The organism is uncultured Brevundimonas sp. (assembly GCF_937870815.1).
GTDB lineage: Bacteria > Pseudomonadota > Alphaproteobacteria > Caulobacterales > Caulobacteraceae > Brevundimonas.
Window position 1 is genome coordinate 1 of sequence record NZ_CALMZS010000212.1, and the last position, 54547, is coordinate 54547.

General features: G+C 71.1%; 55 protein-coding genes, 1 other RNA gene and 1 pseudogene (1 of these 57 cut by a window edge). 36 read left to right on the forward strand and 21 right to left on the reverse strand.

All coding sequences use genetic code 11. The annotated features are described in order from the left end of the window. Positions 1–291 (forward strand): SIMPL domain-containing protein (locus tag Q0588_RS14745; protein ID WP_298747683.1); only part of this gene is annotated, 291 nt, incomplete at its 5' end. A 21-nt stretch (positions 292–312) separates the two neighbouring features. Here Q0588_RS14745 and panD read toward each other — a convergent pair. Further along, positions 313–669, reverse strand: coding sequence for an aspartate 1-decarboxylase (panD, locus tag Q0588_RS14750; protein ID WP_298747684.1), 357 nt, complete (start codon positions 667–669; stop codon positions 313–315). Between the two features lie 214 nt (positions 670–883). On the opposite strand from panD, the gene sppA reads away from it, so the two are divergent. The 15 genes from sppA (at position 884) to Q0588_RS14825 (ending at position 16870) form a co-directional block, all read left to right on the forward strand. Then, positions 884–2665 carry a signal peptide peptidase SppA gene (sppA, locus tag Q0588_RS14755; protein WP_298747685.1) on the forward strand — a complete coding sequence of 594 codons (1782 nt, stop codon included), beginning with the start codon at positions 884–886 and terminating at the stop codon, positions 2663–2665. Between the two features lie 110 nt (positions 2666–2775). Further along, positions 2776–3099, forward strand: coding sequence for a hypothetical protein (locus Q0588_RS14760; protein ID WP_298747686.1), 324 nt, complete (start codon positions 2776–2778; stop codon positions 3097–3099). 1 nt (position 3100) lies between these two features. Further along, positions 3101–3862, forward strand: coding sequence for an N-acetylmuramoyl-L-alanine amidase (locus tag Q0588_RS14765; protein ID WP_298747687.1), 762 nt, complete (start codon positions 3101–3103; stop codon positions 3860–3862). A gap of 60 nt (positions 3863–3922) precedes the next feature. After that, positions 3923–4363: RNase P RNA component class A (gene rnpB, locus Q0588_RS14770), an RNA gene on the forward strand. A gap of 370 nt (positions 4364–4733) precedes the next feature. Continuing rightward, positions 4734–5219, forward strand: a complete 486-nt coding sequence (locus Q0588_RS14775; RefSeq protein ID WP_298747850.1) for a division/cell wall cluster transcriptional repressor MraZ — start codon at positions 4734–4736, stop codon at positions 5217–5219. After that, positions 5216–6181: a 16S rRNA (cytosine(1402)-N(4))-methyltransferase RsmH gene (gene rsmH / locus Q0588_RS14780; RefSeq protein ID WP_298747688.1), complete on the forward strand. Its 966-nt coding sequence runs from the start codon at positions 5216–5218 to the stop codon at positions 6179–6181. Before Q0588_RS14775 ends, rsmH begins: the two co-directional genes overlap by 4 nt. Continuing rightward, on the forward strand, positions 6178–6588 hold the full coding sequence (locus Q0588_RS14785; protein WP_298747689.1) for a cell division protein: 411 nt from the start codon (positions 6178–6180) through the stop codon (positions 6586–6588). The genes rsmH and Q0588_RS14785 overlap by 4 nt, the downstream gene beginning before the upstream one ends. Continuing rightward, positions 6585–8324, forward strand: a complete 1740-nt coding sequence (locus tag Q0588_RS14790) for a penicillin-binding protein 2 (protein WP_298747690.1) — start codon at positions 6585–6587, stop codon at positions 8322–8324. Before Q0588_RS14785 ends, Q0588_RS14790 begins: the two co-directional genes overlap by 4 nt. After that, positions 8321–9781 (forward strand): UDP-N-acetylmuramoyl-L-alanyl-D-glutamate--2,6-diaminopimelate ligase, encoded by a 1461-nt coding sequence (locus Q0588_RS14795; RefSeq protein WP_298747691.1) that lies wholly within the window; start codon positions 8321–8323, stop codon positions 9779–9781. The genes Q0588_RS14790 and Q0588_RS14795 overlap by 4 nt, the downstream gene beginning before the upstream one ends. Further along, positions 9774–11201: a UDP-N-acetylmuramoyl-tripeptide--D-alanyl-D-alanine ligase gene (gene murF / locus Q0588_RS14800; RefSeq protein ID WP_298747692.1), complete on the forward strand. Its 1428-nt coding sequence runs from the start codon at positions 9774–9776 to the stop codon at positions 11199–11201. The genes Q0588_RS14795 and murF overlap by 8 nt, the downstream gene beginning before the upstream one ends. A gap of 10 nt (positions 11202–11211) precedes the next feature. Further along, positions 11212–12321, forward strand: coding sequence for a phospho-N-acetylmuramoyl-pentapeptide-transferase (gene mraY, locus Q0588_RS14805; protein ID WP_298747693.1), 1110 nt, complete (start codon positions 11212–11214; stop codon positions 12319–12321). Continuing rightward, positions 12322–13713, forward strand: a complete 1392-nt coding sequence (gene murD / locus Q0588_RS14810) for a UDP-N-acetylmuramoyl-L-alanine--D-glutamate ligase (RefSeq protein WP_298747697.1) — start codon at positions 12322–12324, stop codon at positions 13711–13713. Then, the gene (gene ftsW, locus Q0588_RS14815; protein WP_298747699.1) at positions 13710–14888 is read left to right on the forward strand and encodes a putative lipid II flippase FtsW; all 1179 of its coding nucleotides are present in this window, start codon (positions 13710–13712) and stop codon (positions 14886–14888) included. The genes murD and ftsW overlap by 4 nt, the downstream gene beginning before the upstream one ends. 140 nt (positions 14889–15028) lie before the next feature. After that, complete coding sequence (gene murG, locus Q0588_RS14820) at positions 15029–16129, forward strand: undecaprenyldiphospho-muramoylpentapeptide beta-N-acetylglucosaminyltransferase (protein ID WP_298747701.1); 1101 nt, start codon at positions 15029–15031, stop codon at positions 16127–16129. 24 nt (positions 16130–16153) lie between these two features. Next, positions 16154–16870, forward strand: coding sequence for a WecB/TagA/CpsF family glycosyltransferase (locus Q0588_RS14825; RefSeq protein ID WP_298747703.1), 717 nt, complete (start codon positions 16154–16156; stop codon positions 16868–16870). 93 nt (positions 16871–16963) lie between these two features. On the opposite strand, the gene smc is transcribed toward Q0588_RS14825, so the two are convergent. The 4 genes from smc to Q0588_RS14845 form a co-directional block, all read right to left on the reverse strand. Next, complete coding sequence (gene smc, locus Q0588_RS14830; RefSeq protein ID WP_298747706.1) at positions 16964–20404, reverse strand: chromosome segregation protein SMC; 3441 nt, start codon at positions 20402–20404, stop codon at positions 16964–16966. A 12-nt stretch (positions 20405–20416) separates the two neighbouring features. Then, positions 20417–21055, reverse strand: coding sequence for a thioredoxin domain-containing protein (locus Q0588_RS14835; RefSeq protein WP_298747708.1), 639 nt, complete (start codon positions 21053–21055; stop codon positions 20417–20419). A 7-nt stretch (positions 21056–21062) separates the two neighbouring features. Continuing rightward, on the reverse strand, positions 21063–21713 hold the full coding sequence (locus tag Q0588_RS14840) for a thioredoxin domain-containing protein (protein ID WP_298747710.1): 651 nt from the start codon (positions 21711–21713) through the stop codon (positions 21063–21065). 97 nt (positions 21714–21810) lie between these two features. Then, a complete protein-coding gene (locus Q0588_RS14845; RefSeq protein ID WP_298747712.1) occupies positions 21811–22377 on the reverse strand; it encodes a DciA family protein in 567 nt (188 codons plus the stop codon). A 21-nt stretch (positions 22378–22398) separates the two neighbouring features. Between Q0588_RS14845 and mutY the strand changes: the two genes are divergently transcribed. Further along, positions 22399–23454, forward strand: a complete 1056-nt coding sequence (gene mutY / locus Q0588_RS14850; protein ID WP_298747714.1) for an A/G-specific adenine glycosylase — start codon at positions 22399–22401, stop codon at positions 23452–23454. A gap of 74 nt (positions 23455–23528) precedes the next feature. Here mutY and Q0588_RS14855 read toward each other — a convergent pair whose 3' ends face one another. From Q0588_RS14855 to Q0588_RS14865, 3 genes are all read right to left on the reverse strand, one after another. Continuing rightward, a complete protein-coding gene (locus tag Q0588_RS14855) occupies positions 23529–25676 on the reverse strand; it encodes a glycogen debranching N-terminal domain-containing protein (protein WP_298747716.1) in 2148 nt (715 codons plus the stop codon). A gap of 80 nt (positions 25677–25756) precedes the next feature. Then, positions 25757–26869: a glycosyltransferase family 4 protein gene (locus tag Q0588_RS14860; protein ID WP_298747718.1), complete on the reverse strand. Its 1113-nt coding sequence runs from the start codon at positions 26867–26869 to the stop codon at positions 25757–25759. A gap of 122 nt (positions 26870–26991) precedes the next feature. Next, on the reverse strand, positions 26992–28071 hold the full coding sequence (locus tag Q0588_RS14865) for a site-specific DNA-methyltransferase (protein ID WP_298747720.1): 1080 nt from the start codon (positions 28069–28071) through the stop codon (positions 26992–26994). Positions 28072–28275: 204 nt separating this feature from the next. On the opposite strand from Q0588_RS14865, the gene Q0588_RS14870 reads away from it, so the two are divergent. The 6 genes from Q0588_RS14870 to Q0588_RS14895 all read left to right on the forward strand — a co-directional run bounded on the left by Q0588_RS14870 (position 28276) and on the right by Q0588_RS14895 (position 33026). Further along, positions 28276–28530: a type II toxin-antitoxin system HicA family toxin gene (locus Q0588_RS14870; protein ID WP_298747722.1), complete on the forward strand. Its 255-nt coding sequence runs from the start codon at positions 28276–28278 to the stop codon at positions 28528–28530. Next, positions 28527–28856 carry a type II toxin-antitoxin system HicB family antitoxin gene (locus tag Q0588_RS14875; RefSeq protein ID WP_298747724.1) on the forward strand — a complete coding sequence of 110 codons (330 nt, stop codon included), beginning with the start codon at positions 28527–28529 and terminating at the stop codon, positions 28854–28856. The genes Q0588_RS14870 and Q0588_RS14875 overlap by 4 nt, the downstream gene beginning before the upstream one ends. Positions 28857–28899: 43 nt before the next feature. Continuing rightward, a complete protein-coding gene (locus Q0588_RS14880) occupies positions 28900–29208 on the forward strand; it encodes a type II toxin-antitoxin system RelE/ParE family toxin (RefSeq protein WP_298747853.1) in 309 nt (102 codons plus the stop codon). Beyond that, complete coding sequence (locus tag Q0588_RS14885) at positions 29201–29494, forward strand: addiction module antidote protein (RefSeq protein WP_298747726.1); 294 nt, start codon at positions 29201–29203, stop codon at positions 29492–29494. The genes Q0588_RS14880 and Q0588_RS14885 overlap by 8 nt, the downstream gene beginning before the upstream one ends. A 128-nt stretch (positions 29495–29622) precedes the next feature. Beyond that, entirely contained in the window at positions 29623–32313 is a 2691-nt protein-coding gene (ppdK, locus tag Q0588_RS14890; protein ID WP_298747728.1) for a pyruvate, phosphate dikinase, read from the forward strand. 188 nt (positions 32314–32501) lie between these two features. Further along, positions 32502–33026, forward strand: coding sequence for a porin family protein (locus Q0588_RS14895; protein WP_298747730.1), 525 nt, complete (start codon positions 32502–32504; stop codon positions 33024–33026). Positions 33027–33140: 114 nt separating this feature from the next. Here the strand turns inward: Q0588_RS14895 and Q0588_RS14900 are convergent, their stop codons facing one another. Continuing rightward, positions 33141–33377: a hypothetical protein gene (locus tag Q0588_RS14900; RefSeq protein ID WP_298747732.1), complete on the reverse strand. Its 237-nt coding sequence runs from the start codon at positions 33375–33377 to the stop codon at positions 33141–33143. Between the two features lie 156 nt (positions 33378–33533). Between Q0588_RS14900 and Q0588_RS14905 the strand changes: the two genes are divergently transcribed. Continuing rightward, positions 33534–34013 (forward strand): hypothetical protein, encoded by a 480-nt coding sequence (locus Q0588_RS14905; RefSeq protein WP_298747735.1) that lies wholly within the window; start codon positions 33534–33536, stop codon positions 34011–34013. A gap of 2 nt (positions 34014–34015) precedes the next feature. Here the strand turns inward: Q0588_RS14905 and ychF are convergent, their stop codons facing one another. Continuing rightward, complete coding sequence (gene ychF / locus Q0588_RS14910; RefSeq protein WP_298747738.1) at positions 34016–35110, reverse strand: redox-regulated ATPase YchF; 1095 nt, start codon at positions 35108–35110, stop codon at positions 34016–34018. 74 nt (positions 35111–35184) lie between these two features. Beyond that, positions 35185–35649: a copper chaperone PCu(A)C gene (locus tag Q0588_RS14915; RefSeq protein WP_298747741.1), complete on the reverse strand. Its 465-nt coding sequence runs from the start codon at positions 35647–35649 to the stop codon at positions 35185–35187. Positions 35650–35813: 164 nt separating this feature from the next. Between Q0588_RS14915 and Q0588_RS14920 the strand changes: the two genes are divergently transcribed. Next, positions 35814–36167 (forward strand): DsrE family protein, encoded by a 354-nt coding sequence (locus Q0588_RS14920; RefSeq protein WP_298747744.1) that lies wholly within the window; start codon positions 35814–35816, stop codon positions 36165–36167. A 27-nt stretch (positions 36168–36194) separates the two neighbouring features. Here the strand turns inward: Q0588_RS14920 and pth are convergent, their stop codons facing one another. The 5 genes and pseudogenes from pth to Q0588_RS14945 all read right to left on the reverse strand — a co-directional run bounded on the left by pth (position 36195) and on the right by Q0588_RS14945 (position 41157). Then, a complete protein-coding gene (pth, locus tag Q0588_RS14925) occupies positions 36195–36836 on the reverse strand; it encodes an aminoacyl-tRNA hydrolase (protein ID WP_298747747.1) in 642 nt (213 codons plus the stop codon). Between the two features lie 156 nt (positions 36837–36992). Further along, a pseudogene (locus Q0588_RS14930) lies at positions 36993–37601 on the reverse strand (50S ribosomal protein L25/general stress protein Ctc); the annotation flags it as partial. Between the two features lie 145 nt (positions 37602–37746). After that, entirely contained in the window at positions 37747–38832 is a 1086-nt protein-coding gene (locus tag Q0588_RS14935) for a hypothetical protein (protein ID WP_298747751.1), read from the reverse strand. Positions 38833–38963: 131 nt separating this feature from the next. Next, positions 38964–40139, reverse strand: coding sequence for a hypothetical protein (locus tag Q0588_RS14940; RefSeq protein ID WP_298747753.1), 1176 nt, complete (start codon positions 40137–40139; stop codon positions 38964–38966). A gap of 82 nt (positions 40140–40221) precedes the next feature. Next, positions 40222–41157, reverse strand: coding sequence for a ribose-phosphate pyrophosphokinase (locus Q0588_RS14945; protein ID WP_298747755.1), 936 nt, complete (start codon positions 41155–41157; stop codon positions 40222–40224). A 205-nt stretch (positions 41158–41362) separates the two neighbouring features. On the opposite strand from Q0588_RS14945, the gene Q0588_RS14950 reads away from it, so the two are divergent. The 4 genes from Q0588_RS14950 (at position 41363) to recN (ending at position 44549) form a co-directional block, all read left to right on the forward strand. Then, entirely contained in the window at positions 41363–42223 is an 861-nt protein-coding gene (locus Q0588_RS14950; RefSeq protein WP_298747757.1) for an outer membrane protein assembly factor BamD, read from the forward strand. A gap of 36 nt (positions 42224–42259) precedes the next feature. Then, positions 42260–42523 (forward strand): BrnT family toxin, encoded by a 264-nt coding sequence (locus Q0588_RS14955; protein ID WP_298747759.1) that lies wholly within the window; start codon positions 42260–42262, stop codon positions 42521–42523. Continuing rightward, positions 42508–42786, forward strand: a complete 279-nt coding sequence (locus Q0588_RS14960) for a BrnA antitoxin family protein (protein WP_298747761.1) — start codon at positions 42508–42510, stop codon at positions 42784–42786. The genes Q0588_RS14955 and Q0588_RS14960 overlap by 16 nt, the downstream gene beginning before the upstream one ends. A gap of 62 nt (positions 42787–42848) precedes the next feature. Then, positions 42849–44549, forward strand: coding sequence for a DNA repair protein RecN (gene recN, locus Q0588_RS14965; RefSeq protein ID WP_298747763.1), 1701 nt, complete (start codon positions 42849–42851; stop codon positions 44547–44549). 236 nt (positions 44550–44785) lie between these two features. Here the strand turns inward: recN and Q0588_RS14970 are convergent, their stop codons facing one another. The 4 genes from Q0588_RS14970 to Q0588_RS14985 all read right to left on the reverse strand — a co-directional run bounded on the left by Q0588_RS14970 (position 44786) and on the right by Q0588_RS14985 (position 48176). Beyond that, complete coding sequence (locus tag Q0588_RS14970) at positions 44786–45691, reverse strand: cobalamin biosynthesis protein CbiG (protein ID WP_298747765.1); 906 nt, start codon at positions 45689–45691, stop codon at positions 44786–44788. A 78-nt stretch (positions 45692–45769) separates the two neighbouring features. Beyond that, on the reverse strand, positions 45770–46285 hold the full coding sequence (locus Q0588_RS14975; RefSeq protein WP_298747767.1) for a hypothetical protein: 516 nt from the start codon (positions 46283–46285) through the stop codon (positions 45770–45772). 2 nt (positions 46286–46287) lie between these two features. Further along, complete coding sequence (locus tag Q0588_RS14980) at positions 46288–47085, reverse strand: exodeoxyribonuclease III (RefSeq protein ID WP_298747769.1); 798 nt, start codon at positions 47083–47085, stop codon at positions 46288–46290. A gap of 107 nt (positions 47086–47192) precedes the next feature. After that, positions 47193–48176 carry a hypothetical protein gene (locus Q0588_RS14985; protein WP_298747771.1) on the reverse strand — a complete coding sequence of 328 codons (984 nt, stop codon included), beginning with the start codon at positions 48174–48176 and terminating at the stop codon, positions 47193–47195. 139 nt (positions 48177–48315) lie between these two features. Between Q0588_RS14985 and Q0588_RS14990 the strand changes: the two genes are divergently transcribed. From Q0588_RS14990 to Q0588_RS15015, 6 genes are read left to right on the forward strand one after another with little or no spacing between them, the layout of a single operon-like run. Further along, positions 48316–49407, forward strand: coding sequence for an MBL fold metallo-hydrolase (locus Q0588_RS14990; protein ID WP_298747773.1), 1092 nt, complete (start codon positions 48316–48318; stop codon positions 49405–49407). Further along, positions 49404–50177, forward strand: coding sequence for an enoyl-CoA hydratase (locus Q0588_RS14995; protein WP_298747775.1), 774 nt, complete (start codon positions 49404–49406; stop codon positions 50175–50177). The genes Q0588_RS14990 and Q0588_RS14995 overlap by 4 nt, the downstream gene beginning before the upstream one ends. Before the next feature lie 47 nt (positions 50178–50224). Beyond that, positions 50225–50734 carry an N-acetyltransferase gene (locus tag Q0588_RS15000; protein ID WP_298747777.1) on the forward strand — a complete coding sequence of 170 codons (510 nt, stop codon included), beginning with the start codon at positions 50225–50227 and terminating at the stop codon, positions 50732–50734. 17 nt (positions 50735–50751) lie between these two features. After that, complete coding sequence (locus Q0588_RS15005; RefSeq protein ID WP_298747780.1) at positions 50752–51318, forward strand: DUF1285 domain-containing protein; 567 nt, start codon at positions 50752–50754, stop codon at positions 51316–51318. After that, the gene (locus tag Q0588_RS15010; RefSeq protein WP_298747783.1) at positions 51315–51977 is read left to right on the forward strand and encodes a CoA pyrophosphatase; all 663 of its coding nucleotides are present in this window, start codon (positions 51315–51317) and stop codon (positions 51975–51977) included. Before Q0588_RS15005 ends, Q0588_RS15010 begins: the two co-directional genes overlap by 4 nt. Beyond that, positions 51974–53194, forward strand: coding sequence for a CCA tRNA nucleotidyltransferase (locus tag Q0588_RS15015; protein ID WP_298747786.1), 1221 nt, complete (start codon positions 51974–51976; stop codon positions 53192–53194). Before Q0588_RS15010 ends, Q0588_RS15015 begins: the two co-directional genes overlap by 4 nt. On the opposite strand, the gene Q0588_RS15020 is transcribed toward Q0588_RS15015, so the two are convergent. Continuing rightward, positions 53175–54173 (reverse strand): endonuclease/exonuclease/phosphatase family protein, encoded by a 999-nt coding sequence (locus Q0588_RS15020; protein WP_298747788.1) that lies wholly within the window; start codon positions 54171–54173, stop codon positions 53175–53177. The two genes, Q0588_RS15015 and Q0588_RS15020, sit on opposite strands and share 20 nt — an antisense overlap. Positions 54174–54204: 31 nt before the next feature. Here Q0588_RS15020 and Q0588_RS15025 point away from each other — a divergent pair, with 31 nt between their 5' ends. Beyond that, positions 54205–54547, forward strand: the 5' portion of a protein-coding gene (locus tag Q0588_RS15025; RefSeq protein WP_298747791.1) for a DUF4112 domain-containing protein. 137 nt of this gene lie beyond the right edge of the window; only the first 343 of its 480 coding nucleotides appear in the window; its start codon is at positions 54205–54207; the stop codon falls past the right edge of the window.

Sequence of the window (54547 nt, forward strand, 5' to 3'; positions counted from 1 at the left end):
CAGATCGACGGCATCGGCTTCGGCCTCAAGGACCCCACGGCCGCCGAGAACCAGGCGCGCCAGCTGGCGGTGCGCAACCTGCAGGCCAAGGCGGCGCTGTATTCCCAAGCCCTCGGCGTTCCGCTGGGCGGCATCCGCTCGCTGACCGAGGGCGGCGGCTACACGCCCCGGCCGCCGGTCCCGATGTACGCCCGCACTGAAATGGCCATGGACGCCGGCTCGACTCCGGTGGCCGCCGGCGAACTGACGGTGCGGATCGACATCACCGGGGTGTACGATCTGGAGCGGTAGGTCTTCAGTTGCGTCAAGCCGTCAGGCCGCGCGCCTGATCTCGTTGCGGTCGTCGAGCAGCACCACGGTGGGCGACCACTGGCGGGCCTCCTCCTGCGGCAGTTGGCCATAGGTCACGACGATGACCCTGTCGTTCTTCTGCACCAGTCGGGCGGCGGCGCCGTTGACGCCGATGACGCGCGAGCCGCGCGGGGCCTCGATGGCGTAGGTGGTGAAGCGCTGGCCATTGGTGATGTTCAGCACATCGACCTGCTCGTGCGGCAGGATTCCGGCGGCGTCCAGCAGGTCGGCGTCGATGGCGATCGAGCCTTCGTAGTCCAGGTCGGCCTGGGTCACCGTGGCGCGGTGCAGCTTGGCCTTCATCAGGGTGACCAGCATGGGAGGTGCGGTCCGGATGTGACGCGGGGCGATCGGCCCCCGCTCGCAGGCTGCTGATATAGGGGCAGGCGGGCGCGCCATCAATCATTCCTGCTGCAATGCAGCACCGGGCCGGGTTCGCGTGTTACGTGACGTTCATTTGACGGCAAACCCTGTCGCCCTATGGTCCGGATCGGCCAAAGCCCGGCCCGCGCCCCGGACCCCGACCCTCTCCATGAAGCAATTCTTCCTGACTTTGCTCGGCGTGTTCGCCGGCCTGGTGCTGTTCTTCGTCATCGTGCCGGTGGTGTTGATCACCGTGGCGGTCAGTTCGGCCTCGTCGAAGGCGCCGACGCCCTCGAACACCGTGCTGGAGCTGGACCTGCGCGAGGGCGTGACCGACCAGCCCCCGACCAGTCCGTTGGCCCTGTTCGGCGGCCCGGGCCTGTCGACCATGCAGATCGTCGACACCCTGGCCCAGGCCGAGGAGGACAAGCGCGTCAAGGCGCTGCTGATCCGGCTGCCGGAGGCCGGCATCACCCCCGCCGCCGCCGACGAGATCCGCCAGGCGGTGCGCCGCTTCCGCCGCTCGGGCAAGGTCGTCATCGCCCACGCCCAGGGCTTCCAGCCGGTCGGAACCGCGGTGTCCAGCTACATGATCGGGGCCTCGGCCTCGGAACTGTGGATGCAGAACACCTCCAGCTTCCAGCTGGCGGGCTTTTCGGCCGAGTCGGTCTTCCTCGGGCGGGCGCTGGAGAAATACGGCGTCAACGCCCAGTTCGAACAGCGCTACGAGTACAAGAACGCCGTCAACGAATTCACCGAGAGCGACTTCACCCCGGCCCACCGCGAGGCGATGAGCGCCTGGATGACCTCGATCTACACCTCGGCCCTGGCCAATGCCGCCCAGGACCGCAGGGTGACGCCGCAGGCCCTGCGCGCCACCATCGAGGCCGGCCCCTATTCGTCCGCCCAGGCGCTGCAGCGCCGGTTGATCGACAGGATCGGCCAGGTCGAGCAGGCCGAGGCCGAGGCCCGGCGCCGGGCCGGGCGGGGGGCCGAAATCCTCGAGTTCGGCGACTACGCCTCCTCCCGGGGCGAGCGCGCCGGGTCCGGCCGCAACGCCATCGCCATCGTCGGCGGCGAGGGGGCCATCATGACCGGGACCGGCGACAACGCCGATCCGTTCGGCGGCGGCTCGTCGATCCTGTCCGACGACCTCGCCCGGGCCCTCTACGACGCCATTGAGGATAAATCGGTCAAGGCCATCGTGTTCCGGGTGTCGTCGCCCGGCGGCTCGCCCGACGCCTCTGAACAGATCCTGGCGGCGGTGCGCGCGGCCAAGGCCGCCGGCAAGCCGGTGGTGGTGTCGATGGGCGACTATGCGGCGTCCGGGGGCTACTGGATCAGCTCGGAGGCCGACTGGATCGTCGCCCAGCCGTCGACCCTGACCGGCTCGATCGGGGTATTCGGCGGCAAGCTGGTGCTGGCCGAGGCGCTGGGCCGGTTCGGCGTCGACATGCGCAACCTGGCGGTCGGCGGCGATTACGCCGACGCCTTCTCGCCGTCCGAGCCGTTCGATCCCGCCGACCGGCGCGCCTTCGCGGCCTCCATCGACCGGACCTACGAGGAATTCATCGCCCGCGTCGCGCGCGGCCGCAACCTGCCGCCGGCCAGGGTGCGCGAGATCGCCCGCGGTCGCGTCTGGACCGGGGCCCAGGCGCGCTCGCTGGGCCTCGTCGACCAGCTGGGCGGCCTCGAGGAGGCCGTCGCCAAGGCCAGGCAGCTGGCCCGAATCCCCAACGACGAGTCGGTGCGCTTCAAACGCTATCCGGAGGTGAAGTCGCCGCTGGCCGCCCTGTCGGAGATGTTCGGGGTCTCGGGCGAGGCGGCGCGGGTGCTGGTCGGCGTCGGCGGGATCATCAACGATCCGCAGGCCGAGGCCGCCGTGCGACGGCTCCAGGCCGAACGGGCGCGGGCCGCCGGGGCCACGGTCCTGGCGGATCAGCCCTATTGAGGCGGCGGCCCGCAGACACTCGCCTGTGAAGCGGCCCCTCATTGACCGTTCATCCCTATGGACCGACATTCAGAGTTCGGCGTTGTTCGCGACGTCCCGGAGATAAAGCCATGACCCAGTCCGACCGCCTGATCTTCGGCTCCGGCCCGTCCGCCCCGCGTCCCGCCAACGGGCTGGTCGCGTCGGTGATGTGGCTCGGCGGGCTGATCGCCACCCTGGCGGCCATGGCCGTAGGCGCCGTGCTGGCGGTGTTCACCGCCGCCGCGGTGACGGTGATCGCGGTCTTCGCCGGGGCGCTGGTCTTCCTCGCCGGCCTCGCCCTGCGCGCCCGGCGCACCCTGTCCGGGCGCCGCCGGCGCGGCGACGACGTCATCGAGGCGCACAAGGTCGACGGCACCTGGGTGGCCTACGGCTGGGAGCGCCCGGGCCGCTAGGATGCTGGTCGTCCGGGACGCGCCGTCGGCCAATTTCGACAGTCGCCGCGGCCCGCCCGACATGCTGGTGCTGCACTACACCGGCATGCGCACGGCCGACGAGGCGGTCGCCCGCCTGCGTGACCCTGCGGCAAAGGTGTCTGCCCACTATGTGGTCGACGAGGACGGCGCCATCCTGCGGCTGGTCGCCGAGGAGCACCGCGCCTGGCACGCCGGCCGCGGCGCCTGGCAGGGCGAGACCGACTGCAACGCCGCCTCGATCGGCATCGAGATCGTCAATCCGGGCCCCGAGTTCGGCTACCGCGACTTCCCCGAGGCGCAGATCGACGCGGTGATCAGCCTGGTCAGCGACATCCGCACCCGCTGGACCATCCCCGACGCCCGCATCATCGGCCACTCCGACCTGGCCCCCGAGCGCAAGCAGGATCCGGGCGAACGGTTTCCGTGGAAGCGGCTGGCGGCCGCCGGCCACGGCCTGTGGTTTGAACCGGCGCCGGAGCGGATCGCGGCGCTCGGCGCGCCGCTGGCCGTCGGCGACGGGGGGCTGGGCGTGGCGGTGCTGCGCGCCGGCCTGCACCGGCTCGGCTACGGCCTGCCGCCCGGCGGCGACTACGACGAGTCGACGAAGCTGACCGTCGCGGCCTTCCAGCGCCACTGGCGGCCGGCGCGGGTCGACGGCGTCGCCGACGGGGAGACGCGGGCGACGCTGATGGGGGTGCTCCAGCTGGCCACGGCGGAGAGCGTCACGGGGGTGCTGAGCTAGAGCGCGCTCGGTAAGGGGAGAACATTGACGCGCGGCTCCGTCGCGCCCATCTGTCCCCGGTCAGACGGTCGGGCGGTCGCCCTGCTTCGCCAAGGCTACGCAGGGCTTTGCCCTGAGAAGCGGAACGCGAAGCAGGGAGGAAAGTCCGGGCTCCACGGTGAAATGGCGGCGGATAATTTCCGCCCGGGGCGACCCGAGGGATAGCGCCACAGAAAGCAAACCTCCGGCCTTGCGAGGCCGGTAAGGGTGAAAGGGTGGGGTAAGAGCCCACCGCGTGCCTGGCAACAGGGACGGCATGGCAAGCCCCGCCTGGAGCAAGACCGAATAGGGACGTCGCGCGGCGCAGGATTCGTTCCCGGGCCGCAGGGTTCACCGCCCGAGGCGTCCGGGTAGGTCGCGAGAACCGGTCAGCAATGGCCGGTCCAGAGGAATGATCGTCGCCGCCCCAAGACTTTGGTTTCGGGGGCGGAACAGAACCCGGCTTACAGGCCGTCTGACATTACATTTCCTGGGGCGCTAACGCTCGCGACGCGGTCGCTCGCTGCTTGAGCGCGGTTCGTCACCTCCGGCTTGACCGAGGGGTCGCGCCGCGGCCGCTCCCTGCTTGAGGCGCCGTTCCCCCGCACGCCGCGTCGTCAACCTTTTTGCAGCGCAACATTCATCCACAAGCCTGTCTATACTTTGGATGTTCCATGTATGTTCCGATATGTACAGCCTTCGCGCCTACGGCCGAGGTTAACTTCCGTCAACTATTCCCATTGAGGCCCATTTCATCCCATGCTATCCCATAGACCTGAGTTGGGGTTCGGCGGGCGCGGGAATGCGCCCAGACGCAGAGGGGCGGATCGAAGGGTCCGAGTTGGGGCAGGGCGTGTTTCTCTCGACCTATGAGAAACAACTGGACAGCAAGCGCCGCCTGCTGATCCCGCAGGAGTTCCGCACCGCCGACAACGGCGCCGAACACGGCGTGTTCTGCTTCTTCTCGATCGAGTCCGACTGTCTCGAGGCCGGCGGCGACAAGCTGATGGCCGAATATGTCTCGATGATCGAGGAGCTGCCGTTCGGCGACGACGTGCGCACGGCCCTGGAGGAGACCTTCTACGCCGGTCAGCGGCCGCTGGCCTATGACGGCGGGGGACGGATCACCCTGCCGGAACATCTCTGCCAGGACGCCGGGCTGGGCGAGGACGTGGTCATCGTCGGCCTCGGCTCGCGCTTCCAGGTCTGGGACCGGGCCCGCTGGAACGCGCGCCGCGACGAGCGCCGGGCCCTGGCCCGTCAGGCCGTGCGCGAGCGCGGCGAGGCCGGGCGCAAGGCGCTGCTGGCCGGGCGGCGTCCGGTCGGGGAGGGCGCATGACCTCGCCCCACGCTCCGGTCCTTCTGGCCGAGGTGCTCGAGGCGCTGGCCCCCCGGGCCGGCGATGTGATCATCGACGCCACCTTCGGGGCCGGCGGCTACAGCCGCGCCATCCTCGCCACCGGAGCGACGGTCATCGCCCTCGACCGCGACCCGACGGTGCGGCCGCACGCCGACGCCGTCGCCAATGACTTCCCCGGCAAATTCCGTCTGATCCGCACGCCCTTCTCGGGTCTGGCCGAAGCCTTCGCCGACAGCGGCGAGGCGCGGCTGGACGGGGTGGTGTTCGACATCGGCGTCTCGTCGATGCAGCTGGACCAGGCCGAGCGCGGCTTCTCCTTCATGCGCGACGGTCCGCTGGACATGCGCATGTCCGCCAATTCCGATCATGGCGGCGAGACCGCCGCCGACATCGTCAACAGCTGGGATCACGGGCCGCTGGCCCATATCTTCAAGCTCTACGGCGACGAGCGGCAGTCGGGCCGGGTGGCCACCGCCATCCTGCGCCGCCGGGCCGAGCGGCCGTTCACCCGCACGCTGGACCTGGCCGAGGTGGTCGAAAAGGCGCTGGGCGGCCGCCGCGGCGCGCCGATCCATCCGGCCACACGGGTGTTTCAGGCCCTGCGCATCGCCGTCAACGACGAGCTGGGAGAGCTGCGCGCCGGGCTGGAGGCGGCCGAGGCGACCTTGTCTTCCGGGGGCCGGCTGGCCGTGGTCACCTTCCATTCGCTGGAGGACCGCATCGTCAAGGCCTTCCTGACCGAGCGGACCGGCAATGCGCCCGGCGGCTCGCGCCACGCGCCGGTCGCCGCCGATCCACGCAAGCCCAGTTTCACCCTGCGTTTCAAGGGCGCGCGCGAGGCCTGCGAGGCGGAGCGCGCCGCCAATCCGCGCGCCCGCTCGGCCCGGCTGCGCGCCGCGGTGCGCACCGACGCCCCGGCCTGGGGGAGGATCGCGGCATGAGCGCCGCCGGAGCCCTGAAGCGGGTGTTCGACTGGAAGGTCCGCGGCGTCCGCTGGGTCGAGATCATCGGCGTGGCGCTGGTCGCCGCCATGATCTTCTCGGTCTATCTGGCCAAGGCGGCGGCGGCGAGCGAGAGCGCCCGCATCGCCAGCCTGGAGCGGCAGATCACCCAGAACGGCCAGCGCGTGCGCCTGCTGCGGGCCGAGGTCGCCCGGCTGGAGCAGCCTGGCCGTCTGGAAGCCCTGTCGCGGATGGCGGGCCTCGCGCCCGTGGATGTGCGCCGCCAGGCGACGGTGGCGCGCCTGCCCGAACTGGCCCCGATCCCCGATCCGGAACCGGTGGTCATCGTCGCGCCGACCATTCCGTCCGTCCCGATCGAGGCCGATCCCGCGGAGGTCGCGCAATGAGCGTGCACGACGACGCCTGGAACCGCCCCGCCCCCGGACGCCCGGGCGGCGGCGTCTCGATGCCGTCGTGGCGGTGGCTGACCGAGATCATGTGGCGGATCGAGCATTCGTTCGGCCGCGCCCGGGCCGACGCCCGGCCCGAGGAGGACACCCGGGTCCGCATCTTCGTCATCCTGTCGCTGTTCTCGGCCGTGTTCGTCTGCCTGGCCCTCGGCGCGGCCAATGCGGCGCTGCTGGCTCCCCGGGGCGGCGTCGGCTCGGCCAGCCATCCGAACGCGGTCGCGCGGGCCGACGTCGTCGACCGCAACGGCGCCCTGCTGGCCACCAACATCGTCCACTACGGCCTCTATATCGATCCGGCCGAGGTCTGGGACCGGCGCGCCGCCGCCCTGCAGATCAGGCGGGTCCTGCCGCGGATTCCGATGCGCCGGCTGAACCGGGTGCTGTCCGGCGACCGGCGGCTGATCGTCATGCCGGGCCTGACGCCGGCCGAGAAGGCCGGCGTGCACCGCCTCGCCCTGGGCGGGGTGAGCTTCGAGCCTGAGGACCGCCGGGTCTATCCGCTGGGCGCGACGGCCGCTCATCTGCTCGGCGTCGCCGACACAGGCGGCCAAGGCATCACCGGCGCCGAACTGGCCTTCAACCGCGAGATCCGCGAGGCCGGGGCCCGCGGCGAGTCGTTCCCCCTGTCGATCGATCTGCGCGTCCAGGGCGTGCTCGAGAACGAACTGGCCCAGGCCGTCGCCGACAGCCAGGCCAAGGGCGCCGTCGGCGTCATCGCCGACGTCCAGACCGGCGAGATTCTCGGCATGGCCAGCTGGCCGACCACCGACCGGCTCAACCGCGCGACCTCGGCCCATTACGAGATGGGTTCGGTGTTCAAGACCTTCACCGTCGCCGCCGGGCTCGATACCGGCCGGGCCGACATCAACACCCGGTTCGACGCCTCCCAGGCCTTCATGATCGGCAAGCGCCGCATCACCGACTTCCACGCCACCAACCAGGTGCTGACGCTGGAAGAAGTCTATCTGCACTCGTCCAACATCGGCACCTCCCGCCTCGCCGTCGAGATGGGGCCGGCGACCATGCGCGACTATTTCGGCCGCTTCGGCCTGCTCGACGCCGCCCCGATCGAACTGCATGAATCCGCCCGTCCGCGCCGCCCCGGCCAGTGGGACGATTCGACCCTGGCGTCGCTGTCGTTCGGCTATGGCATCATGATCACCCCGCTGCAGATGACGGCGGCCATGGGGGCCCTGACCAACGGCGGGCGGTTCATCCCGCTGACCCTGCGCAAGGGCGGCCGGCCGGACGTCGGGGCTCGCCAGGTGGTCAGCCCGCAGACCTCCCTGACCCTTCTGGACCTGCTGCGCCGCAACGTGGTGCGCGGCTCGGGCGGGCGGGCCGAGGCTGCGGGCCTGCGCGTCGGCGGCAAGACCGGCTCGGCCAACAAGCTGGTCAACGGCCGCTACGACCCCACCCACGCGGTCGGCACCTTCGCCGCCGTCTTCCCGGCCGACGGACCGGTCGACGCGCGGCGCTATTCGATCCTGATCCTGATCGACGAGCCCGGGACCTATCCGCGCACCGGCGGCTTCGTGGCCGCCCCGGCGGCGGGCCGCATCGCCGACCGCATCGCCCCCTTCCTCGGGGTCGAGCGCCGCGCCGACCGGTACCGCACCGCCCTCGGCGAAACAATTCCGGCGCCCGACGACGCCGGGGAGGACGGCCGATGAGCCCCGCCTCGATCCGCCTGTCCGATCTGCTGCGCCGCGAGGTGCCGGCCGACCCCCTGATCACCGGGGTCACCGCCGACAGCCGCAAGGTTGCGCCGGGCAGCCTGTTCGTGGCCCTGCCCGGCAGTGCCGCGGACGGCCGGGCCTTCATCCCGCAGGCCCTGGCGAAGGGCGCGGCGGCGGTGCTGGCCCCGACCGACACCGACACGGCGGCGGCCCCGGTGCTGGTGACCTCGGGCGACGTGCGGCGCAGCTACGCGATCGCCGCCCGCGGCTTCTACGGCGCCCAGCCCGCGACCTGCGTCGCCATCACCGGCACCAACGGCAAGACCTCGGTGGCCGCCTTCTGCCGGCAGATCTGGGCCTCGCTCGGACTGTCCGCCGCAAGCATGGGGACGCTGGGGGTTTTGAAACAGACGGGTAACGTTAACCAGGTGTTGACCGGCCCCGGACTGACCAGCCCCGACGCCGCCGACGCCGCCCGCCTGCTGGCCGAGCTGGCGGCCGGCGGGGTGACCCACCTGGCCCTGGAGGCCTCGTCGCACGGCATCGAACAGCGCCGGCTGGACGGGGTGTCGCTGAAGGCGGCGGCCTTCACCAACCTGACCCAGGATCATCTCGACTACCACGGCGATATGGAGGCCTATCGCGCCGCCAAGCTGCGCCTGTTCGAGACCCTGCTGCCGCGCGGCCGGACAGCGGTGCTGAACGCCGACTCGGAGGCCTATTCCAGTTTCGCCGCCGCCTCGATCATGTCGGGCCTGGGGGTGATGGCCGTGGGCGAGCGGGGCCGCGACCTGACGCTGGTGGCCCGCCGGGCCGTGCCCGAGGGCCAGCGCCTCACCCTCGACGCGCGCGGCGCCCTGCATGAGGTGCTGCTGCCCCTGGCGGGCGCATTCCAGGCCTCCAACGCCCTCGTCGCCGCCGGCCTGTGCATCGCCGCCGGCGAGACGCCGGAGCGGGTGCTGGCCGGCCTCGAGCGGATCACCGGCGCGCAGGGGCGGCTGCAGCGCATCCCCGGCCCCGGACGCGGCGAGGTCTATGTCGACTACGCCCACACCCCCGACGGGCTGGAGACGGTGCTGAAGGCCCTGCGCCCGCGCGCGACGGGGCGGCTGATCGTGGTCTTCGGCGCGGGCGGCGATCGCGACCGGGCCAAGCGTCCGCTGATGGGCGAGATCGCCGGGCGGCTGGCCGACGTGGCCATCGTCACCGACGACAATCCGCGCTCGGAAGACCCGGCCGCGATCCGCCGCGCGGTGCGCGAGGGCTGCCCCGACGCGCGGGAGATCGGCGACCGCCGCGCCGCCATCCGCCACGCCATCGAACAGATGCGCGACGGAGATGTGGTGATCATCGCCGGAAAAGGGCATGAGCAGGGACAGATCGTCGGCGCGGTGACCCACCCCTTCGACGACGCCGCCGAAGCCGCCGAAGCCCTGCGTATCCATGCCTGAGACCGCTCCCCTCTGGACCTCCTCCGAAATCGAGGCCGCGACGGGCGGGCGGCTGTCCGGCGACGGCTTCGAGGCGTCCGGTGTCGCCTACAACAGCCGCGAAATCGTGCCGGGCGATCTGTTCGTGGCGCTGAAGGGCGCCCGCGACGGTCATGACTTCGCGGTCGCCGCCTTCGCCGCCGGCGCCGCCGGAGCGATCACCGACCGGCCGGTCGAGGGCGGTCCCTCGGTCGTCGTCGCCGACACCCTGCAGGCGCTCGAGGCCCTCGGCGCGGCCGCGCGGGAGCGCAGCCCGCACGTCCGCCGCGGCGCCGTCACGGGCTCGGTCGGCAAGACCAGCGTGACCCAGGCGATCAAGGCCGGTCTCGACCTCGCGGGACCCGCCCACGCCTCGATCAAGAGCTACAACAACCATATCGGCGTGCCGCTGACCCTGGCGCGAATGCCGCGGACGGTCGAGCGGGCCGTGTTCGAGATCGGCATGAACGCCCCGGGCGAGATCGCCCCCCTGTCGAGGATGGTGCGCCCGCACGCCGCCTGCGTGACCACGGTCGGTCCGGTGCATATCGAAGCCTTCGCCGACGGCGAGGCGGGCGTCGCCGCAGAGAAGGCGTCGATCTTCGAAGGCCTTGCGCCCGGCGGCGTGGCGGTTCTGAACGGCGACATCGGCTTCGCCGCCGTGCTGGACGCCGCCGCGCGCAAGGCCGGCGCCCGGCGGGTCACCTTCGGCGCCTCGGCCGGGCACGACGCCCGCCTGCTGGACTTCATCCCGGGCCCCGACGGCGCGCGGGTGAGGGCCGAGCTGTTCGGCGAGCCGCTGGACTTCCCGCTGCGCCAGTCGGGGTTCCACTGGGGCCTCAACAGCCTGTGCGTGCTGCTGATGCTCGACGCGCTCGGGGCGCCGCCCGAAATCGGCCTGGCCGCGCTGGCCGATTTCGAGCCGCTGGCCGGCCGGGGCCAGACGGCGGTGGTCCAGGCGCCGGGGGGCGCCTTCACCCTGATCGACGAGAGCTACAACGCCAATCCCCTGTCGATGGCGGCCGGCTTCCGCAGCCTCGGCGCCCGGCCGGTCGGGCCGGGGGCGCGCCGCATCGTGGTGCTGAGCGACATGCTGGAGCTCGGCGACCGGTCCCGCGCCCTGCACGAAGGCCTGGCCGCGCCCATCGCCGCCGCGGGCCTCGATCTGGTCCATACGGCGGGGCCCGAGATGAGGCGGCTCCACGATATACTGCCGCCTGAACGGCGGGGCCTGTGGCGCGAAACCGCCGCCGATCTCGCCGCCGAGGCCGCCGAACTGGTTGCGCCCGGCGACATCGTCATGGTCAAGGGATCGAACGGGTCGAAGGCGTCGCTGGTCGCCCGGGCCCTCGCCGCGCTCGGCCTCCCCTCAAGCAGCGACGCGCCGCGCGCGGAGCGATAGGGAACGCAAGATGTTCTACCTGCTGTATCTCCACTACGCCGACATCGCCCAGGACTATCCGCTGCTCAACCTGGTCCAGTACCAGACGGTGCGGGTCGCCCTGGCCATGGCCACGGCCATGATCGTCGCGGTGGCCATGGGCAGCCGTTTCATCGCCTGGATGCGGGTCAAGCAGGGCAAGGGCCAGCCGATCCGCGCCGACGGCCCGGTCTCCCACCTGTCCAAGGTCGGCACCCCGACCATGGGCGGGCTGATGATCCTCGCCGGCATCGCCGTGGCCGTTCTGCTGTGGGGCGACCTGACCAATCCCTACATCTGGATCGTCAGCCTGGTGACCGCCGCCTTCGGGGTGCTGGGCTTCATCGACGACTACGCCAAGGTGTCAAAACAGACCTCGGCCGGCCTGACCTCGAAACAGAAGCTGGTGGCCCAGGTCATCGTCTCGGTCATCGCCGGCGTCCTGACGGTGCTGTGGATGACGCAGTCGCCGACCTCGCCCAACCTCGAGACCTCGATCGCCTTCCCGTTCTTCAAGGCGGTGCTGCTGAACGTGGGCTGGTTCTATGTCCTGTTCGCCGCCTTCACCCTCGTCGGCTTCTCCAACGCCGTGAACCTGACCGACGGCCTGGACGGCCTGGCCATCGTGCCGGTGATGATGGCGGCGGCGGCCTTCGGGATCATCAGCTATCTCGTCGGCAACTTCATCTTCTCCGACTATCTCGGCGTCCACCATGTGCCCGGCTCGGGCGAGCTGGCCATCTTCTGCGCCGCCATCATCGGCGGCGGCACCGGCTTCCTCTGGTACAACGCCCCGCCGGCCAAGATCTTCATGGGCGACACCGGCTCGCTGGCCCTGGGCGGCGCGCTCGGCGCCATCGCCGTGGCCACCAAGCACGAACTGGTGCTGGGCATCGTCGGCGGCCTGTTCGTCGTCGAGGCGGCCTCGGTGATGATCCAGGTGGCCTATTTCAAGGCCACCAGGAAGCGCATCTTCCTGATGGCTCCGATCCACCATCATTTCGAGAAGATGGGCTGGCCGGAGTCGACGGTGGTGATCCGCTTCTGGATCGTCGCGGCCATGCTGGCGCTGGCCGGCCTGGCCACGCTGAAGCTCAGATAGATGATCCCGGTCCCCGGCTTCGAAGGGCGGCGGATCGCGGTCTTCGGCCTCGGCCGGTCGGGACTGACGGCGGCGCGGGCGCTGAAGGCCGGCGGGGCCCTGCCGGTGCTGTGGGACGACAGCGTCTCCAGCCGGATGCAGGCCGGGGCGGAAGGGTTCGCGCTCGAGGATCTGACCGCCGCCGACTGGTCCGGTTTTGCGGCCCTGGTGCTGTCGCCGGGCGCGCCGCTGACCCATCCGAAGCCGCACTGGACGGTCGGCAAGGCTCGCGAGGCGGGGATCGAGATCATTGGCGACATCGAGCTGTTCGCCCGCGCCCTCGCCGCCCTGCCTGAAGCGGAGCGGCCCAAGGTTGTCGCCATCACCGGCACCAACGGCAAGTCGACCACCACCGCCCTGATCGGCTGGGTGCTGAAACAGGCCGGGATGACCGTCCACGTCGGCGGCAACATCGGCATCGGCGTGCTGGCCCTGCCGGCCCCCACGCCGGGCGCGGTCTATGTGATCGAGGTGTCGAGCTATCAGCTGGACCTGACGACGTCGTTCGCCCCGGACATCGCCGTGCTTACCAACATCACGCCCGACCATCTGGAGCGCCACGGCGGTATGGACGGTTACGTCGCGGCGAAGAAGCGGATATTTGCGCACGCGGGGCTATCGCTGGTGGGGGTGGATGAGGAATGGGGACGGCACATGCTCGCCGACCTCAGGGGCGGGAAGAGACCTGCAGTCGAGGTCACCACCCGCGTCCCTTCCCCCCTTGCGGGGGAAGGAAGGGTCCTTGTGACCGCCGGCTTGCTACAGGCCGACGGACAGGGAATTGACCTCACGAAAGCCCGCTCGCTGCCGGGACGGCACAACGCCCAGAACGCCGCCTTCGCCTACGCCGCCGCCCGCGCGCTCGACGTGCCGCATGAGGCCGCCGTCGAGGGCCTCCTGACCTTCCCCGGCCTCGCTCACCGGATGGAGCAAATCGGTCAATTGGGACGCGTCAAATTCGTCAATGACTCGAAAGCGACCAATTCCGACGCGGCGCGGCAGGCCCTGTCGTCCTACGAGCGCAGCTACTGGATCGCCGGCGGGCGGGCCAAGGCGGGCGGCATCGACGATCTCGAGGACCTGTTCCCGCGCGTCGCCGAAGCCTTCCTGATCGGCGAGGCGGCCGGGCCGTTCGCGGCGCGGCTGGGCGACACCCCGCACCGGATCAGCGGCGACATGGCCGCCGCCGTAAAGGCCGCCGCCGAGGCCGCCGCCGCCACCGGCCGCGACGAGGTGGTGCTGCTGTCGCCCGCCGCCGCCAGCTTCGACCAGTATCCCGACTTCGAGGCGCGGGGAGAGGCCTTCCGCGCCGCCGTCCTCGCCCTCGGCGCAACCCCGGCAGGCGCGTCATGACCGAAGGCTACAGCCCCGCCTTCTCGCGCAACGACCAGAGCCCCATCGCCAAATGGTTCTGGACGGTCGACCGCGGCCTGCTGGCGGCGGCGTTTACGCTGATTGGGCTCGGCGTGGCGCTGAGCTTCGCCTCCAGCCCGGCCGCGATCAACGCCGACCAGTCGATCTCCGACCCCTTCCACTACGCATGGAGGATGATGGTCTGGGCCTCGATGGGGCTGGCGATCATGCTCGGCGCCTCCCTGCTGTCGCCGCGCGGGGTGCGCCGCATCGCCGTGCTGGCCTTGCTGGGCGCCCTCGTCACCATGATGGCCCTGCCGTTCATCGGCGACGAGGTGAAGGGGGCGGCCCGCTGGATCAACCTAGGCCCGTTCAGCCTGCAGCCGTCCGAGTTCGCCAAGCCCGGGCTGATCGTCTTCGCCGCCTGGATGTTCGCCGAGGCCCAGAAGGGGCAGGGGGTGCCCGGCGTCAGCATCGCCTTCGGCTTCTGGGCCCTGACCGTCGGCCTGCTGCTGATCCAGCCCGACATCGGCCAGACCCTGCTGGTCACCACCACCTTCATGGCCGTCTTCTTCATGGCCGGGGTGCCGCTGAAATGGGTGGCGGTGATCGCGGCGGCGGGCATGGCCGGGCTGGTGTCGCTGTATTTCGCCTTCGGCCATATGCGCGACCGTCTGAGCCGCTTCCTGTCGCCGGAAAGCGCCGACACCCACCAGATCGACCGCGCCTCCGAGGCCATCCGCGCCGGCGGCCTGGTCGGGCGCGGGGTGGGCGAGGGGGTGATGAAGCGTCACGTCCCCGACCTGCACACCGACTTCATCTATTCGGTCGGGGCCGAGGAATTCGGCCTGGTGCTGTCGCTGGCCATGATCGGCCTCTACGCCTTCATCGTCGTGCGCGGCATGAGGCGGGCGATGAAGCTGAACGACGCCTATGAGCAGACCGCCGCCGCCGGACTGTTCGTGCTGATCGGCCTGCAGGCCTGCATCAACATCGCCGTGAACCTGAACCTGATCCCGACCAAGGGCATGACCCTGCCGTTCATCAGCTACGGCGGCTCGTCGATGCTGGCCATGGGCCTGACCATGGGGCTCGCCCTGGCCCTGACCCGCCGCCGCCCGGGCGCCTATGAGCCGGGCGCCAGCCTGCCGCAGCGGCGGCGGATATTGCCGTAAGGCGGTGCGGGCCGGGGTGTTGGGTTCGGTGAGGAGTGCTAGTGAGCAAGGGGTGAGCCGCTGTGGCCGGCGCCGAGCTCCGTCCCGCTCACCTCTTGCTCACCAGCACTATTCACCAGCACTCGATCCGGGAGCCACTCATGAGATCCAGGGTCTGCGTCGTCGCCGCCGGGGGCACCGGCGGGCACATGTTCCCGGCCGAGGCCCTGGCGCGCGAGCTGGCGTCGCGAGGCTGGCGGATCGTGCTGGCCACCGACCACAGGGGCGAAGCGTACGCCCAGGCCTTTCCGGCCGAGGAGCGGATCGCACTGGACGCCGCCACCGGGCGCGGGCCGATCGGAACGGCGAAGGCGGGCGTGGCCATCGCCCGCGGGGTGTTTCAGGCCCGGGCGGCGCTGAAGCGGCTGGACGCGGCGGTGGTGGTCGGCTTCGGCGGCTATCCCTCGGCCCCGGCCCTGCTGGCGGCGCTCAGCCAGGGGAGGCCGACCCTGGTGCATGAGCAGAATTCGGTGCTGGGCCGCACCAACCGGTGGCTCGCCCCCTGGGTCGGGGCGGTCGCCTCCTCCTTCCCCAACCTGCGGAAGGCGCCGCAGGGCGTCGGCGCGCGGGTCCGCCTGGTCGGCAATCCGGTGCGCTCCGACATCCGCGCCCTGTACGACCGACCCTATCTCGCGCCCGCGCCGGACGGCCCGATCCATGTCCTCGTCACCGGCGGCAGCCAGGGCGCGCGCATCCTGTCCGAGACCGCGCCGCGGGCGCTGGCGGCCCTGCCGGACGCCATCCGCTCGCGCCTGAAGGTGCAGCAGCAGTCCCGCCCCGAGACTCTGGAGGCGGCCCGCCGGATCTATCTGGACGCCGGCGTCGACGCCGAGGTCGCCCCCTTCTTCAACGACATGGCCCGGCGGCTGTCGGCGGCCCATCTGGTCATCGGCCGGGCCGGCGCCTCGACCTGTTCGGAACTGGCCGTGGCCGGCCTGCCGTCGATCCTGATCCCGCTGAAGATCGCCACGGACGACCATCAGCGCTTCAACGCCGGCGGCCTCGCCGACGCCGGCGGGGCGCAGGTGTTGCTGGAAGACGAGGTCACGGTCGAGCGGCTGACCGGCGTGCTGGCCGCCATTCTCGGGGACCCGGCCCGGCTGGAGGCGATGAGCCGCGCCGCGCGCGCGGCGGCGCTGCCCGACGCCACCCGGTCGCTGGCGGACATGGTCGAGACGGCGGCCGTCGTAACCGCGCGTTGACCCGCGGGCGCGTAGGCTCCGGCGATGACGCGCTTCATGACGCTGGACTTCGCCGATGGAGACCGGCCCGCCCTGCTGGCCCGGGTGGCCGCCATGGCGCGCGGTTCCTACGGCTATGTCGTCACCCCCAACGTCGACCACGTCATCAAGCTGATGGACGGCCGGCTTGAGGCCGGGATCTATGACGGCGCCGCCCTGAAGGTCTGCGACAGCCGCGTCCTCGCCCACCTGGCCCGGCTGCGCGGAAAGGCGCTGGCGGTCTATCCCGGCTCGGACCTGACCGCCGACCTGCTGGCCGCGGGCCACGACCTGACCATCGGCGTGTTCGGCCCCGACCGCGCCGCCTTCGACGACCTGGCCGCGCGCTATCCGGACCGTCGCCTGACCTTCATCGAGGCCCCGATGCTGAGTCCCGGAACCCCGGCCTGGGACGCCGCCGTCGACGCCGCCGCGGCGGCCGACTGGGACGTTCTGCTGGCCTGCGTCTCCTTCCCCAAGCAGGAGATGTTCGCCCACGCCCTGCGCGCCGCCGGCCGGGAGCAGGGCGTGGCCCTGTGCGTCGGCGCCTCGGTCGACTTCCTGACCGGCCGCCAGCGGCGCGCGCCGCGCATCTTCCAGCGGCTGTCGCTGGAATGGCTGCACCGCCTGCTGACCCAGCCCCGCCGCATGTTCCGCCGCTACGTCATCGAGGGGCCGGCCATCTTCGGCTGGTTCGTGCGGACGGAGGTGCTGAAGGGGTGAAGAGTGCCAGTGAGCAAGAGGAGAGCCGAATGCGGCGACCGCCAGCGCGTTCCTCGTTCACTCCTTGCTCACTGGCACTCTTCACTCACGACATTACGCCGCCACGATCTCTTCCGCCTGCGTCAGGTCCACGCTGACCAGTTGCGACACCCCCCGTTCGGGCATGGTGACGCCGTACAGCCGGTCCATCCGGCTCATGGTCACCGGGTTGTGGGTGATGACGATGAAGCGGGTGTCCGTGCGCTTCCTCATCTCGTCCAGCATGCGGCAGAAGCGGTCGACGTTGGCGTCATCCAGCGGGGCATCGACCTCGTCCAGCACGCAGACCGGGGCCGGATTGGCCAGGAAGACGGCGAAGATCAGGGCCGCCGCCGTGAGGGCCTGTTCGCCGCCCGACATCAGGCTCATCACCGCCAGCCGCTTGCCCGGCGGGCAGGCGTAGATCTCCAGGCCGGCCTCGAGCGGATCGTCGCTCTCGACCAGTTTCAGCTCGGCCTGGCCGCCGCCGAACAGGGCCTCGAACAGGCTCTTGAAATTGTCGTTGATGATGTCGAAGGCCGCCACCAGCCGCTCGCGGCCCTCGGCGTTGAGCTCGTCGATGCCGTCGCGCAGTTTGGCGATGGCGCTGGTCAGGTCCGAGCGCTCGACCCTCATCGTCTGCAGCCGGTCGCCGTACTCATTGGCCTCGTCCTCGGCCAGCAGGTTGACCGCGCCCAGCGCCTCGCGCTCGCGCTCCAGGCCGTACAGCAGGCTCTCCGCCCCGGCCGCGTCCGGCGGGCGGGCGATGGCGTCGTCCTGGAGCTTCTGCCCCAGCTCCTCCGGCGACATCTGCGCCGTCTCGCGGAGGTTCGCCTCGGTCTCCACGAGCTTCTCGGCGGCCGCCTCGGCCCGCGCCGCCAGCCCGGCCCGCGCCTCGCGCGCCGCCGAGGCCGCCGCCTCGGCCGCCCGCGCCGCCCTGTCCGCCTCGCCGGCCTGACCCTCGGCCAGCGCCAGCGCGTCCGCCGCCGCCTTGCGCCGCGTCTCCGCCGTGGTCAGGGCGTCGAGCAGGGCCGAGCGCTGCGCCGCCAGCCGTTCCGGCGCGTCGGACGCCCCCTTCAGCCGGACGGCGGTCGTCGCCGCGTCCTTCTCCAGCGCCGCGATCCGCGCCGTGGCGTCCTTCGCCCGCGCCGCCCAGCCGTCGCGTTCGCGGGTCAGGTCGTCCAGCCGGGTCTGACGCCCTGCGACCTCGCGGGCCTCGGCGTCGCGCTCGACCTGCGCTGTCGCCGCCGCGCCGCGCGCCGCGTCCGCCGCCGCCCGCGCCGCCGTCAGTTCGGCGCGCAAGCCGTCCAGCGTCTCCGACGGCGCCTCGTCGCCCTGCGCCTCGGCCAGCGCCGCCTGGGCGGCCCCGACCTCGCCCGCGAGCCGGGCCAGGGTCTCGTCCAGCGCCTGGGCCCGCGCCTCCTTACGGGCCTGCTCGCGGCCGAGCGCCTCGACGCGGTCGCGGGCGGCGGCGGCGGCCTTGTCCAGAGCGAAGGGCGCGGCGCGGGCCGTCTTCACCGCCTCCTCCGAGGCGCGGAAGGCTTCGGTCGCCGCCTTCAACGCCGCTTGCGCCGCCTCCAGCGCCGGCCTGCCCTCGTCGATCTCCGTCTCCAGCTCCGACAGGCGGGTGCGCTGGGCCAGCCGCACCGCCGCCGGGCGGGGAGCCTCGGCGCGCTGCACGAAGCCGTCCCAGCGCCACAAGTCGCCCTCGCGGGTGACCAGGCGGGCCCCGGCCGGCAGGTGCTTCGCCAGGGCCTCGATCTCGCCGCGCGCCGCCACGCCGCACAGCGCCAGCCGCGCCCGCAGCTGCTCGGGCGCCGTCACATGGTCGGCCAGCGGCTCGACGCCCTCCGGCCACGAGGGAGACGGCGCCTCCGCCCCCGCCCACCAGGCCGCCGCGCGGGCGTCGAGGGCCGCGTCCAGATCGTCGCCCAGCGCCGCCGCCAGCGCCGCCTCATAGCCCTTGTCGGCCTGCACCCGGTCGAGCGCCGGCGGGTACTCGCGCCTGCCCTGGACCAGCAGCTGGGCGAGGCCGCGCGCCTCGGTCTGCAGCCGGCCCAGCCGGTCCTCGGCCGCCCGCGCCGCCTGCCGCGCCGCCTGCTCGGCCCGGGCCCGGTCGCCGCGCTCAGTCTCGGCCGCCTCGACCGTCGCCCGCGCGGCGGCGAGCTCGGCCTGGGCCTGCTCCAGCGCCGCCCGGGCGACCCCGATCTCCGGCGTCTCCAGCGGGCCGAGCGCCTCGCGTTCGGACTTGGCCGAGGCCAGCTGGGCCTCGGCCCGGGCCACCCGCGCCTCGGCGTCGCGCTTGCGGGCGTTCTCGGCCGAGACCCGCGCCTCGACCGCCGCCGCCGCCCCGGCCACCCGCTCGACCCCGGCGTCGGCGGCCTTGCGGGCGTCCTCCGCCGCGGCCAGCGCCGCCTCCAGCTCCGGCCCGCGCGCCGGGGCGGCCGCCATCTCCGCCTGCAGGGCTTCCAGCGCCGCGCCGAGCCGGGTCAGCTCGCCCTCGGCGTCCCCGGCCATGGCGGTCTCGCGCTCGATGTCGGCGGCGATGCGGGCGGCCTCGGCGGTCAGTCGCTCGACCTCGGCCCGGGCCGCCTGTTCGGCCATGTCCAGCCGGTCGCGCTCCAGCGAGGCGCGGTGCAGCAGGGCCCCGGCCACCGCATCCTCCTCCCTCGCCGGCTTCAGCGCCTCCTGGGCGTTCAGCGACGCCGTCTGCGCCCGACCGGACGCCGTGGTCGCCTCCAGCACCGCCCGGTCGGCCTCGGCCAGCTCCTGCGCCGCCGCCTCCGCCGCCGTCCGGGCGTCGTTCCAGCGCACGAACAGCAGCGCCGCCTGCAGGGCGCGGATCTCGGCCGAGATCTTCTTGTATTTCTCGGCCTGCCGGGCCTCGCGTTTCAGGCGGGCGAGGGTGGTCTCCAGCTCGCGGCCGATGTCGTCCAGCCGTTCGAGGTTGGTCTCGGCCGCCTTCAGCCGCAGCTCGGCCTCGTGCCGGCGGGTGTGCAGGCCGGCCACGCCGCCGGCCTCCTCGAGGATGCGTCGGCGGTTCTGCGGCCTGGCGGCGATCAGTTCGCTGATCTGCCCCTGCCGCACCAGCGCCGGCGAATTGGCCCCGGTCGAGGCGTCGGCGAACAGCAGCTGCACGTCGCGGGCCCGCACCTCCTTGCCGTTGATCCGGTAGGTCGAGCCCTGGCCGCGGTCGATGCGGCGCGACACCTCGATGACGGCGCTGTCGGTGAACGGCTGGGGCGCCTTGCGCTGGGCGTTGTCGATGGTCAGCGAGACCTCGGCGTGGCTGCGCGGCGGCCGGTTGGCGGCCCCGGCGAAGATCACGTCGTCCATGCCCTGGCCGCGCATGGCCTTGGCGGAATTGGCCCCCATGACCCAGCGCAGGCCTTCCAGCACATTGGACTTGCCGCAGCCGTTGGGCCCGACCACGCCGGTCAGGCCCGGCTCGATATGCACCTCGGCGGGATCGACGAAGGACTTGAAACCGACGAGCCGAAGGCGCTGGAACTGCATCCCGCTATCAGGTCACCGGCCGTCGAGCAGCGGCTGGATCAGGGGCTCGAACGCGGCCACGTCGTGCGCAGCCATGGCGGCCGGCGCCGGCTCGCCGTTGATGAAGAAGCTGGGCGTCGCATTGACGCCGTCGGCCGAGGCCTGGCGGGCGCGGGCCTCGATCTCGGCGAAGGAGGCCTCGCTGGCGAAGCAGGCGTTCATCTGGTCCGGCGTCAGGCCGCCCGCCGCGCCCCCGGCCGCCAGCCAGCTGACCACCGTCTGCTGCGGCGGCGGTCCCGGCTGGGCGTGCAGCCGCGGCTGTCCGCGGAACAGGGCCTCGAGCACCTCTGCGTATTTCTCCTCCGGCGCGCAGCGGCTCATCACCGCGCCGGCGACGGCGACCTGTTGCGGCGGGGTCGGCAGGTCGCGGAACGCCACCCGCACCTGGCCGGTGTCGACGAACCGCGCCTTGAAGGCCGGGAAATCCCGCGTGTGCCAGTCGGCGCAGTGGCTGCAGGTCGTCGACAGATAGACCGTCAGCGTCACCGGGGCGGCGGCCGATCCCAGGGTCCGGTCGCCCGCGCGCACCGGCTCGACCGTCTGGGCGAACGCCGCCGCGGGCGCGGCGATCGCGACGATGACCGGCAGCAGGACCCGCGACAGCCGCGTCACCGGACGATCAGCCCTTGGCCAGCTCGGCGTCGATCGCCTTGGACAGGTCCTCGAGGCTCGCGCCCTCGCCGCCGGGAGTGATGACCTTGACGTCGTTCACGAAAAACGTCGGCGTGCCGGTGACGCCGGCGCTCATCGCCGCCTTCGCCCGCTCTTCCGAGGCCTGCAGGGCGGCCTCGTCGGTGATGCAGTCCTGGATCCGCTGCTGGTTCATGCCCAAGCCGTTGCCGACCCGGAACAGGGTGGTCCGCGGGTCCGTCACCAGATTGCGCTGGTCGGCCATCAGCTCGTGGATGACGTTGAAGTAGTTCTCGACCCCGCCGGCGCAGCGCGCCACCAGGAAGCCGGCCACGGCGACCTCGGTCGGCGGCGTCGGCAGTTCGCGGAAGACGAAGCGAACCTTGTTGGTGTCGACGTAGGCGGCCTTGAACGCCGGCCAGGTTTCTTCCTGCCAGGTGGCGCAATGGGGGCAGGTGACCGAGGCGTATTCGACCACGGTGACCTTGGCTCCCTCAGGGGCGCCCAGGGCCATGTCGCCCTCGGCCGCCTTGCCGGCGCCGCCGCCGTTGCAGCCGGACAGCGTGACCATGGCGGCCATCGCGGCGGCGGTCATCGCCGCGCGGCGGCTCATCGCGGCGTATTTGATCGTGGCGCTCATGGAGTGGTCCTCACTGGCACGGGGATGAAGAGCATCGCGCGATTCCCCCGGAAATGCGCGCACAGGGGTTTTCGAGAACAGAAGCGGCGAAGTTTTGTCAATCGCCCGCGCGATCGCGCCCCTTCTGCGGATCGGACATCACGGCGCGGCCCAGCCGCTCCAGCGGGCCCTTGAGCGGATCGGGCGCCTCGGCGAGGGCGGCCTTGAGCTCGGCCTCCTGATGCGCGCTCAGGGGGCGCGGGCCGGCGCGGGAGCGGGGCGGCGGCGGCAGGCCGACCGGCGGCTTGACCGGCCCTTGGGCGATCCGCAGCCGGTCGACGCTGCCGGGGCCGAGGAAGAGATTGACCCGCTGCAGGATCTCCTCCGACTGATGCTGGACCAGCAGGGCCGCGGGCCCGGCCACGCGCAGCTCCAGCGTTCCACCCGCGCCGCCGCGACCCTTGGTCAGCTTCTGCGGCCGGGTCACCCGGGCGAGGCGCTCGCCGACGATCTCGGTCCAGCGCGGCTCCAGCGCCGAGGCCCCGCGGCCGAATTTCGCGTCCAGCTCCCGGATCAGCCCCTGCAGCGCCCGCCCGGCCTTCGGGGCCGGCCGCGGGGCGGGACGGGTGCGGCGGCGCGACAGGATTTCGCGGGCCTCGGCGTCTGTGGGCAGCGTGCGGCGCATTTCCGGTTTATAGCGCGGGGAATGCCGCCCGTCGCCTGCCAGCCGCCCGTCCAGGTCGCCCTCGACCGGTCCGCCCTCCGGGCGGCGCTGCTGGACTGGTACGATCGTCACCGCCGCGCCCTGGCCTGGCGGGCCGGGCCGGGGTCGGATCGCCCCGATCCGTACCGGGTCTGGCTGTCCGAGGTCATGCTGCAGCAGACCACCACGGCGCACGCCACCCCCTATTTCCAGGCCTTCACCCGCCGCTGGCCGACCGTCTCGGACCTCGCCGCCGCCGCCGACGAAGATGTCATGGCGGCCTGGGCGGGGCTGGGCTACTACGCCCGCGCCCGCAACCTGCTGGCCTGCGCCCGCGCCGTCGCCCGTGAGCACGGCGGCGTCTTTCCGGCCGCCGAGGCGGAGCTTCTCGCCCTTCCGGGGGTCGGGCCCTACACCGCCGCCGCCGTCGTCGCCATCGCCTTCGATCAACCCGCCAATGTGGTCGACGGCAATGTCGAGCGGGTCATGGCGCGGCTGTTCGCGGTCGGGACGCCGCTGCCCGCCGCCAAACCGGAACTGAAGCGGCTGGCCGCCACGCTGGTGGCCGACGACCGTCCCGGCGACTGGGCCCAGGCCCTGATGGATCTCGGGGCCACGGTCTGCCGGCCGGGCGCGCCGATCTGCGCCCGCTGCCCGCTGGCGGACGGCTGCCTCGGCGTCCGGTCGGGACGGCCGGAGCGCTATCCGCTCAAGACCCCGAAGGCCGAACGCCCGCACCGGCGCGGCCTCGCCTGGGTTCTCCGCGACGACCACGGGCGTGTCGCCCTGGTGCGGCGGCCCGACCGGGGCCTGCTGGGCGGCATGCTGGGGCTGCCGACGTCCGACTGGGGCGCCGCGGCGGCGCAGACGGCTCCGCCGGCCCCCGGCGACTGGGTCGCCGTCGGCGCCGTCGAACATGTGTTCACCCATTTCGCCCTGACCCTGGAGGTCCGAACCGCCACGGGCCGCGGCGATTTCCTGTGGCGGCCGCCGGTCGAGGCCCGGCAGGCCCTTCCGACGGTGTTCCGCAAGGCGCTCGACCGGGCCCTGGCCGGCTAGGGCGAAATCGGTTTAGAGCCTGATTCACGGCATCGGCGGAATCGCGAAGCGATTCCTCCTCAACCGATCAGGCTCTAGCGGGTCAGGCGCACGCGAAGATCGCCGTCGCGTCGCCGGGGGGCCACCACCGTCTGTCCGTTGACGCGGTCGAAGGCGAGGTCGATCACGGCCTCCCCGACCTGCAGACGGGACAGGATCAGGTGCTCGATTCCCGCGGGCATCATCGGATTGTCGATCTCGATCACCCCGGTGATGGCGTCGATGCTGACCCCCAGGGCGGCCTGCATCATCATGAACACCGACCCCGCCGCCCAGGCCTGGGGCAGGCAGGCCACCGGATAGGCGATCGGCGGCTCGCCGGGCAGTCGCTGGAACCCGCAGAACAGCTCGGGCAGGCGCAGTTCGAAATGCGTCGCCGCCTCGTAGATTTCGTTCAGCAGCATGGCCACGGCCCGTCGCTCGCCGTAGCGCGCCATGCCGGCGGCCGCCAAGGCCGTGTCGTGCGGCCAGACGGAGCCGTCGTGGTAGCTCATCGGATTGAAGCGGGGCTGGCCGGTGGCGAGGGTGCGGAGGCCCCATCCGGAGCGGAACTCGGCCGACAGCATCCGGCGGGTGACCGCCCGGGCCCGCTCGGGACTGGGCAGGCCGCTGAACAGCAGATGGCCGGCGTTCGAGGCGATGGCCCGGCAGGGCGCGCCGTCCCCGTCCAGCGCCACGGCGTAGAACTGCTCGTCCTCCAGCCAGAACCGCTCCTCGACGAGCGCCCGCACGGATTCGGCCTGCGCCTCCCATTCGGACGCCCCGGCCTTGCCCAGCCGGAGGCCGAGGTCGGCCATCGCCCGCCATGCCGAGAAGGCGTAGCCCTGCACCTCCAGCAGCGCCACCGGCCCCCGCGGAAAGCGTCCGTCGCTGTGGAAGATCGAGTCCTCCGAGTCCTTCCAGCCCTGGTTGGACAGTCCGGTCTCGGCGGCGCGCTGATAGGCGATCAGGCCGTTGCCCTGGATGTCGCCATGCTCGCGCATCCAGCCCGCCGCCGCCAGCAGGTTCGGCCACAGCCGCTGGATGGTGTCCAGATCGCCGGTGCGGCGGGCGTAGGCTCCGGCCAGGGCGACGAACAGGCAGGTGGTGTCGACCCCGCCGTAGTAGCGGCCGAACGGCACCTCGCCCAGCGCCGCCATTTCGCCGCGTCGGGTCTCGTGCATGATCTTGCCGGGCGCGGAATCCTCGAAGGCCGAGGTTTCGGTCGCCTGCCGCATGGCCAGATAGGTCAGCACCCCCTTGGCCAGGGACGGGTCCAGCCACAGCAGCTGCCAGGCCGTGATGATGCCGTCCCGGCCGAACGGCGTCGAGAACCACGGCGTGCCGGCGTAGGGATACGGTCCCGTCGGCAGTTCCGTGGTCAGCAGGGCCACGTCGGCGCGCGACTGTTCCAGCCAGTCGTTGAACCGGGGACTGCGCGGCCCCCGCAGCGAGGCGCCCCGGCGGCGGCGGGCCCGCATCGCCAGCCGGGCCTGCACCGCGTGCACCCGCCAGCGCTCTTCCGACGGGGCGTCGCAGCGATCGGCCCCGCACTCGACGTACAGGTCCAGGGTCCGGCCGCGCGGCAGGCTGAACATGAACTCGGCCCGGGACGCGCTCATCCGGGCCGGCGGCTCGGAGAAGGCCACGCAGCCGCGCCGCTCGACCCCGTCCAGGCCCATGTAGCTGAAGTTGACCCGGCGGCCGTCCGTGGTCGGGGGGCGGATCTCCCCCTTGCGCTCCCGCCGGGTTCCCCGGACCTCGAAGATGTCGGCGAAATCGGCCCCGTAGTCGACCGACAGCGGCAGCAGCACGTCCTCGATCCCGTGGTTGGCGACGCGGATGCGCTCGAACATCCGCCGCTCCCACAGGAACCGCCGGCGCTCGAGGTGCAGCACCCCGGCCGGCGCCGACTTGCCGCCCATCGGCGGCAGCGGCCGGTTGGTGGCGTGGCAGGTGAAGAAGACGTTGTCGCGCGACACCCCCGAGCTCAGCCGCGAGGGCCGGGCCCGTCCGACGCGCAGCAGCAGGCGGGACAGAATGCGGGTGTCGTTGTCGAAAAGGCCCTCGGCCCCCTCCCGCAGATCGCCCCAGCCGTCGGCCACCAGGAAGCAATCGCCGGCTTTCAACGCCTGAAGCTGCTCGGCCGTCTCGGCTTCGCCGGTCTCCAGCGCGGTGACCTTGACCGTGTAGGCGTCGTCCATCGATCTCCTCGCGAGGCTTCAGGGACGGGCGGGCGCCGGCGACCGCCTGCTTACGGTAATGGTCGAAACGGTCCGGCGGTTCAGGCCAGGCCGGCGAAACTCCGGCCCTCGTGCGGCCGCAGCGGCGTCACGACGTCGTCGAGCGGGGCTTCCGCGAACGGCCGCCGGGCCAGCAGGTCGCCGTAGACGTCCAGATAGCGCCGGGCCATGGCCGTGGCCGAGAAGCGCAGTTCGAAACGCGCCCGGACGGCCTCGCGGTCCAGCTGGTGGGCGTGTGCGGCGGCGGCGATGGCCTGCTCCACGGTGTCGACCAGATAGCCCGTGGCGCCGTCCTCGACGACCTCCGGCGTGGACCCGCAGCGGAAGGCCACCACCGGGGTTCCGCAGGCCATGGCCTCGATCATCACCAGGCCGAACGGCTCGGGCCAGTCGATCGGGAACAGCAGGGCCTCGGCCCCGCCGAGGAAGGCGGACTTCTGGTGGTCGCCGATCTCGCCGACGAATTCGACCAGCGGATTGCCCTCGACCATGGGGCGGATGAAGGTCTCCCAATAGACCTTGTCGGCGGCGTCGACCTTGGCCGCCATCTTCAGCGGCTTGTTCAGCCTGGTGGCGATCTCGATGGCCCGGTCCGGTCTCTTCTCGGGCGAGATCCGCCCGAGAAAGGCGAGATAGCCCTGCGGCGCCGGCGAGAAGCGGTACAGTTCCGCCGGCATGCCGTGATGGACGGTCGCCCTCCAGTTGGCCAGCGGCAGCGGCCGGCGCTGGTCGTCCGAGATCGACACCAGCCCGAACTCGCCCCAGTGCTCGTAGACGCCCGGCAGATCCTTCAGGTCCAGCCGGCCGTGCAGGGTGGTGACGGTCCGGTCGGCATGGCGGGCGAAGAAGGGGAAATGGATCATGTCCGTGTGGAAGTGGATCACGTCGAACTCGTCGACGCGCTCCAGCACCTCGGACAGCATGCTCATGTGCGCCGCCAGGTCGGACTTGAGAGCGGTCGGATCCAGCCGGATCGCCTGGTCGCGCACCGGGATCAGCCGCGCCCGGGTGGCGGCGTCGGCGGCCGCGAACAGCGTGACCTCGTGGCCCAGCTCGACGAGGGCGTCGGTCAGATGCGCCACCACGCGTTCCGTGCCGCCGTACAGCTTCGGCGGGACGGCCTCATAGAGGGGCGTGACCTGGGCGATCTTCATGGCGCGCGCTCTCGATGCCGGAAATCGGACATCGGGAGTAACCTTCGCAGCTGCGAAGAGTTCCTCGCATACGGCCGATTTTTCGGACGCTTCTACCGGGGTTTACAGCGTTACAGGAGCGGCTACTGCATGCCCGCGCGGACCTCGGCGCGCAGGGCGTCGATCGACCTCAGGCCCTGGTCCGACTTGAAGCGCCAGTAGGTCCAGCCGTTGCAGGCCGGGGCGTTCTCCAGCAGGGCCCCCAGCTTGTGGATCGAGCCGCTGAGCGATCCGGAGACCAGCGAGCCGTCGGCCCGCACCCGCGCCTCGCGCTCGCCCTTCGGGCAATACAGCCGGTCGCCGGGCCGCAGCAGGCCGGCCTCGACCAGGGCGCCGAACGGCACCTTCGGTTCGGCCCGTTTGGAGCCGGTGACGACGATGTCCTCGGGCGCGGCCGGGATCACCGCCCTGATGCGCTTCTCGGCGACCCTGGCGTAGGTCTCGTCGCGCTCGACGCCGATGAAGCGGCGTCCCAGCCGCCTCGCCGCCGCGCCGGTGGTGCCGGTGCCGAAGAACGGGTCCAGCACCACATCGCCGGGCCGCGTCGCCGCCAGCAGCACCCGGTGCAGCAGGGCCTCCGGCTTCTGGGTCGGGTGGGCCTTCCTGCCGTCGGCGTCCTTGATCCGCTCCTCGCCGGTGCACAGGGCGAAGGTCCAGTCCGAGCGCATCTGGACGTCCTCGTTGAAGGCCTTCAGCGCGTCGTAGTTGAAGGTGTAGCGCTTCTGCCCGCGGCTCCGGGCCGCCCAGATCAGGGTCTCGTGGGCATTGGTGAAGCGGGTGCCCTTGAAGTTCGGCATCGGGTTGGACTTGCGCCAGATGATGTCGTTCAGGACCCAGAAGCCCAGGTCCTGGATCGCCGAACCCAGGCGGAAGACGTTGTGATAGCTGCCGATCACCCAGATCGAGCCCTCCGGCTTCAGCACCCGGCGGCACTCCGTCAGCCAGGCCCGGGTGAAGGCGTCATAGGTCGCGAAGCTGTCGAACCTGTCCCAGTCGTCGTCGACCGCGTCGACCTTCGAATTGTCCGGCCGCAGCAGGTCGCCGCCCAGCTGCAGATTATAGGGAGGATCGGCGAAGACCATGTCGACGCAGGCGTCGGGCAGGCCCTTCAGCACCTCGATGCAGTCGCCCCTCAGGACGACGTCGGTCTTCAACCCGGACATTTCTACTCGGCCCCGCACAGCTTGAGCGCCGATTGGTGAATCATCGCGGTTAAGGCGGGGTTTAGGCGTCGCATTCTTCTCGGTGGGGGCACACGCCGGTTTTAGCCTCGCCCGATCGAACAGCCGTGGACAGGCTCCGACGGAGCGATCTTTGCTTTCATAAATCGCTTGCAAAAGGCGTGACATCCCCCATATGCTGCTTGCATGAACAGCAAGCGGCGCAAGGCCCTGAAGGCTGTGTTCACCGATCCGGCGTCGGGGACCATCGAATGGGCCGCGATCGAGGGTCTTCTGATCGCCGCGGGATGCACGGTTGTCGAGGGATCAGGGTCGCGGGTGCGGTTTGTGTTCAACGGCGAGGTGGCCAGCTTTCACCGGCCCCACCCCGCCAGGGAGGCGAAACGATATCAGGTCCGCGAGGCCAGAGCGTTTCTAGTCAGGATCGGAGCGAAACCATGAGCGCCATGAACTACAAGGGCTACAGCGCCCGCATCGAGTACGACGATGCGGACGAAATCTTCTTCGGCCGGATCGCGGGGATCACCGATGGCGTGAGTTTCCACGCCGACACCGTGAAGGATCTCAAGGCCGCCTTCCATGAGGCGGTGGACGACTACATCCGGACCTGCGCCGCGATCGGCAAACCGCCTCAGAAATCCTACTCGGGCCAGTTGATGCTCCGCGTCTCGCCCGAGGTTCACGCCGCCGCCGCCCGCGCCGCCGAACTCTCCGGCAAAAGCCTCAATGCCTGGGGCGAGGAAGCCCTGAAGCAGGCGGCGGCGTGAACCAGAGTTGACGGGTCCAGATCTATGAACCACAGTGGACGCTATGGTCGAGGTGATCCGCAGTCGCGTGTTCGCCCGGTGGCTGGACGGGCTCAGGGACCGGCGGGCCGCCGCCCGCATCATCGTCCGGGTCGAGCGTCTCGGCCTCGGCCAACTCGGCGACCACAAATCGGTCGGCGGCGGCGTGACGGAACTGCGGATCGACTACGGCCCGGGCTATCGCGTCTATCTGCTCCGGCGCGGCGGTCGGCTGATCGTCCTGCTCGGCGGCGGCGACAAATCATCCCAGGCCAGGGACATCGCCGCGGCCCACGCCATGGCCGCGGCCTTCAAGGAGAATTACGATGACTGACTACGCCCCCTTCGACGCCGCCGAGCATCTGAAGACCGATCAGGACATCGCCACCTATCTGGAGGCGGTTCTGGCCGAGGTCGAGGCCACCGACGACGTAAGCTATTTCGCCCATGCCCTCGGCGTGGTCGCCCGCACCCGCAACATGAGCCAGCTCGCGCGGGACGCCCGGATGTCGCGCGAAGGGCTCTACAAGGCCCTGTCCAGCGACGGCAACCCCTCCTTCGCCTCGATCCTGAAGATCACCCGTTCGCTGGGCCTGCGCCTGACGTTCGAGCCGGCCTGAGATCGTCGGATCTTCCATCCGCGTCTTTCAGAAGAGCGACATCACGGTTTGTTACGACCCCGGCCTCGCCTTCGCGGGCGCAGCACGTTAGTCAGGCCGGACGAAACGACAGGCTCAGGGGCTACGGGATGACTCAGTGGGTGTACGGCTTCGGCGGCGGCTCCGCCGACGGCGATGCGTCGATGAAGGACCTGCTCGGCGGCAAGGGGGCCAACCTGGCCGAGATGTCCTCGCTGGGCCTGCCGGTGCCGCCGGGCTTCACCATCACCACCGAGGCCTGCGTCCACTACTACGCCAACGGCCAGACCTGGCCCGGCGGTCTGCGCGATCAGGTCGCCGCCGGGCTGAAGACGGTCGAGGCCGTCGTCGGCAAGACCTTCGGCGACCCGGGCAACCCCCTGCTGGTCTCGGTCCGCTCGGGCGCCCGCGCCTCGATGCCGGGGATGATGGACACGGTGCTCAACCTCGGCCTCAACGACGAGACGGTCGAGGGGCTGGCCGCCCTCAGCGGCGACCGGCGCTTCGCCTTCGACAGCTACCGCCGTTTCATCACCATGTATTCGAACGTCGTTCTGGGCCTGTCCCACGACGACTTCGAGGAGGTGCTGGACGACCACAAGGACCGGCTCGGCGTCACCGTCGACACCGACCTGTCCGCCGGCGACTGGGAAAGGGTGGTCGCCGACTACAAGGCCGTGGTCGAGGACCGGCTGGGCCGCCCATTCCCGCAGGATCCGAACGACCAGCTGTGGGGCGCGGTCTCGGCCGTCTTCGCCAGCTGGATGAACGACCGGGCCAAATTCTATCGCCGCATGCACGACATCCCGGAAAGCTGGGGCACGGCGGTCAATGTCCAGTCGATGGTCTTCGGCAATATGGGCGACACCTCGGCCACCGGCGTCGCCTTCACCCGCAACCCCTCGACCGGCGAGGCGAAGCTGTATGGCGAATTCCTGATCAACGCCCAGGGCGAGGACGTCGTCGCCGGCATCCGCACGCCCCAGTCGCTGACCCGGGCCGGCCGCGAGGAGATGGGCGAGACCGCCCCCTCGATGGAGGAGGCCATGCCCGAGGTGTTCGGCCAGTTCGTCGAAGTCGTCGGGAGGCTCGAGTCCCACTATCGCGATATGCAGGACATCGAGTTCACGGTCGAACAGGGCCGGCTGTGGATGCTGCAGACCCGCAACGGCAAGCGCACAGCCAAGGCCGCGCTGAAGGTGGCGGTCGACCTCGCCGCCGAGGGGATGATCTCGGAAGAGGAGGCCGTCTCCCGGGTCGAGCCGGGCGCGCTGGACCAGCTGCTGCACCCGACCCTCGATCCGCAGGCCGAGCGCAGGGTCGTGGCCGCCGGCCTGCCGGCCTCGCCCGGCGCGGCGACCGGCAAGGTGGTGTTCGACGCCGACGAGGCCGAGCGCCTGTCCCAGCTGGGCGACGCCGTCATCCTGGTGCGCGAGGAGACCAGCCCCGAGGACATCCACGGCATGCACGCGGCGCGCGGCATCGTCACCGCCCGCGGCGGCATGACCAGCCACGCGGCGGTGGTCGCCCGCGGCATGGGCCGTCCCTGCGTCTCCGGCGCCGGCGAGATTCACATCAATGAAAAGGCAGGGACCTTCACCGCCCGCGGCCGCACCTTCAAGGCCGGCGAGATCATCACCATCGACGGCTCCAAGGGCGAGGTGCTGGACGGCGCCGTGCCGATGATCGAGCCCGAGCTGACCGGCGACTTCCAGACCCTGATGGCCTGGGCCGACAAGGTCCGCCGCCTCGGGGTCCGCGCCAACGCCGAGACCCCGCTGGACGCCCGCACCGCGCGCGGCTTCGGGGCCGAGGGCATCGGCCTGTGCCGCACCGAGCACATGTTCTTCGACGAGGCCCGCATCGCCGCCGTGCGCGAGATGATACTCGCCGACGACGAGGCCGGCCGTCGCGCCGCGCTGGCCCGGATCGCGCCGTTCCAGAAGTCGGACTTCGTCGAGCTGTTCGGGATCATGGCCGGCCTGCCGGTGACGATCCGCCTGCTCGATCCGCCGCTGCACGAGTTCATCCCCCACAGCGAGGCCGAGATCGACGCCCTGGCCGAAACCCAGGGCCTCGACGCCGCCAAGCTGAAGCGCCGGGCCAGGGATCTGCACGAGACCAATCCGATGCTCGGCCACCGCGGCTGCCGCCTCGGCGTTGCCTATCCGGAAATCTACGAGATGCAGGTCCGGGCCATCCTTGAGGCGGCGCTCGAGGTCAAGAAAACCGCGGCCGAGGCCCCCATCCCCGAAATCATGCACCCGCTGGTCGCGCTCGGCCTGGAGATGAAATACCTGCGCGAACTGACCGACCGCACCGCCGAGACGGTCTTCGCCGAGGCCGGCGACCGGGTCGAATACCTGGTCGGCACCATGATCGAACTGCCGCGCGCGGCCCTGCGCGCCGGCGACCTGGCCGAGCACGCCGAATTCTTCTCGTTCGGCACCAACGACCTGACCCAGACCACCTTCGGCATCAGCCGGGACGACTCCGGCCGTTTTCTGCAGGCCTATATGGACAAGGGCATCTTCGAGACGGATCCGTTCGTCCGGCTCGATCAGGACGGCGTCGGCGACCTGATCCGCATCGCCGCCGAGCGCGGCGGCGCGGCCCGGCCGGGTATGAAGATGGGCCTCTGCGGCGAGCACGGCGGCGATCCGTCGTCGATCGCCTTCTGCGAACGGGTCGGCCTCAGCTACGTCAGCTGCTCGCCCTACCGCGTCCCCATCGCCCGACTCGCCGCCGCCCAGGCGGCCCTCGAGGCCCGGTCCGGCGCGGAACGGGAGAAGGATCGCTAGAAACCGGAGCGCCAAAATAAGGTCACGATGAAGTCATCATTGACGTAGCGGCGTCTGTGCCAGTCCGCGCACAGTCGACGGCAAGTCGAATTTCAGGTCTGGAACAGGAGGGCGCGAGGACCATTTGTGTTCACGCTGGGTGGGGCTGGTGACCGTAGAAGTCACCACATCTAGAGGATGCAGACACAATGCGTAATGTTCTTCTCGCGACCGCTGTTCTTACTCTCGCCGCCGGGCCCGCCCTGGCCCAGGATCCCGGTCGGGTGACCGGCTCGCTCGGCTACACCCATCTGGAGGCCGACGACGCCAAGCTCGGGGCGATCACCGGCCGTCTCGGCTACGACTTCACCCGCAATTTCGGCGTCGAGGGCGAAGCCTCGGTCGGCGTCCGCGACGACGACGTCACCGTCGCCGGCGTCGACGGCTCGATCGAGCACGAGTACGACGCCGCCGTTTACGGCGTCGCCAAACTGCCCGTGTCCGAGAACCTCGAACTGTTCGGCCGCGTCGGCTATGGCACGACCTCGGTCAAGGCCGACGTCGCCGGCTTTACGGCTGTGGAGGACGGCGAGAGCGTCAACTACGGGGCCGGCGCCAACTGGTATTTCGACGGCCGCAACGGCCTGCGCGCCGACTGGACCCGCCGCGACTTCCAGGACGACGGCGGCGCCGAGGTCGACACCTACGGCCTCAGCTACGTCCGCCGTTTCTAGAATCTGCCGCTGCAACCGTTAGATCGCGGTTGGACAACCGCCCTGTCCAGAACAGCAAGGCCCGCGACCCTCCGGTCGCGGGCCTTCGCCACGCCCCTCCCGGGGGGACTGCCGTCAGGCCACGCCGGGCTGCAGGGCCCAACGCATCGATCCCTCCCCGAACGGCCTGAAGAACAGGTCGCGATATCGCTCGAACACCTCCACGATGCGGCTGGCGAGGTCCTGCGCGACCGTCTCGCCGCGCTGGCGTTTCATCGCCGCGACGCACTGGACCACGTCCTTCTGGTGGGCGGAGCCGCCCATGCGTTTGAGCACGGCGGCGACATCCTGCGCCAGCGGATCAATCTGCATTGCCCATGGATTGGTGTTCTGAGTCATCCGGGACACCCCATTGTTTCTCGACACAGAAGAACGGGTCGCAAATACTGGCGAGGGATGCAAGCGTGGCCGCGAATTCGTGATCGGGGCGAGTGTGGAGCCAACGGACCGCGGCCGCGTTTCCCTTCCATGACCCGGATCATCCCCTGCCTGCTCGCGGTCTTCGCTGTTTCGGCCTGCGATGCCGACAAACCGAACCCGCCGACCGAGCCGGCCGAGGCGGTCGATACGCCGGAGGCCGAGGTTCCCCCGACCGTTCCTCCGCCGGGGGCGGGGTCGGCCCTGCCCGGCGCGGGTCCGCGCAGCTTCGTCGGCCGCTGGGCCGCCGATGTCTCCTGGTGCCCGAACACCACCGGTCCCGAGCGGCCGATCGAGATCACCACCACCCGCTTCGAGGGCTATGAGAACAGCTGCGCCATGGCTTCGATCGACCAGGTCGCCGACGGCTATGAGGCGGCGCTGACCTGCACCGGCGAAGGGATGGTCTCCAATGAACGGGTGCGGATGGCGGTGTCCGGCCAGAGCATGCGCCTGACCTGGCTGAACCGCGACAACGCCGTCGTCGTGCTGACCAAATGCACGACGCTGGAGGATACGCCCGCGGCCTGATCTCAGTTGAACAGGAAATGCATCACGTCGCCGTCCTTGACGACGTAGCTCTTGCCCTCGGCCCGCAGCTTGCCGGCCTCCCTGGCTCCCTGCTCGCCCTTGAGGGCGACGAAATCGGGGTAGGCGATGGTCTCGGCGCGGATGAAGCCCTTCTCGAAGTCGGTGTGGATCACCCCCGCCGCCTGCGGTGCGGTGGCGCCGATCGGGATCGTCCAGGCGCGGGCTTCCTTGGGCCCGACCGTGAAATAGGTCTGCAGGCCCAGCAGGGCGTAGGCCTCGCGGATAAGCCGGTTGAGGCCCGGCTCCTCCAGCCCCATGCTTTCGAGGAACTCGGCCTGTTCTTCCGGCGCCAGCACGGCGAGTTCGGAGTCGATCTTCGCCGAAATCACCACCGACTTGGCGTGGTCGGCGGCGGCGCGCCGGGCCACCAGGTCCGACAGCTCATTGCCCTTGTCCGCCGAAGCCTCGTCGACGTTGGCGACGTAGAGGGCGGGCAGCGAGGTCAGCAGCTGCAGCATGCGCCACGCCTTCTCGTCCTCCCGGTCGACCTTCACCACGCGCGCGGGCTTGCCGGCGCGCAGGGGCGTCAGCGCCAGGTTGATCAGCCGCAGGGTCTGCTGGGCTTCCTTGTCGCCGCCCTTGGCCCGCTTCTCGACGTTGACGACCCTTTTCTCGAGGCTTTCGAGGTCGGCCAGCATCAGCTCGGTCTCGATGATCTCCAGATCCGAGATCGGGTCGATGCGGTTCTCGACATGGGTGATGTCGTCGTCGACGAAGCAGCGCGCCACGAAGGCCACGGCGTCGCAGTCGCGGATATTGGCGAGGAACTGGTTGCCGAGCCCCTCGCCCTTCGAGGCGCCGCGCACCAGGCCGGCGATGTCGACGAAGGTGATGCGCGAGGGGATGATCTCCTTCGAACCGGCGATGGACGCCAGCACCTCGAGGCGCGGCTCGGGCACGGCGACATCGCCGGTGTTCGGCTCGATCGTGCAGAACGGGTAGTTGGCCGCCTGCGCCGCCGCCGTCTTCGTCAGGGCGTTGAACAGGGTGGACTTGCCGACGTTGGGCAGGCCGACGATCGCGACTTTCAGGGCCATGGGGGCGGGCGTTTCCTTGGTGAGCGCGAGCCTTTAGCGGGTCGCGGCCGGTTTGTCAGGCCGAGGCGTCGGGGTCAGCGCGAGGCATGGCCCGAGTCGGTCAGGGCCGGCTGGCCGACGGCCGCAGTGATCTCGACGGGCGGGGCCGAAGCGAAGGCCAGGGTCAGCGGCACGGCGTCTCCGGCCTTCAGCGGCTCGGTCACGGCCAGCAGCATCAGGTGGCTGGCGCCCGGCTTCAGCTCCACGGCCTGGCCGGCGGGCAGGGGCAGGCCGTCGGTCAGCTGGCGCATCATCATCATGTTGCTCTCCATCCGGCTCTCGTGGATTTCGATCCGGCCGGCGACCGGGCTGGAGACGCTGACGAGACGATCATCGGCGGCGGCGGTCAGGGTCAGATAGCAACCGGTGGCCTGGCGACCGACCGGCGTCGGGCGGCAGACGGCGTCCGCGACCCGGACCGTCGCCCCTGCCGCCGGAGGCGGAGTGGGCCCGCAGGCCGCCAGGAGCAGCAGCAGGACGGCGATCGGAGGGCGGGGCATGGCGTTCTCGGTCCCGGAAGGCGCGGGCGTGGGCCTTACCCCGCGCGGAGGGGCGGCGCAACGGTTCCGGCGCCGGCCCGTGCGGCGTCCTGCCGGCTTGACAGTCCGCCGTCCTCGGCCCCTCATCCGCCGGTCGCCCCCATAGCCGGAGCCGAGACCAGACCATGAGAACGCTCCTGATCCTGAACGATCCTCCGTACGGCACGGAGCGAACCTACAACGCCCTGCGGCTGGCCCATGCCCTGCTGAAGCTCGAGCCGGCCGGCGGCCTCACCGTCTTCCTGATGGCCGACGCCGTCGTGGCCGCGCGGAAGGGGCAGAAGACCCCCGACGGCTACTACAACGTCGAACGGATGCTGAAGCGGGTGTTGAGCGGAAACGGAAACGTCCTGTTGTGCGGCACGTGCATGGATGCCCGCGGCCTGCTGGCCGAGGAGGTGGTGGAGGGCGCGCGCCGGAGCACCATGGACGAACTCGCCGCCGAGACGGTCTCGGCCGACAAGGTGCTGGTGTTCTGATCCGGGCACTGTGGCGCCCGGACCCCTTCAGGATCGGCCACCGCCCGCGGGATCGTCGCCGCGCGCCGCCTGCCGCGGGCTGAATTTCGGGGCCGGGGCCAGGCGCAGGACCTCGGCCTGGTAGCGGTCGTCGTCGCCGGCCAGGGCGAAGGGCAGGGCGTCGGCGCAGGCGTTCAGCATCGCCTCCAGCCACGGCTGGTCGGCCTTGTGGAAGTCGCTCAGCACATGGGCGTGCACCAGCTCCGGCCGCCCGGGGTGGCCCACGCCCATGCGGGCGCGGCGGAAGTCAGGACCCAGCTGGCTGATCAGGCTGCGCACCCCGTTCTGGCCGGCCGCGCCGCCGCCCTTCTTCATCCGGAAGCGCCCCGGCGCCAGGTCGATCTCGTCGTGGAAGACGACGATGTCGGCCGGCGGGACCTTGTAGAAGCGCGCCGCCTCGCCGACGGCGCGGCCGCTCTCGTTCATGTAGGTCTGCGGCTTCATCAGCAGGACCTTGACCCGGCCGTTCGGCGTCTCGACCTCGCCTTCGCGGATCACCGACTGGAATTTGGCGCGTTCGGGCCCGAACGCCCAGCGGCGCGCGATCGCGTCGACCGCCATGAAGCCGATATTGTGTCGGTTCTTCTCGTATTTCGGGCCCGGATTGCCCAGGCCGGCGAGGATGATCATGTCGGGTTCCGGAAAAGGAAACGGCCCCGTCCGTCGCCGGAGGGGCCGTTCCAGTAGCAGCTTGTCGCGGGAGGATCAGCCCTCGGCGGCGTCTTCGGCTTCGCCGGCGGCCTGTTCCGTGGCCGGAACCTCCTCGGCGGCGTCGGCCTCGGCGGCGGCGGCTTCGGCGTCCGCGGCCTCATCGGCGGCGGCGGAGATGGCGGCCGAAGAGGTCTTGATCGAGGCGATCACGAAGTCGCGGTCGGTGATGGTCGGCTCGACGTCCTTCGTGCCCTTCAGGTCGGTCCAGCGGATGGTGTCGCCCAGCTTGTGGCCGGTCAGGTCGACGATCAGGTCTTCCGGGATGTGGTCGGCGCGGACCTTGACCTCGACCGAGTGGCGGACGACCTCGAGCGAACCGCCCTGGCGGAAGGCCTCGCACTGGTCCTGGTTGATGAAGTGCACCGGCACGTCGATCCTGATGGTCTGCTTCTCGTCGACCCGCATCAGGTCGAAATGCAGCGGACGGTCCGACACCGGGTCGAACTGCACGTCGCGGGCGATGACCGGCTGGGTATCGTCGCCGTACTTCAGCGTCACCAGGTGGCCCAGCAGCTTGCCGGTGTAGAGCGACTTGCGGAAGTCGCGCTCGTTCACGGCGATGGCGACGGGGGCCTTGTCGCCGCCGTACAGCACGCCCGGGACCATGCCCGCGCGGCGCGCGGCGCGGGCGCCGCCGGTGCCGACGCCGTCACGCACATCGACATTCAGAATGATCTCGGCCATCTGGCTCGCCTCAACAACAGAAACGCCGCGCTGACTGATCGCCCGCGCGGCAGGGTCCTCGAACCCTCGAATTCAGGAGCGCGGGCTATTACACGCAGACGCCCGGGGACGCAACCGTCTGGACGCCCCCGAACGCGCCTTCGGATCAGCCCTCGCCGTTCAGGGCCGCCGTCGCCGCCACCGAGGCCGAGGCGGCCGCGGCCGCCACGGGCGGCTGAACCGGCGTCGGGCCGGAACCCGCCACTTCGGTGGCGGGGGCGACGACGGGGGCGGGCTTGACGTTCTGGGCGGTGCAGGTGGCCAGATCACGCGCCACGTGCCGGCCGACGCAGAAGATGTCCTCATAGCTGGGGCGCGAGGCGGCCAGGCACTGGAACAGCATCAGCTTGGACATGTTCAGGCAGAATTCGCTGTTCTGCTCGATGGTCAGCGCCTCGGTGTTGGCGCGGGCGTCCTCTCCGCCGGCGCCCAGGGCGGCCAGGGCGGCGAGGGCGAGCGACCGCACCACCGCCGGCGTATAGGGCGGAGCCGACCGGGCCGGGGTCACTTCGAGGCCAGAGCCGCTGTTGGCCGCCGCGAACAGGCGGGCCGATTCCTCGGCGGAAGGCAGCATCTGGACCGCCGACAGCGCCTTGGCGCCCTGCAGCCGGACGTCCCGATTGGCGATGTTGACCACCGCCCAGCGGCGGCGCGGGTCCGCGCGGCCCTGGATGGTGTAGGCGTCTTCCTCGACGGCGTCGGCGATGGCCAGCATGGCCGCCGAATCCCGTCCGATGGTCTCGACGATCAGCCCCGCCGCGGCCTCGGCGCCCGGAAGGGTGGCGGCGTAGGTAGGATCCGCGATGATGCGGGCGACCATTTCCTGGCGCACCGCCGGATCCGCCGCGAAGGTGCGGACGCCCTGCACGAACTCGGGGGATTGAAGGGCCAGGATCGAACCGTAGGCGATCATGCCGCGCGACAGTTGGGCGGGTTCGTACGAGGCCCCCTTGCGGATGGCCGCCTGGATCGATTCCGCGGTGTCGAAGCCGGCCCTGATCGTGCTCGCGTCACGCATGAAGGCGACGTAGATGGCGGCGGCCTGGGCCACCCCCTCGTTGAGGCTGACGGACGGCGGCGGGGGCGGCGGAGCGGGCTCCGGCTCCGGCTCCGGGGTGGCGCAGGCCGCGAGAACGCTCACGGCGGCGATGGCGGCCAGCGACAGACCGCGGCGAAAACGGGCCTCAAGCATACGAAATCCCCACCCTGGACGCACGGCGCCGTCTCCCGGCGCCGGAAGTTCGGACCCCTTATAACGCCGACAAAACCATTCCACGAGCGTTAATGCGGGCCCATGGCGCCGCGCGTCGCCCGTGGACCCGGTCAGTCAGACGGGGCGCGGTCCGGCCCGGTGTTCAATCTTTCCGTTATCGAGGGGGCCGGACGTGGGGCAGGCGGGGCCGCCGGCGCGCTCGGGCCGGCCGGCGCAGGGGGGGCGACCGTGATGACGACGGGCTCCGCCGGCGCGGCCTCGACAGGCACGACATCGGAAACGGTGACGATCGGGGCCGGCATCGCCGCCCCCCGCGAGCAGGTCGCCAGATCGCGCACGATGTGGCGGCCCAGGCAGAACATGTCCTCGTAATTGGGCCGCGAGGCGGCCAGGCACTGGAACAGGTTCAGTTTCGACATGGTCAGACAGCCCTGGCTGACGCGATCGAACTGGAGGGCGTCGGTGTTGGCGCGGGCGTTCTCTCCGGCGTAGCCGAGGGCCGCCAGCGCGGCCAGTGCAAGCCCGTTCACCACCGCCGGCGGATAGGGCGGCTTGCGGGGCGCGCCGCTGACCGGAAGGGCGCCGCCGCCACTGTGGGCGGCCTCGAAGAGCCGCGAGGCCTCGTCGGCCGCCGGCTGCATGATCTGGGCGGAGCGGACCTTGGCGACCTCCAGCCGGGCCTCGCGGCCCCAGACCTCGGCCACGCCCCAGGACCGGCGGGGATCATAGGGGGCCTGGATGGCGTAGGCGTCGTTCTCGATCGAGTTGGCGGCCCGGGCAAGGGCGTTGATGTCCGCCGACAGCGTGGCCATGACCAGGCCGGCCGCGGCGTCGGCGCCCGGCAGGGTCGAGGCGTGGCGGGGGTCGGCCACGATGCGGGCCACGAGCCCCTCCCGTGTCGCCTGGTCGTCGGCGAGAGACCGGACGCCGGAGACGAACTCGGGCGACTGCAGGGCGAGGATGGACGCATAGGCGACCAGGCCCCGGGAAATCTGGCCCGGATCATAGGCGGCCCCGCGCCGCAGCGCGGCCTGGATCTGCTCCGGATCGGTGAACCCTCCTTCAAGGGCGGCCATGTCACGGCTGAAGGCCATGTAGACGGCGGCGGCGTCGGCCACGCTTTGATTCAGTCGGATTCTCGGGGGCGTTCGGGCGGCGATTTCGGCGGCCACCCGGGCGGCCTCGATCTCGGCCTTGGTGGGGGCGTCGGAAACACAGCCGGCCAGGACGGCGACGGCGGCGAGGGCGGCGACGGACAGACCGCGGCGCAGGAAAACCGGACGCATCAGGACTCCTCGGACAACCGGCGCCCAGCTACGCCCAACCTGACGGCGCAAATGGGGCAGGACCCGATCGGGTTCCGTGACCTTAATCGAACAACTTGGAGACCGACTCCTCGTTGGCGATCCGCCGGATGGCCTCGCCGATCAGCGGAGCCACGGAAACGCGGCGAATTTTCGAGCAGGTCAGGACCTCGTGGGGGTTCTCGATGGAGTCGGTGATGACCAGCTCCTTGAGCGGCCCGTCGGCGACCCGCTGCACGGCCGGGCCGGACAGCACCCCGTGGCTGATATAGGCCGAAACCTCGGTCGCGCCCTCGTCGATCAGAGCCTGGGCCGCATTGACCAGGGTGCCGCCGGAGTCGACGATGTCGTCGAACAGGATGCAGCGCCGGCCCTCGACTTCGCCGATGATGTTCATCACCTCGCTCTCGCCCGCCTTGGGCCGCCGCTTGTCGACGATGGCGAGGTCGGCATCGAGCCGCGAGGCCAGCGACCGGGCCCGGACCACGCCGCCGACGTCGGGCGAGACGATCATCAGGTCGTCCCCCCCGGGGTAGTGCGCCCTGATATCCTGGGCCAGCACCGGGGTGGCCACCAGGTTGTCGGTCGGGATGTCGAAGAAGCCCTGGATCTGGCCGGCGTGCAGATCCATGGTCAGCACCCGGTCGGCCCCGGCCCGGGTGATCAGATTGGCCACCAGCTTGGCCGAGATCGGCGTGCGGCCACCGGTCTTCCGGTCCTGCCGGGCGTAGCCGAAATAGGGCATCACGGCGGTGATCCGCTTCGCCGAGGCCCGGACGAGGGCGTCGGTGATGATCAGCAGCTCCATCAGATTGTCGTTGGCCGGATAGCTGGTCGACTGCAGCACGAAGACGTCCTCGCCGCGGACGTTCTCCTCGATGACGGCGAACACCTCATTGTCGGCGAACCGCTTCACCTGGGCCTTGGTCAGCGGCATGTCGAGGTGGGCGGCGATGGCCTGGGACAGCGTCCGGTTGGAGTTGCCAGAGAGCAGCTTCATGTCCGGTCATCCTTTCGCCGTCATCGCCCGGCTGAAAATGCGGGCGTCGCGTTGGCGCGCTACATATCAGGGGACGGCCCAGCCACAAGCCGCGGGAGAGTCTTTTTGGCTGACTTCTTCCCGCATTGGCGCGGCGTTGCCGGCTGGTGTAGAGATCGCGTCTCGTTTCCGGGGGCGCCGACGGGTCGATGCCCGCCGGCCTGTCATGTTGAGGTCGTCCTTGCCTGCTTCCAAGTTCCGCGCCGGTCTGATCCTGTCGGCCGTGGCCGTGTCGGCCCTGACGATGTCCGCCTGCGCCGGCCGCGGCGACCGCCCGCGCCTCGCCTATGAGGAGCGCCCGGTCGAGGCGCTTTACAACACCGGCTACCAGCGGCTCGAAAGCCGGCGCTGGGGCGACGCGATCGACTATTTCCAGGAGGTCGAGCGCCAGCATCCGTACTCGGAATGGTCGCGTCGCGCGATCCTGATGCAGATCTACGCCCACTATCAGAGCAATGACTACGCCGAGGCCATCGCGGCGGCGGACCGCTTCATCCAGCTGTTTCCGGGCAATCCCAGCGCGCCCTACGCCTTCTACATGAAGGCGCTGTGCAATTTCGAACAGATCACCGACGTCGGCCGCGACCAGGGCTACGCCCAGGCGGCGCTGGACGGCCTGCGCGACGTCGCCCGCCGCTATCCCGGAACCCCGTACGCCATCGACGCCACGGTCAAGATCGACATGGTCAACGACCAGCTCGCCGGCAAGGAAATGTCGATCGGCCGCTACTACCAGCGCGCCGGCCAGCCGCTGGCCGCGCTGAACCGCTACAAGGCGGTGATCGACAACGAGGCCTATCAGCGGACGTCGCACACCCCGGAGGCCCTGTACCGGCTGGTCGAGGTCAACCTGCAGCTCGGCCTCAAGGAAGAGGCGACCCGCAACGGGGCCGTGCTGGGCCACAACTATCCGGGCAGCCCCTGGTACGCCGAGGCCTACGCCCTGCTGACCGAAGAGGGCCGCCGGCCCGACGTCGCCCCGACCGGCGAGCGCGAAAGCTGGCTGCGCCGGATCATCCCGGGCTGAGTCGGCTTGACCTCGGTCATTTATGTAGCTACATAAATGATCGTCTTCGATCCGGAGAAGGACAGGGCCAACATCGCCAAACACGGGGTGTCCCTTCGGCTGGCCGAAGAGATGGACCTGGACACAGCGGTGATCGTGATCGACACCCGTCACGACTACAAGGAACTGAGACGTAACGCCTATGGGCTGATCAACGGCGTCCTCCACGCACTCACCTACACGATGCGTGGCAGCGACATACGGGCGATCAGCTTGCGACGAGCGCGTGAGACGGAGGTTCTCAAATGGATAAGAAGGTGAAATGGGACGAAGTCGAGCTTGATCAAGACGATGCTCCCGAATTGACAGAGGAAATCCTGGCTCGGGCGTGTCCCGCTCGGGAGGTGCTGCCGGGACATGTTATGGCGCAGTTCAGGCGTTCTCCAGGTCGCCCCAAGGCCGAAACGCCCAAACAACAGGTCACGCTGCGGCTGGACGCTGATGTGCTGGCGCACTGGCGCGCCAAGGGGGCAGGGTGGCAGTCGGGAATCAACGCGGCCCTGCGCCGGGCATCCGGCCTGTGAAGTATCGCGTCGTCGGCTTGCGGCGAAGGTAGACTGACCGCAATGCCGAATCGCCGCCTTTCATGCTGACCGCCCTCTCCATCCGCGACATCGTGCTGGTGGATGTGCTCGACCTCGAGGTCGAGGGCGGCCTGACGGTGCTGACCGGCGAGACCGGAGCCGGCAAGTCCATCATTCTCGATGCACTGGGCCTGGCGCTGGGCGCGCGGGCGGACGCCGGGCTGGTCCGGGCGGGCGCCAAACAGGCCTCGGCCACCGCCGTCTTCACGGCGCCCGACGATCCGGCCCTGCTGGAGATGATCGCCGAGCGCGGCTTTGAAGTCTCGGCGGGCGGGGACCTGATCCTGCGCCGCACCCTGACGGCCGACGGCCGCAGCCGCGCCTTCGTCAACGATCAGCCCGCCGGGGTCGCCGCCCTGCGCGAGATCGGCCAGGCGCTGGTGGAGGTGCATGGCCAGCACGAGACCGTCGGCCTGCTGGACTGGAAGACCCATCGCGGTCTGCTGGACAACTACGGCGGTCTGCAACCGCAACTCGCCGGGGTCGCCGCCGCCGCCGACCGGCTGAAGGCCGCCGAACGCGCCGTGGCCGACCTGAAGGCCGCCGCCGCCGAGGCCGCCGCCCATCGCGAAGAGCTGGAGCAAAATCTCGCCGATCTCGACGCACTCGATCCGCGCGCCGACGAGGAGACGGAACTGGCCGGGGAGCGCGCCCTGCTCGGCGCGGCGGAGAAGGCCATCGCCGACCTTTCGGACGCCCGCGCCTCGCTGGGCGGGGACAGGCTGTCGCGCAACCTCGCCGCCGCCCTGCGCGCCGTCGAGCACGCCCGCCAGCGGGCCGGGCAGGCCGGCGCGGATCCCGAACACCCGCTGCTGCAGAAGCTGGCCGCCGCGGCCGAGGCCATCGACCGCACCCTGGTCGAGGCCGAGGAGGCCATCGCCTGCGTCGACGCCGCCGCCGACGCCTTCGATTTCGAGCCGGGGCGCCTGGACAGGGCCGAGGAGCGGCTGTTCGCCCTGCGCGCCGCCGCCCGCAAGCTCAACGCCCCGGTCGAACTGCTGCCGACGCTGCGGCTCCGTTTTCGCGAACAGCTGCGGCTGATCGAGGACGGCGCCGAGGCGATCGTCGCCGCCGACCGCGCCGCCTCGGCCGCCCGCGAGGCCTATGACGTCGCCGCCATGCTGCTGACCTCGGCGAGGGAGGCGGCCGCGGAACGCCTGACCACCGCCGTGATGGGCGAGCTCGGGCCATTGAAGCTGGACCGCGCCCGCTTCCGCGTGGCCTTCGAGCCGATGCCCGGGGGGCGGCGCGGACCCTCGGGCGTCGAGACCGTGCGGTTCGAGATCGCCACCAACGCCGGAGCGGACTTCGGCCCGCTGGACGCCATCGCCTCGGGCGGCGAACTGGCCCGTTTCGCCCTCGCCATGAAGGCGGCGCTGGCCGGGCGAGAGGACCAGCGCCAGCCGGTGATGATCTTTGACGAGGTCGACCAGGGCGTCGGCGGCGCGGTGGCCGAGGCCGTGGGGACGCGGCTCCAGCGGCTGTCGCATGGGGGCCAGGTCCTGGTGGTGACCCACAGCCCCCAGGTCGCCGCCCGCGGTCACGCCCACTGGAAGGTCCGCAAGGCCGACCACGCCGGCCTGACCATCACCACTGTCGACGCGCTGGACGAAACGGCCCGCCGCGAGGAGATCGCCCGCATGCTGTCGGGGGCCACCATCACCGACGAGGCCCGGGCTGCGGCCCGGGCCCTGATCGGCTAGAGTGAAATCGGTTTGGACGCGATCGCGTCCAAACCCGGATCTTCGCTCCAGCCTTATACTGGAGCCTGATTCACGACATCGGCGGAAGCGCGAAGCGAGTCCTCCTCAACCGATCAGGCTCTAGAGGGGCGGCCTGCTTTCACCAATGCCGGGAAAAGTGTCCATGTCCGCGATATTTCGCGGGACATTTGGGACATTTCGGCGGGCCGACCGCCGGGTTGAAGCGGATGTGGGGATCAGGCGCCGAGAATCCAGCCCTCTTCCTGCTCGACCTTGGCGATCAGCGCCTCGTCGGCGCCCTTCGGCGGGGCGAAGGCCTTCGACAGCTCGCCGGCCTCGTCCATCCTGGCGAGCGCTTCGGCGGTGGCGCGGACCTGGGCCTGGTCCCTGAACTCGCCGGGATTGGGCTTGCCGTCGAACATCGACGGCCAGACCTCGACGACCAGGGCCGACAGCGGCTCGAGGTCCGCGGCTTCGAGGGCGCGCCAGCCGGTGCCGAACGGCCAGACCGCGCCCGAGGGGCCGAGGCTCTCCAGCAGGCGGCGCACGGCCGGGATGCCGACCAGGGTCTGGCCGCCCACCGCCCCCGCCCCGTGCATCTGCCAGACGCTCTTGGGCTGCAGCCGTCCCTTGCGGACAGCGTCCTCCGTGGCGCGGAACTCGGGAATGTCCGCGCCGGCGCCGGCCGGCGGCTTGGTCGTGGTCAGCCAGCGCTGGGCCTGTTTGGCGGGCGCGCCCCACATCGGCCAGGCCTCGTCGGTCATCAGCCGGTTGACCTTGGCCGCGACCTGATAGCGGTTGTTGGTGTTGTCCGGCTTGTCGACGACGTTGGAGGCGATGAATTTCCACATCGCCCGCCACGGGGTTCCGGTCAGCTTGAGGCGTTCGGCGGTGCCGGCGGGATAGCCGAAATTGAAGTCGAAGCCGACGAGGACCCGGTCGCCGCGCCTGCGGTGTTCGGCCAGCAGGGAGGCCAGAAGCGCCTCGCCCTCGGCGCGCGTCGCCACATTGTGGGTCTCGCTGTAGAGCCGGAAGCGGACGTCGCGCTTGGCCACGCCGATCCACACGGACTGGTCGCCGAGTTTCCTGCTCTCGGCGGCGGTCCAGTCGGCGATGATGTAGGCGTCGAACAGGCGGGCCACGGCGGGCGCTCCGGGTTGGTCGATCACAAGGGATGGAGGCTTCTAGCGTTCCGGGGGGAGGTGCGGAAGGGCGAAGGCTCACCCTCTCAGCAGCGCCTCGAGGTGCGACAGCCAGCGGCGGCCCAGGCGCAGGGCCTCGCCGGGGGAGCTGGTCTGGACCGGCAGGGCGGCGTCCCACAGGGCCAGTTCGAATTCGGGATGCCGGGCGTCCCGGAACATCAGCCGCAATACGACCTGCTCGGCGTCGGGGGCCAGGATGTCGAGCGACTTGCGGGTCTCGCCGCGGCGCACGCGGGCGACGACATGGCCGTCGACGATGATCTCGCCGCCGTCGATCTCCTCGAAGGCGTAGACCAGGCCGGCCGCTCCCCGGCGCCACAGCACGGCGATCTGGCCGCCGTCGAAATCGAGCCCGGCGGCCCGTCCCTCGGCCGGGGACAGGGCCTCGGCTTCCGGCGCGGCTCCGAGGGACTTGAGCAGGGCCCGCCGCATCCGGCGCACCGGCTCCATCCACCAGGCCAGCACCAGGGCGGCCGTGGTCAGGGCCGCCGCCGCCAGCGCCACGAGCAGGATGACCCGGAGCGCCTCGGCCATTCCTAGTCTTCCAGTTCGACCACGACCGGCACGTGGTCGGACGGCCTGTCCATGTCACGGGCGTCGCGGTGCGTCTCGACCGACCGGAAGCGGTCGGCGGCCTGGGGCGAGAGCAGATGGAAATCGATGCGGATGCCGTGGTCTCGCCGCCAGGCCCCGGCCTGGTAGTCCCAGAAGGTGTAGGTCCCCGGCGGCTGGCCGCCCAGCTCCCCGGCGTCGGAAAGTCCGAGATGGCGCAAAGCGTGGAAGGCCGCCCGGCTTCGGGGGTCGAACAGGGCGTCGCCGACCCAGGCCGCCGGGTTCTTCGCATCGGTCGGCGTCGGAATGACGTTGTAGTCGCCGCACAGGGAGAACGCCTCCTCCAGGGCCAGCAGATCGCGGGCATGGCGGTGCAGCCGGTCGAACCAGGCCAGCTTGTAGGCGAACTTGTCGGCGTCGACGGGATTGCCGTTGGGCAGATAGAGACAGCCGACCCGCACGGGGCGCGCCGACTCGACCACCGCCTCGATGTAGCGGGCCTGGCCGGCGTCGGTTTCGTGCCCGGAGTCGTCGACGCCGGGCAGGCCCCTACGGATGTCGGACAGCGGGCGCCTCGAAAGGATGGCGACGCCGTTGTAGCTCTTCTGGCCGTGCGTCTCGACGTTGTAGCCGAGGCTTTCGAAGGGCTCTCGCGGGAATTTCTCGTCGACGCATTTGATTTCCTGCAGGCAGGCCACGTCGGGGGCCGCCGCCTCCAGCCAGGCGAGCACGGTCGGCAGGCGGGCGTTGACCGAGTTGACGTTCCAGGTGGCGATGCGCATCGGTCATGATTACGGCGCGTCGGGGGCCCCTGTGAAGCGGCGATCGATCAAACGAAGACGCCCCCGGGAATCCCCCGGGGGCGCTGCCGTTCGTCCCGGGAACGGGATTACTGTTCGCTGGTCGGCGCCGCGGCGGTGGTGAGGGTGCAGCCGCCGGCGATCGTCGCCGCCTCGACGCAGGTGTGGACCCGCTCCGCGGTGAAGCGGCTTCCGACGCGGGCGAAATAGCCGTCGCCGCCGCCGCACTTCACTTCATAGACCATCAGGCCCTGGGCGTCCCGGCCGACCCGGCGGGCCTGCCGCACGTCGCAGGCGGCGGCCTCGGTGCCGGCCAGGACGGTGCTCCAGGCCCCCAGGCTTTCGGCGGCGGTCGTATAGCGGCAGCTGTCCTGCCGCTGCAGCGTCAGGTCCCAGCAGGGGGTCGCCTTCCAGGTTCCCGCGGCGTTCTCGAGCCAGAATCCGTCGCGGTCGGCGCAGTCGATCTCGTAGATCAGATTGCCGGCGGGGCTCTTGCCGATGGCCGAGCCCCGCTCGACGGTGCAGTCGACGCCGGCGGCGCGGGCGTAGGTCGTCAGGACCGGCACGGGGTCGAGGTTCGCCGGCAGGGTGCACTGCTGGCCCACGTCGGCGGCGGGGTCGCGCAGCCGGCTGGTTTCGGCCTGACCGGCCAGTTCGAGGCAGCTGAAGGCCTGGGGCGGGGTGGAGCTGACGGCGAGGTAGCCCGGCCCCTCGCTGCAGATGACCTCATAGGTCGAATGTTGTTCGGGGGTGACGCCCAGAAGGCTGGCCTCGGACACCTGGCAGCCCACGCCGGCGGCGGTCAGCAGCGCCTGGGCGGCGGCCTTGTTCTCCTCGGGCGTGGCGACAGGGGCGCGATTCCTCTGCTGCGAGCGGTTGCGGCGGTCCCGGCGCTCGCGGGCGCCGTCGCTCGTCCGGCCGGGAAGAACCCGGTCTCCCCGGACGGCGCCGCTGGCGGAATCCGACGCCTCACTGGTCGTGGCGCCCGCTTCCTGGGCCAGGGCCGGCTGCGCCGAAAGCACGGTCAGGGCCAGCAGGGCGCCCGTCAGCGCGAGCAACTTCTTGTGGAACACGTTGGAACTCCGGAGCCGAAACATCGTCGGGGAAATCCATGGCGGCGGCTTGTGGCAGGGTCAAGGCGGCGGATCGCCGATGCTGGACGCGCCTGCCGGCTTCAGCCTATTCTGCCCTAAGTTTCGATTGGAGACGGACTTGGCTGACGGAGTCGCCCTGACGGACCTGGAGCCGCCCGCCCGCGAGGAGCGCGGGCTGAACTATCCGTTCGGGCGGCCTCCGGGCCCCGGCGAGGCGGTCGAGGTCGCGCCGGATGTGCTGTGGATGCGGCTGGCGATGCCGCTGGCGCTGGATCACATCAATGTCTACGCCGTCCGGGACGTCGGCGGCTGGACGCTGGTCGACACCGGCCTGAACCTGCCCGCCACCCGGGCGGAGTGGGACCGGCTGCTGGAGGGTCCGCTGGGCGGCGAGCCGGTCAGCCGTGTCGTCTGCACCCATATGCACCCCGACCACATCGGCCTGGCCGGCTGGCTGTGCGCGCGCTTCGGGGTCCCGTTGACGATGACCCGGCTGGAATATGTCACCGCCCGCATGCTGGTCGCCGACACCGGCCAGCCGGCACCGGAGGAGGGGGCGGTCTTCTACCGCGGGGCCGGCTGGACCGAGGAACAGGTCGCGGCCTACCGGACGGGCTTTGGCCAGTTCGGCCGGTGCGTCTCGCCGCTCCCGCCCGGCTACGTCCGGATGCGCGAGGGCGAGCGGCTGTCGATCGGCGGCCGCGCGTGGCGCGTCGTCGTGGGCGAGGGCCACAGCCCCGAGCACGCCTGTCTGTGGCGCGAGAGCGACGGCGTCGTGCTCGGCGGCGACCAGATCCTGCCGAAGATATCGTCGAATGTCTCGATCTGGCCGACCGAACCGGACGCGGATCCGCTGGGCGAGTGGCTCGAGTCCCTGCAGCGCATGAAGACGGTGTTTCCGGAGGATGTGCTGGTCCTGCCGTCGCACGGAGAGCCGTTCCGCGGCGTTCACACCCGCCTCGACGCCCTGATCCGCGGGCACCGGTCCGCCCTGAAGCGGCTGGAGCGGGCCCTGCGCACGCCGTCCCGGGCCGTCGATGTCTTTTCGGCCCTGTTCGCCCGCCCGGTGGACGACGGCGTGCGAGGCATGGCCACCGGCGAGAGCCTGGCGCATCTCAACCATCTGCTCCATCAGGGCCGGGCGTCGCGCCGCCGCGACGCCGCCGGCGTCGACTGGTGGAGCGCAACCAGACAGGAAACAGAGGCGTGACGGACCACATTCAGACCGGATGGGCCGACGGCGTGCTGACCGTGACGCTGGCGCGGCCCCGGAAAAAGAACGCCATCACCCAGGCGATGTACGCTGCGCTTTCCGACGCGGTCGAAACGGCGCGCCGGGACGACGCCGTCCGGGTGCTGCTGTTCCGTGGCGAGGGCGACAGCTTTTCGGCCGGCAACGACATCGCCGACTTCATCGCGATCGGCTCCCGCGGCGAGCCGCCGCTGGACATGTCGGTGTTCCGCTTCCTCAAGGCGCTGGCCGATTTCGACAAGCCGGTGGTGGCGGCGGTGCGCGGGCGGGCGGTCGGCGTCGGCCTGACCCTGCTCCTGCACTGCGACATGGTGGTGGTGGCCGAGGACGCGCTGTTGTCCGCGCCGTTCGTCAACCTCGCCCTCGCGCCGGAGGCGGCCTCGTCGATGTTGTTGCCGGCGGCCATCGGCCACCGTCGGGCCTTCGAGATGTTCGCCCTGGGCGAGCCGATCGACGGGCGGACGGCGGCGGCCTGGGGCCTGGCCAACCGGGCGGTCCCGGCCGGCCAGGTCGAGGCGGCGGCGGCCGATCTGGCGGCGAAGCTCGCCCTCCGGGCGCCCAATTCGATCCGCAAGACCAAGCGGCTGATGCGCGACGCGGAAGGCCTGTGGGCGCTGATGCAGCGGGAGGGCGAGGCCTTCGGCAGCCAGATGTCCAGCCCGGAGGCCATGGAGGCCTTCCTGGCCTTCAGTCAGAAGCGCGCGCCGGATTTCTCCGGATCAGGCTGATCAATTCGGTTGATTCGGGACCGCCCGGCCCTTAGCTGCGCGCGCCCATGACCGCCACGCCCGCCCTGCCCCCGCTTCCGCGCATCGACGTGGAGACTCCCGCCGACGCCGGCGCCGTCGAGGCGCTGGTGCTGGCCGCCTTCGGCCCGGGACGCTTCGCCAAGACGGCCGAGCGCCTGAGGGAGACGGCGGGGCTGTCGGCGGGGTTCGTGGCGCGCCTCGACGGACGGATCATCGGGTCGGTGCGGCTCTGGGCGATCTGGATCGATGGCGCGCCGGCGCTGTTCCTGGGACCGATCGCCGTGGCGTTCGAGCACCGCAGCGCCGCCCTCGGAACCGAGCTGGTGTCGCGCTGCCTCGACCATGCGCGGACGAAGGATGTCGCCGGAATCCTGCTGGTCGGCGATCTCCCCTATTTCGGGCGTTTCGGCTTCGTCCCCGCGCCGGAGGTGCGGATGCCCGGGCCGGTGGATCAGCGGCGGGTTCTGTGGTGGGGCGACGATCTTCCGCGGGGGCCGGCCTCGCCCTTCGACAGGGGTTTGCCGCCGGGCGCGTGACGCCTAAGTCTGGGGGCATGGCCGACCCCGCCGACAGCAAGACCGGACTGGCCGCCGTCGCCGAGGCGGCGGCGCAGGCCCCCGGCCGCGGCCTGCCCCCGGTGCATCTGTGGAATCCGCCGCACTGCGGCGAGATCGACATCCTGATCCGCCGCGACGGAACCTGGCTGCACGACAGCTCGCCGATCGGCCGGCCCGAACTGGTGCGGCTGTTCTCGACCGTCCTGCGCAAGGATCCGGACGGCTACTGCCTGGTCACGCCGGTCGAGAAGCTGGGCATCCGGGTCGAGGACCTGCCGTTCCGGGCCGTGGCGTTGACGGCGGAAGAGGACCTGCTGCGCTTCACCACCGACGTCGGGGACATGGTCGAGGCCGGGGCGGATCATCCGATCCGGGTGGACACCGATCCGGTCACCGGCGAACCGGGGCCGGCCCTGCACGTCCGCGCCGACCTGTGGGCGCGGATCGTCCGTCCGGTGTTCTATGAGCTGGTCGAATTGGCCGCGGTGGAGGAGGGGCGGCTGGTGGTCCGCTCCGGCGGCCAGGCCTTTCCGCTGGGCCCGGTCGGGGCGGGTGTCGCATGAGTCTTGCGTCGCTGCGCGAACGGCTGGTCGAACGGCTGGCGCCGGCCTCGGCCTGGCGGCCGGACAGTGCGCCGGCGCGATCCGACTTCGATCTCAATCCCGAGGCGCCCCGCCCCGGCCGCACCCTGCGCCCGGCCGCCGTGCTGGTGCCGGTCATCGCCCGGCCCGAAGGCGCGACGGTGCTGATGACCCGCCGTTCCGACAGGCTCGCCAGCCACACAGGCCAGATCGCCTTCCCCGGAGGTCGCCTCGACCCCGGCGAGACGGCCGCCCAGGCCGCCGTGCGCGAAGCCTGGGAGGAGGTGGCGCTTGATCCGGCCGCCGTCGAGATCCTCGGCGTCGGCGACGGCTACGAAACCGTCACCGGCTTCCTGGTCACGCCGGTGGTCGGCTGGCTGGCCGAGGCCCCGATGGTGTCTCCATCGCCCGAGGAGGTGGCCGAGGTGTTCGAGGCGCCGTGGGACTTCCTGATGGATCCGGCCAACCATCGGCGCGATTTCCATGAACCGGAGGGCGGCCCGAGGCGCTGGTACTGGGCCATGCCGTGGCGCGAACGCTATATCTGGGGGGCGACCGCCGCCATCGTCCGCGCCTTGCACAGCCGGCTCTACGGCGATGAAGCCGAACCGGCGGCCGCTGTCGACGAGGACGCCGCATGACTCCCCGTCTTTCCGATCAGCCGTGGCTGACCGCCCCGACGACCCGGGCGGTGATGGCCGCCCTGGAGGCGGCCGGCGGCCCCGACTGCGCGCGCTTCGTCGGCGGCTGCGTCCGCAACGCCCTGATCGGCCAGCCGGTGGCGGACATCGACATCGCCACCACGCTGAAGCCGGAGGCGACGGAGCGCGCCATCCGGGCCGCCGGGCTGAAGGCCGTGCCCACCGGCGTCGCCCACGGCACCGTGACCGCCGTGGCCGACCGGCGGGCGTTCGAGATCACCACCTTGCGCCGCGACGTCTCGACCGACGGCCGCAACGCCACGGTCGCCTTCACCGACGACTGGGCCGAGGACGCCGCCCGCCGGGACTTCCGCCTCAACGCCCTCTATGCCGACGCCGCCGGCCGGGTGTTCGATCCGACCGGCGAGGGCGTAGCCGACGTCCTGGCGGGGCGCGTGGTGTTCGTCGGCGATCCCGTCACCCGCATCCGCGAGGACTTCCTGCGCATCCTGCGCTTCTTCCGTTTCCAGGCCTGGTACGGGCGCGCAGAGCCGGACGCCGCGGCGATCGCCGCCTGCCGCGCGGAGGCCCCAGGCATGGCTCGCCTGTCGGCCGAGCGGGTCTCCAGCGAACTGATGAAGCTGCTGGCGGCGCCCGACCCCCGGACCGCCATGGCCGTCATGGCCGAGGTCGGCGTGCTGGCCCAGGTCCTGCCCGAGGCGGACCTGACGCCTCCGTTCAGCGAGGTGGTGGAGCAGGCCGGCGACCCGGTCGTGCGCCTGATGCTGCTGCTGCCGCCGGACGAGACCGTCGTCCGCCAGGCGGCCACCCGGCTGCGGTTCCCCAACAGCGTCCGCGACCGGCTGGCCTTCGCGGCCCGGGCGCTGCCCGCCGTCAGCCTGTCGATGAGCGATCACGAGGCGCGGGCGGCGCTCTACCGCCATGGGCGCCAGGCCGTCGCCGATGCGGTCGCCCGGCGGTGGGCCCAGGCCCCGGGGCGGAGCGCCGATGCGCGCCGTCTGCTGGACCTGGCCACGGGCTGGACCCGTCCCCGGCTGCCGGTGGGAGGCCGCGACCTCGCCCGTCTCGGGGTCGAGCCGGGGCCGGAGACGGGCCGCCTGCTGAAGGCCTTCGAGCAGGGCTGGATCGCCGACGATTTCCCCGCCGCCGGCCACGCCGAGCGGCTGCGCGCCCTGGTCAGGCCGCCGCGCGGGTGAACTCGACCACCACCGGGCGGTGGTCCGAACCGTTCGGCCGGCCCAGCCGGCGGCGCGCCAGGGCCAGATCCGGCGAGGCGTAGACCTGGTCGATGGTCACGGCGGCCGCCGCCGGCAAGGCGCTGGGCCAGGTTCCGGGGAAACCCGGCGCGGGCCTCAGCCCCGTCTCGGCCTGTAGCAGACGCCCGACGCGGGCGCTCGAGACGCTGTTGAAATCCCCCGCCACGATCGTCGGCCCTGTCAGGTCGGTGCGAATGGCTCCGATCGCCAGGGTCTGTTCGATCTGGCCCCACTGCTCCTGAAACGGCCACGGACGGGTCAGGTGAACGCCGAGGACGTGGACCGGCCCGGCCGGCGTCCGCACCGATGCGCCCACCGCATGCAGGCCGTCGGGGCGGTCCTCGATGGCGACGAGCGGATAGCGCGAGGCGATGACCGAGCGCGCCGGGCCGCTGGGGCGTTCGATCCGCGGCGTGGCGACCCGGTGGGGGTAGCCGGCGAGGACCTCGTCCAGCCGCCCGGCCGGCCCGTCCCCCAGCTCGATCAGCACCACGATGTCCGCGTCGGCGTCCCGGATCGACGCCGTAATGGCTTCGACGTCGCGGTTCCGGGCCCACAGATTGGCGGAATACAGCCGCACGACCGGCGCGCCCGCCTCGGCCGCCGGCCCGCCGGGGAACCACTGCGGAAGCACGGCCATGAAAAGGGCGATACAGGCCACAAGGCCGTGCAGGGCGGCCAATTTCAACCGGGTCAGGGCCAGCAGGGCGGTCAGCGCCGCCGTGGCGACCAGCGTCGGGGCTGTGAACTGGGCGAGGAGATCCAACCAGCGGTGACCGATCCCGCTCAAGGCGACGAGCGCCACGCCGAGCGGAGCCGAGAGCGCCAGTCGCGCCAGCCCGTCGAGGAGGCCGCGCGGCCGCCACTCCCTCACCAGTCTGTCGCGAGCTTGTGTTTCAGGTTGAACAGGGGGCGTCATGGCGCGTTACGGTCTCGCTTCGGAGGAAGGCATGGCCAGACGGACGATCGGCGATATCGAGAAAATCTGGAGCAATGTCGAGGGCGTCAAGAAACTCTCCGACCGGGCCGTCCGCATCGGGCCTTTCGGCATCGGCCTCGACGGCCTGCTGACCTGGGTGCCGGTGGTGGGCACGGTCTATTCGGTCGGCGCGGCCGGCTGGCTGCTCGTCCAGGCGGCGCGGGTGAAGGCGTCGCCGGTCACCGTGGCCCGCATGGTGGCCTATCTCGGCCTCGACAGCGTCACGACGGCTGTGGGCGAAATCCCCTTCCTCGACTTCGTGCCGAGCGTCGTCGACGTGCTGTTCCCGGGCCATCTGATGGCGGCCAAGGCCC

Bases quoted from the DNA above. Each gene is read 5' to 3' on its own strand.
- Q0588_RS14865 (WP_298747720.1), bottom strand. From the start codon at position 28,071: ATGTCCGGGTTGAAGACCGACGTCGTCCTGAGGGGCGACTGCATCGAG.
- Q0588_RS14840 (WP_298747710.1), bottom strand. From the start codon at position 21,713: ATGAGCGCCACGATCAAATACGCCGCGATGAGCCGCCGCGCGGCGATG.
- Q0588_RS14785 (WP_298747689.1), top strand. From the start codon at position 6,178: ATGAGCGCCGCCGGAGCCCTGAAGCGGGTGTTCGACTGGAAGGTCCGC.
- recN (WP_298747763.1), top strand. From the start codon at position 42,849: ATGCTGACCGCCCTCTCCATCCGCGACATCGTGCTGGTGGATGTGCTC.
- sppA (WP_298747685.1), top strand. From the start codon at position 884: ATGAAGCAATTCTTCCTGACTTTGCTCGGCGTGTTCGCCGGCCTGGTG.
- Q0588_RS14975 (WP_298747767.1), bottom strand. From the start codon at position 46,285: ATGGCCGAGGCGCTCCGGGTCATCCTGCTCGTGGCGCTGGCGGCGGCG.
- Q0588_RS14860 (WP_298747718.1), bottom strand. From the start codon at position 26,869: ATGAAGATCGCCCAGGTCACGCCCCTCTATGAGGCCGTCCCGCCGAAG.
- Q0588_RS14855 (WP_298747716.1), bottom strand. From the start codon at position 25,676: ATGGACGACGCCTACACGGTCAAGGTCACCGCGCTGGAGACCGGCGAA.
- Q0588_RS14895 (WP_298747730.1), top strand. From the start codon at position 32,502: ATGCGTAATGTTCTTCTCGCGACCGCTGTTCTTACTCTCGCCGCCGGG.
- smc (WP_298747706.1), bottom strand. From the start codon at position 20,404: ATGCAGTTCCAGCGCCTTCGGCTCGTCGGTTTCAAGTCCTTCGTCGAT.
- Q0588_RS14945 (WP_298747755.1), bottom strand. From the start codon at position 41,157: ATGAAGCTGCTCTCTGGCAACTCCAACCGGACGCTGTCCCAGGCCATC.
- Q0588_RS14795 (WP_298747691.1), top strand. From the start codon at position 8,321: ATGAGCCCCGCCTCGATCCGCCTGTCCGATCTGCTGCGCCGCGAGGTG.
- Q0588_RS14955 (WP_298747759.1), top strand. From the start codon at position 42,260: ATGATCGTCTTCGATCCGGAGAAGGACAGGGCCAACATCGCCAAACAC.
- Q0588_RS14845 (WP_298747712.1), bottom strand. From the start codon at position 22,377: ATGCGCCGCACGCTGCCCACAGACGCCGAGGCCCGCGAAATCCTGTCG.
- Q0588_RS14900 (WP_298747732.1), bottom strand. From the start codon at position 33,377: ATGCAGATTGATCCGCTGGCGCAGGATGTCGCCGCCGTGCTCAAACGC.
- mraY (WP_298747693.1), top strand. From the start codon at position 11,212: ATGTTCTACCTGCTGTATCTCCACTACGCCGACATCGCCCAGGACTAT.
- rsmH (WP_298747688.1), top strand. From the start codon at position 5,216: ATGACCTCGCCCCACGCTCCGGTCCTTCTGGCCGAGGTGCTCGAGGCG.
- Q0588_RS14790 (WP_298747690.1), top strand. From the start codon at position 6,585: ATGAGCGTGCACGACGACGCCTGGAACCGCCCCGCCCCCGGACGCCCG.
- murG (WP_298747701.1), top strand. From the start codon at position 15,029: ATGAGATCCAGGGTCTGCGTCGTCGCCGCCGGGGGCACCGGCGGGCAC.
- Q0588_RS15000 (WP_298747777.1), top strand. From the start codon at position 50,225: ATGACCGCCACGCCCGCCCTGCCCCCGCTTCCGCGCATCGACGTGGAG.
- Q0588_RS14825 (WP_298747703.1), top strand. From the start codon at position 16,154: ATGACGCGCTTCATGACGCTGGACTTCGCCGATGGAGACCGGCCCGCC.
- murD (WP_298747697.1), top strand. From the start codon at position 12,322: ATGATCCCGGTCCCCGGCTTCGAAGGGCGGCGGATCGCGGTCTTCGGC.
- Q0588_RS14870 (WP_298747722.1), top strand. From the start codon at position 28,276: ATGAACAGCAAGCGGCGCAAGGCCCTGAAGGCTGTGTTCACCGATCCG.
- ppdK (WP_298747728.1), top strand. From the start codon at position 29,623: ATGACTCAGTGGGTGTACGGCTTCGGCGGCGGCTCCGCCGACGGCGAT.
- Q0588_RS14905 (WP_298747735.1), top strand. From the start codon at position 33,534: ATGACCCGGATCATCCCCTGCCTGCTCGCGGTCTTCGCTGTTTCGGCC.
- ftsW (WP_298747699.1), top strand. From the start codon at position 13,710: ATGACCGAAGGCTACAGCCCCGCCTTCTCGCGCAACGACCAGAGCCCC.
- Q0588_RS14935 (WP_298747751.1), bottom strand. From the start codon at position 38,832: ATGCTTGAGGCCCGTTTTCGCCGCGGTCTGTCGCTGGCCGCCATCGCC.
- Q0588_RS14940 (WP_298747753.1), bottom strand. From the start codon at position 40,139: ATGCGTCCGGTTTTCCTGCGCCGCGGTCTGTCCGTCGCCGCCCTCGCC.
- Q0588_RS15010 (WP_298747783.1), top strand. From the start codon at position 51,315: ATGAGTCTTGCGTCGCTGCGCGAACGGCTGGTCGAACGGCTGGCGCCG.
- Q0588_RS15015 (WP_298747786.1), top strand. From the start codon at position 51,974: ATGACTCCCCGTCTTTCCGATCAGCCGTGGCTGACCGCCCCGACGACC.
- pth (WP_298747747.1), bottom strand. From the start codon at position 36,836: ATGATCATCCTCGCCGGCCTGGGCAATCCGGGCCCGAAATACGAGAAG.
- mutY (WP_298747714.1), top strand. From the start codon at position 22,399: ATGCCGCCCGTCGCCTGCCAGCCGCCCGTCCAGGTCGCCCTCGACCGG.
- Q0588_RS15005 (WP_298747780.1), top strand. From the start codon at position 50,752: ATGGCCGACCCCGCCGACAGCAAGACCGGACTGGCCGCCGTCGCCGAG.
- ychF (WP_298747738.1), bottom strand. From the start codon at position 35,110: ATGGCCCTGAAAGTCGCGATCGTCGGCCTGCCCAACGTCGGCAAGTCC.
- Q0588_RS14765 (WP_298747687.1), top strand. From the start codon at position 3,101: ATGCTGGTCGTCCGGGACGCGCCGTCGGCCAATTTCGACAGTCGCCGC.
- Q0588_RS14875 (WP_298747724.1), top strand. From the start codon at position 28,527: ATGAGCGCCATGAACTACAAGGGCTACAGCGCCCGCATCGAGTACGAC.
- Q0588_RS14760 (WP_298747686.1), top strand. From the start codon at position 2,776: ATGACCCAGTCCGACCGCCTGATCTTCGGCTCCGGCCCGTCCGCCCCG.
- Q0588_RS14885 (WP_298747726.1), top strand. From the start codon at position 29,201: ATGACTGACTACGCCCCCTTCGACGCCGCCGAGCATCTGAAGACCGAT.
- Q0588_RS14880 (WP_298747853.1), top strand. From the start codon at position 28,900: ATGGTCGAGGTGATCCGCAGTCGCGTGTTCGCCCGGTGGCTGGACGGG.
- murF (WP_298747692.1), top strand. From the start codon at position 9,774: ATGCCTGAGACCGCTCCCCTCTGGACCTCCTCCGAAATCGAGGCCGCG.
- Q0588_RS14915 (WP_298747741.1), bottom strand. From the start codon at position 35,649: ATGCCCCGCCCTCCGATCGCCGTCCTGCTGCTGCTCCTGGCGGCCTGC.
- Q0588_RS14980 (WP_298747769.1), bottom strand. From the start codon at position 47,085: ATGCGCATCGCCACCTGGAACGTCAACTCGGTCAACGCCCGCCTGCCG.
- Q0588_RS14960 (WP_298747761.1), top strand. From the start codon at position 42,508: ATGGATAAGAAGGTGAAATGGGACGAAGTCGAGCTTGATCAAGACGAT.
- Q0588_RS14920 (WP_298747744.1), top strand. From the start codon at position 35,814: ATGAGAACGCTCCTGATCCTGAACGATCCTCCGTACGGCACGGAGCGA.
- Q0588_RS14950 (WP_298747757.1), top strand. From the start codon at position 41,363: ATGTTGAGGTCGTCCTTGCCTGCTTCCAAGTTCCGCGCCGGTCTGATC.
- panD (WP_298747684.1), bottom strand. From the start codon at position 669: ATGCTGGTCACCCTGATGAAGGCCAAGCTGCACCGCGCCACGGTGACC.
- Q0588_RS15020 (WP_298747788.1), bottom strand. From the start codon at position 54,173: ATGACGCCCCCTGTTCAACCTGAAACACAAGCTCGCGACAGACTGGTG.